This window comes from Bacillus mexicanus (genome assembly GCF_050445615.1).
GTDB lineage: Bacteria > Bacillota > Bacilli > Bacillales > Bacillaceae > Bacillus > Bacillus mexicanus.
In genome coordinates this window covers 1,605,022-1,662,692 of record NZ_JBCEYV010000001.1, presented here as the reverse complement: position 1 = coordinate 1,662,692, position 57,671 = coordinate 1,605,022, and the positions used below count along the sequence as shown (strand labels likewise).

The following is a 57,671-nucleotide window of genomic DNA, read 5'->3' as shown; positions in this document are numbered from 1 at the left end:
AGTGAATCCGCTTTGACATGCGTTGAATACTTCAGGATTTTTGGAACGTTCGCGTTTTCGTGCTGCAGCCACGTTTTTTTCATGATAACAACGGTCACACCGGAAGGGCCAAGGTTCTTTTGAGCGCCTCCGTAGATGACGTCAAATTTGGACACATCGATTTTTCTGCTCAAAATGTCGCTGGACATGTCGGCGACGAGCGGAATCGGGGAATTCGGGAATTCCTGCCACTGAGTGCCGAAAATCGTATTGTTGGATGTGATGTGTAAATATGCGCCGTCTTTTACATCCGTAAGGTCAACCTTCGGAATATAGCTGTAATTGTCTGTTTCACTTGTAGCGGTGATTGACGTGTTCCCGAACAGTTTCGTTTCTGCCAGTGCTTTTTCAGACCAAGCGCCTGTCATGACAAAATGCGCGGTTTTTTCAGGTGTTAAAAAGTTCATCGGAAGCATTGAGAATTGAAGGCTTGCACCGCCTTGAAGAAACAAAATATCGTAATCTTCCGGGATGTCCATCAGTTCAGTTAAAAGGCTTTTCGCTTTTTGATGCACCGCTTCATACTCTTTGCTGCGGTGGGAAAGCTCCATAACAGACATGCCGGATTCGTTAAAATCAATAAATTCTTTCTGTGCTCTTTGCAGAACTTTTAATGGCAGCGCTGCAGGACCTGCGTTAAAATTCGTTGTACGTTCCATTATGATCTCTCCCTGTTCTCCACGTTAATGTATAAAATAATACAATTATCCTATCACAAAAATTCAGTTTTTTTGATAAAAAATGAGAATAATCAAAAGAAATTGACTAATGTTTGCGGAATGTTCACAAATAAAATAACCTCATCTTATGATGAGGCTAGGCGCTTTGCGATTGAAGAAGAGATGTTTTGCAGATCCTCCGCTTTGTAATCGTCAGTATGCGTTTTCCAAACCGCTCCGAAGCCGTCTCCTTTTCCGTAGCGCGGGATAATATGCATATGGTAATGGAAAACAGATTGTCCTGCTTTTTCACCATTATTGTTCAGTGTATTTAAGCCGATCGGCTCAAATTCATCCCGGATAGCGCGGGCGATTTTCGGAACAGCGTGAAAATATTGTTTTGCTAATTCATCCGTAAATTCATACACATTTTCGATATGTGTTTTCGGAATGACAAGCGTATGGCCCTTTGTCACTTGGCTGATATCAAGAAAAGCCAGCACATGCTCGTCTTCATACACCTTTGCGGACGGAATGTCGCCGGCGATGATTTTACAAAAGATACAATTCTCTGCACAATGCATGAGGGTTCCTCCTTATGAAATTGTTAGTATGTATATACTCATCGTACCACAGAAATGCAGAAAATAGAAAACAGGATGAACGGCAAGCGTTCACCCTGAATGCAGAGGAAGAGCTGATATGAAGAAAATGTGATATGCCTTTTGTAAGCACCTCATTTGTCAATAAAATGAAGACTTGTTTTCATGCCTAACGATTCCTGCGATAAACACCTCATTTGACAATTTACTTCATGGATGAAGAATTCATCAATTCAGTGAAGAGAAATGTTTCAGCATTGGACATGGTGATTTTCTATCCAACTGTATCTAAGACGTCTTTGACAAACACCTCATTTTTCAGTTGATAGGCTTTTCCTCTACGCCTATTATCATGTCCGGAACTCTGTCTCTTTATAACAGTAAATTCATCATTTGTTAAAAGGGAAATGTTTCAATTCAGGCGTTGTTTTTGGTACTATGAAGAAAAACAATATAAGGGGAGAAACTATGTCTCTGCTATCAGTAAATGATGTAACCGGCGGGTATACAAGAAATCCGGTTTTGAAAAATGTATCATTCACCCTTGAGCCGAATCAAATTGTCGGTTTAATCGGGTTGAACGGTGCTGGTAAAAGTACAACAATCAGACATATTATCGGGCTGATGGATGCGCATAAAGGTTCAATTGAATTAAACGGGAAAACCTTTGCTGAGGATCCGGAAGGCTACCGTTCACAATTCACCTATATACCTGAAACACCTGTTTTATATGAAGAGCTGACGCTAATGGAGCATCTTGAGTTAACAGCGATGGCGTACGGCCTCTCGAAAGAAACGATGGAGAAAAGGCTGCCGCCGCTTTTAAAGGAATTCCGAATGGAAAAGAGGCTGAAGTGGTTCCCGGCTCATTTTTCTAAAGGAATGAAGCAGAAGGTGATGATCATGTGCGCATTTCTGGCTGAGCCGGCGCTCTATATTATTGATGAACCTTTTCTAGGGCTTGATCCGCTTGCGATTAACGCGCTGCTTGAGCGAATGAATGAAGCGAAAAAAGGCGGGGCGAGTGTGCTGATGTCAACGCACATTTTGGCGACGGCAGAACGCTATTGTGATTCGTTTATTATTTTACATAACGGCGAGGTGCGGGCGCGCGGCACGCTGTCCGAGCTCAGAGAGCAGTTTGGAATGAAGGATGCGGCGCTGGACGATCTGTATCTTGAGCTCACGAAGGAAGACGCTGGCCATGAATAATATGCTTGATATTTGGCAGTCGCGGCTGCAGGAGCATATCAAAGAAACAAGAATGTATATGAAATACATGCTCAACGATCACCTCGTTATTGTTTTGATCTTTTTTCTTGCGGGTGCTGCAAGCTGGTACAGCAAATGGATACGGGACATTCCCGCTCATTTTCCATCCTTTTGGTTGATGGCTGTGCTATTTTCACTCGTGTTGACAAGCTCTTATGTGCGGACGCTTTTGAAGGATGCTGACCTTGTCTTCTTATTGCCGCTTGAAGCAAAAATGGAGCCTTACTTGAAGCAGTCGTTTGTCTACAGCTATTTGTCTCAGCTGTTTCCGCTGATTGCATTGAGTGTTGTGGCGATGCCGCTGTATTTCGCTGTTGCATCACAGGCTTCGCTGGCATCGTATGCGGCAGTTTTCGTCCAGCTTTTGCTGCTGAAAGCGTGGAATCAGGTGATGGAATGGCGCACAACCTTTCACAATGATCGAAGCGTGAAAAGGATGGATGTGGTCATTCGCTTCGCAGCGAATACGCTCGTTCTTTATTTTGTTTTTCAAGCTGTTTACATGTATGCGCTTGTGGTCTATATCATTATGGCTGCTCTTTATCTGTATGTGTCTTCGGCGGCAAAACGGAAAACATTTAAATGGGAGAGCCATATTGAGTCTGAATTGAGACGCAAGCAGCGGTTCTATCGGATTGCCAATCTGTTCACTGATGTGCCGCATTTGCGAAAGCAGGCGAAACGCAGGGTGTATCTCGACTTTTTGCTGCGTCTTGTGCCGTTTGAGCAGCGTAAGACGTTCGCCTACATGTACACTCGCGCCTTTTTGCGTTCAAGTGATTATTTGGGCATACTTGTTAGATTAACGGTCATTTTCGCGCTGATTATTATGTATGTGTCGGCAAGCCCGCTGATTGCAGGGATTTTGACTGTGTTTACCATTTTCATTACGGGCATTCAGCTTTTGCCGCTGTTCGGTCACTTTGATCACCTGGCGCTTCAAGAGCTTTATCCTGTAAAAAAAGAAACGAAGTTGAAAAGCTATTTTTCTCTATTGAAAACGGCTCTTAGCGTTCAAGCGCTGCTGCTGTCTGCTGCATCCGCCTATGCTGCCGGATTGACAGGTTTTCTGTACGCGCTGATCGGTTCTGCAGTTCTGATTTTTGTTGTGCTTCCGTCTTATATGACAACCAGACTGAAAAAACATGGAAAGCTGTGAACGGAAAAGGGGTAGCTACATGACAGACAATCAGCTGCTGATGCAAGAGGCACTTCAGTGGAAAATGCATTTTTTGCGGAAGGATTCCCTGTTTGAACGCTTTTCGAAGCGTGTGCAGACAAAGGTGAATGAGCGGATTCCTGAAAAAATTCATGCAGTTGTCACCGAGAGCGTGAAAAAAATGGTCGAAGCGACAATGGCCGGCTCCAATATCATCACATATCAGAAGGATACAAGCGATCTTTCACTCAGTGAAAAAAACGAACTGGCGAAAAAAACGATTGCTTCTTATCAGAAGGTAGCGGCTGCTGAGGGAGTCGGCACCGGAGCGGGCGGCATTTTTTTAGGAATTACCGATTTTCCGCTGCTGCTTTCAATTAAGATGAAGTGTTTATTTGCCTTATCCTCTATTTACGGTTTTGATGTGAAGGATCCACAAGAAAGGATGTTTTTGCTGCTTGTCTTTCAGCTCGCATTTTCGAGTGATGACTGCCGCAAAACGCTTTTTACTACCGTCGACAATTGGAGGACTGAAAAAAAGAGTATCGATTGGAGAGTGTTCCAGCAGGAATATCGTGATTATATTGATGTCGTGAAGCTTCTGCAGCTTTTGCCCGGAGTAGGAGCAGCTGTCGGCGGCATTGCCAATTATAAGCTGCTTGCTCAGCTGGGGGAAACAGCAAGACACATCTTTCATCTGAGAATCGTAAAGGAAACAGCCGGAGAATAAAAGCTCCGGCTGTTTTTTATAGCTTATGATAGGTGATCGCAGCGCCTGCAAGCACTTTTGCTGCAGTCAGCATCGCTTTTTCATCGAAATCGAATTTCGGATGGTGATGGGAATAGACGCGCTCTGGCTGTTCAGGAGCGGCGCCTGTAAAGAAAAAGGTGCCTTTGACGTTTTGTAAATAATACGCGAAATCCTCACCCCCCATTTGCGGTTCGCCGTCAATGACCTTCTGAACGCCTTCCGTATTCTTTGCGGTGCTGACTAAGTGGTTCGTTTCAGCAGGATGGTTCACAACCGCCGGATATCCCCGTTCATAGTTATACTCATAGGATGCGCCGTGCATGCTGCACACGCCTTTTACAACGGCTTCGATTTCTTTGGCCAGCACGCTGCGGACATCTTCATCAAAAGAACGCGCTGTACCGGTGAGGACCGCTTGGTCTGCGATAGCATTAAACGGGTTGTCAGCGATGAAAGAGCCGGTTGAAATGACGGCGGATTGAATCGGGTTGACTTTACGGCTGACAATGTGCTGCAGAGAGGAAACGATTTGTGAGCCGATCAGAACAGCGTCCTTCGTAACATGCGGGTGAGCGCCGTGACCGCCCTTTCCAATGATTTTGATCGTGAATCGGTCCGCCGCTGCCATGACGGCGCCGGAGCGGCAGAGAATGGTTCCGAGCGGATCAGTCGCCCAAAGGTGCGTGCCGAATATCACATCCGCGTTCTCGAGACAGCCGTCTTCAATCATTGGCTTTGCGCCGCCTGGATAAGATTCTTCCGCATGCTGGTGGATCATGACAAATGTTCCCTTCAGCTCATGTCTGTTTTGGTGAAGGACTTTCGCCACTGCAAGAAGAGTTGCTGTATGGCCGTCATGGCCGCATGCGTGCATGACACCGGGCACTTTAGAGGCGTAAGAAACATCTTTTTCATCTTGTATGGGAAGGGCGTCAAAATCGGCCCGCAAAGCGACAGTAGGTCCCGGTTCACTTCCTTCAATATATGCCAAAACTCCTTTGCCGCCGACGTTCGTGCGGATTGGGACCCCTAATGATTCATAATAGGAAGCAATAAATGCGGCAGTTTTTTCCTCTTGAAACGAGAGCTCAGGATACATGTGAAAATGGCGTCTGATCTCGACCATTTCTTCAAAACAGCCGTCGAGCTGTTTGTTTATCTCCTTCTGCAGTGTGGATATGGACAAATTCGCTTCCCCCTTTTTCTATACTATTCCATGATTGTATATAAAAATTCTGAATATTTCAACTTGTGTGTTATCAAAGCAACATCATGGCTGCGAGGGTTGTGACTGAAAGGCCAATCATGACGGGAATGAAGTTTTTTCTGGCAAGCTCAAAAGGATCGACTTTGCACATGGCCGCAGCGGGGATTAGTGCCCAAGGAACCAGTGTGCCGCCGCCCACCCAGATGGCAGATATTTGGCCGAGCGCAGTCAGAATGGCGGGATTAGTATGAAGAGCAGCTGAAAAGAGTTTGGCGATAGAGCCAGCGAGAGAAATGCCTGAGAATCCTGATCCATCGAGGCCGGTGATGGCTCCTGCTGCAGTTAAAGCAGCAGCGGCAAGCTCCTTCGACATAGGCATCATGTGGGATAACGCGATGCCGAGATCGTTGACAATTCCGTGGGAATCTTTAGGGAGTGAAGTGCCCAGGATGTTTTCATAGCCTGAGTCGCCCAGATAAAAGAAAGCCGCAATCGGGATGACGGGACCGAAAACCTTAAAACCGAATTGGAATCCGTCAATAAAATAACCGGTGATTTTTTCAAGGCTTTTTTGCTTATATACGAGAAAATGAACGATTAAAAGGATACAGATTGCAGACCCGCCAATTAATGCGGTCGCATCATTTCCTTGAAGGGTAAACAAGATCATGCAGGCGATATCAGCAAGAAAGACAAACGGAATGACAAAAGCCAGTACGAACCGCAGACGTTTTGGCAAGTATAGCGAGGTGTCTAGTTCGCCAGGATGTGCGGGAGTCAAAGAAGCTGGCTGCTCCTGTTTGCTGCGTTCGCGCTGAATCATTAGAAATGCTGCGGTTGTTGTGGCCAATCCCATAATCAGCCCAAGGGGGATGCTGGCCGAAATGACGTCACCAACTGGAATGCCTGCTGCATCAGCTGTCAGCTTTGGCGCTGCCTGAATGACAAAGTCTCCTGAGAGGGCAAAACCGTGTCCAAATAAGTTCATAGCCATGGCAGCGGCAATAGGCGGCAACCCGGCGCGGGCGGCTGTCGGAAGCAAGACGGCGCCGATCAAAGCGACACCCGGTGAAGGCCAAAAGAAGAGAGAAATGGCAAACATCAGTCCGCCAATCAGCCAGTAAGCAGTCACAGGGCCTTTCACAAGGCTTGCAAAGGGAGAAATCATGGCTTCATTTATCCCTGTTTTGGTTAACAAATCACTCATCGAAACGATAAAACAAATAATGAAAATCGTGGGCAGCAGTTCGCCGGCCGCGTAGATAAAGCTGTGGAATAAACTGCTGACAGCAGCTGAAAGTGAATGACTCGCCCATAGCGAGATGATGAAAATACCGAATAAGGAAATAAAGGTCGTATCTTTCCGCAGCAGCATAAATAGGATAATCACTCCGATAAAAAATACATACAGAATATGGACAGACAAAATCCCGACTTCCATCATTGATCACTCCTCCGCTTCCTACAGATTATTCATAGGCGGGCGGGAGGTGCCGGAACAGAAGAAAGAGTTATAATGAAAGCTGGATATTGAATTGTTTTAACTGCTGCTTTAAGACTTTATTCGCTTTTTATTGTGCTGGAAGAAACCACACCCGCGTCAGCAAGCCAATTTGTTCCGCAGGCGGTGATGCTTTCCGGTGGCTCTAAATATAAATCATGCCGTGAGCGTCAAATTCGAAAAGGGCAGGTTCAATAAGGTTTTTTTCCTTTCTTATTAAATCATCAGCCTTTAAACTCGCAGAAAGGGCATTCATGTTGCTTTCCCCCATTAAAAAAGCTGACGGGCAAGCCGGCAGCTATTCAACAGCGAAATATGTAGTGACATACGAAGGACGGGAGAAGATCGACGTTGTATCCATTCCGGCAGACGTACCGCGTTTTTTATGGGCCTCTTTGTATGAATCGGACTGCTGCCAATCTTGAAAGGCTCGTTCGGCTTCCCACAAGGTAAGAATAACGTAGGTGTCACTGTCAAGCGGACGGAGCACACGAATCGCTTCAAAACCGGGTTCGTTTTCGACTTTTCCCGCTCTGTTTTTAAATCTGTTTTCAAACAGCGGGCGTCCTTCTTGAGTGACGGCAATATTATTCAAGACTGCAAAGCCGGGATTCTTCATCTCTCCGGTTTGGTCAATTACTTCATAGGTGTGCGGTGCCTGGAAAACCGTATCTTCGCTTGTTTCGTGGATCAAAATCGCATTTTCCTGCCCCTGCATCAAAAGCATCTGTTCCGAGGGGTGTTTCTTGACGATTGTTTTTAAAAAATCGGCTGTTCCATATGTTATATAAACCTTCATATCAGCCACCTCCTGCTTGCTAGTATATCAAAACAATGGTATAAGTTTCTATTGGCGAGTGCTTCAAACATAATTCCAAACAATTTTTCCCATACTACTTTTAGAAAGGCGAGGTGAGTTCATGTTTCAGATAAAGAAAAAGAAACTATTGATCCCCATTATGCTTTTAGTGTTAACTGCTTTTCTCGCTTTAATAGGATATATTTCAATTATTTTTCTCGGGCATTATGTCATAGATGAAAAGAAGCTGATTCTTCATGCATCATCTAAAATTGTGGATCAAAACGGAGATGAGATTGCCAGCCTCTATACGGAAAATCGTGAGCCAGTCTCGATTAATGAGGTTCCGAAGCAGGTCAGAGAAGCTTTCATCGCTGTTGAAGATAAAAGGTTCTATGAGCATCATGGCATTGATGCAAAATCGGTCGGCAGGGCAGTGTACCGTGATATTTTGGCAGGCGGAAAGGTGGAGGGCGGGAGCACGATTACCCAGCAGCTTGCTAAAAATATTTTTCTGACACATGACAAAACGTTTTTAAGAAAAACAAAAGAAGTGATTATTGCGATCAATCTTGAACGGGATTACAGCAAGGACAAGCTGCTGGAGATGTATTTGAACCAGCTTTACTTCGGACATGGCGTTTACGGCATACAAGCAGCATCCCACTATTATTTTAGTAAAGAGGTAAAAGATTTAACTGTATCCGAGGGTGCGGTTTTGGCCGCTATGCCGAAGGCGCCTTCTACGTATTCGCCTGTTTTGCATCCTGATAAAAGTAAGGAGCGGCGTGATGCGATTCTCGGCATGATGAATGATCAAGGCTTTATCAGTGCGAAAGAGGCTGTCAGCGCACAGGGGCGGACACTCGGGCTGAACGTAAAGAAACAATCAGAAACACCTTGGTTTGACAGCTATGTTGACCTTGTCATTAAAGAAGCGGAAGACAAGTACTCTGTTTCCGGAGAGCAGCTGCTTCAAGGCGGATATACGATCAAGGTGCCGCTTGATTCGAAGCTGCAAAAGACGGCTTATCAAGTGATGAAGCAGGGAAGCTATTATCCCGGAACAGACCAGAATGCTGAAGGAAGCGCGGTCTTTATCAATAACAAGACAGGCGGCGTGGAAGCGGCGATCGGCGGAAGAAATTACACAGCCAAAGGGTATAATCGTGCCACTGCGGCCCGCCAGCCGGGTTCCACATTTAAGCCGCTGGCAGTATACGGGCCGGCGATGCAAGAAAAAAAATTCAAGCCCTATTCTCTATTAAAGGATGAACAGCAATCCTATGGAGATTATACGCCGAAAAACTATGACAGCCACTATCAGGGTGAAGTCACCATGTCTGACGCCATTGCGTTCAGCAAAAATGCGCCGGCTGTGTGGACGTTAAATGAGATCGGTGTTGAAACTGGAAAATCTTATTTGAAAGCAAACGGAATTGATGTCCCTGATGAAGGGCTTGCGCTTGCTCTAGGCGGCTTGGAAAAAGGCGTTTCGCCGCTCCAGCTTGCCGGCGCATTTCATACGTTCGCCGCGAATGGAACGTATACTGAGCCATACTTTATTTCAAGCATAAAAGATGAAGACGGAGAAATAATAGCCGATCATAAAGAAGAGGAAAAACGGGTATTCAGCAAGCAAACGTCCTGGAATATGACAAGAATGCTCCAGCAGGTGGTCAAAAAGGGAACGGCGACGTCCGGAACCTATCATGGCGACCTGGCCGGAAAAACCGGTTCTACAACTTATACGGGTGTCTCCGGGGCGACAAAAGACGCTTGGTTTGCAGGCTATACGCCAAAAATAACCGGGGCTGTCTGGATGGGTTATGACAAAACAGATCAAAGCCATTATTTAAAAGGCGGCAGCTCGTATTCGACGAGACTGTTTAAGGATATTTTGACACAGGCTGGCGAAACCGGTTCTGTGTTTGCGAAACCGAAAAACGTCAAAGAACTAGAAAGCCCGATTGAGCTGGAGCCTGTCAAAACACTGAAAGCAGATTACACATTCAAAGCTGCGGGGCTGTTTACCATCGAATTAAAATGGGACGCTCAAAAGGATGATCGGGCCGTATACAGAATTTATGTAAACAAAGACGGCAAGGAAACGCTTCTTGAGTCAGTTGAAGGAAAGGGAAGCTATGAAATTCCTTATGCCAACTTGTTTTCGGGCGCTTCTTATAAAATTGTGCCTTATAATACACAGACAAAGAAAGAAGGGGAAGGAACCGATTACGTTCAGCCTAAATTGTTTTCCTCTTAATGGAATTCGGCGATTTCTTGAACTTTGAGCCTCACTTCTATACCATTTGCCTAAAACAAGGTATAGTGTAATGAGTCAAGAAACACGAACGTATGGTTGCAGTATGAAAGGTGGAAATCAGATGAGTAAACGAGAAACGTTTAATGAGACGTTTTTAAAAGCGGCACGGGGAGAAAAAGCGGATCACACGCCTGTATGGTATATGAGACAAGCAGGGCGCTCGCAGCCGGAATACCGGAAGCTGAAGGAAAAGTACGGATTGTTTGACATTACACATCAGCCGGAACTTTGTGCGTATGTCACAAGACTGCCGGTTGAGCAATACGGAGTCGATGCTGCAATCCTTTATAAAGATATCATGACTCCCCTCCCGTCAATCGGTGTGGATGTTGAGATCAAAAATGGGATCGGTCCCGTGATTGATCAGCCGATACGGTCTCTGGCGGACATTGAAAAACTTGGCCAGATTGATCCGGAACAGGATGTGCCGTATGTGCTTGAGACGATTAAACTGCTTGTCAATGAGCAGCTCAACGTGCCGCTCATCGGTTTCTCAGGTGCGCCTTTCACACTGGCCAGCTATATGATTGAAGGCGGCCCATCGAAAAACTACAATAAAACAAAAGCCTTCATGTACAGCATGCCGGATGCGTGGAATCTGCTGATGTCCAAGCTTGCCGACATGATCATCGTGTACGTGAAAGCGCAGATTAAAGCGGGCGCAAGAGCGATACAAATCTTTGATTCATGGGTCGGCGCGCTGAATCAGGCAGATTACAGAACATACATCAAACCAGTAATGAACCGAATCTTTTCAGAGCTTGCACAGGAGAATGTGCTGCTGATCATGTTTGGCGTCGGCGCAAGCCACCTTGCAGGCGATTGGCATGACCTCCCGTTAGATGTTGTCGGGCTTGATTGGAGACTTGGAATTGATGAAGCCAGATCAAAAGGCATTACGAAAACAGTGCAGGGCAACTTGGACCCGTCTATTTTGCTTGCGCCGTGGGAAGTCATTGAGAAAAAAACGATGGAAATACTGGATCAGGGGTTAAAATCGGACAGCTTCATTTTCAATCTTGGGCATGGAGTATTTCCTGACGTCAATCCTGAGGTTTTGAAAAAGCTGACAGCATTTGTCCATAAATATTCACAAAACAAGAAAATGGGTCAATATTCATAAGCATATCTTTTGGTATCTTAAATGATATCCTGTCAAAATGTTTGTATCAGATCATTAAAGAGGGTGTAGACAGTGAGTAGAAAGAAAATGGGGCTTCTCGTTATGGCGTATGGCACGCCTTATAAAGAAGAAGATATCGAACGGTATTATACACATATCAGAAGAGGCAGAAAGCCTGAACCTGAAATGCTTCAAGATTTGAAAGACAGATACGAAGCAATTGGCGGGATTTCACCGCTTGCCAAAATCACAGAGGAGCAAGCGCATAAGCTTGAACAGCACTTAAATGAGGTTCAGGATGAGATCACGTTTAAAGCGTACATCGGACTGAAGCATATCGAGCCATTTATTGAAGATGCTGTGGCAGAAATGCATAAGGACGGCATTACAGAAGCTGTAAGCCTCGTGCTGGCGCCTCATTTCTCCACATTCAGCGTACAGTCTTACAACAAACGAGCCAAAGAAGAGGCAGAAAAACTTGGCGGCATAACGATCACATCTGTTGAAAGCTGGTACGATGAACCGAAATTCGTGAAATACTGGGTTGACCGAGTGAAGGACACATATGTGTCAATGCCTGAAGATGAAAGAGAAAACGCAATGCTCATCATATCCGCACACAGTCTGCCGGAAAAAATCAAAGAATTTGGAGACCCATATCCGGACCAGCTTCATGAATCGGCGAAATTAATTGCTGAAGGCGCAGGCATCTCCGAATATGCTGTCGGCTGGCAAAGTGAAGGGAACACGCCTGATCCTTGGCTGGGACCTGATGTACAGGATTTAACACGTGATTTGTTTGAACAAAAAGGCTATCAGGCATTTGTATATGTCCCTGTCGGTTTTGTCGCAGATCATTTAGAAGTGCTTTATGATAATGATTATGAATGCAAAGTGGTTACTGACGATATTGGCGCAAGCTACTACCGTCCGGAAATGCCGAATGCACAGCCGGAATTTATTGATGCGTTAGCAACAGTTGTATTAAAAAAATTAGGACGTTAAAGAAGGTGATGAACATGAGTGACGGCAAAAAACATGTAGTCATCATCGGCGGCGGCATTACTGGTTTGGCCGCCGCCTTCTATATGGAAAAAGAAATCAAAGAAAAAAATCTGCCGCTTGAGCTGACACTGGTTGAAGCAAGTCCGAGAGTCGGCGGGAAAATCCAAACTGTCAAAAAGGACGGCTATGTCATTGAAAGAGGTCCTGACTCTTTTCTGGAACGAAAGACAAGCGCTCCGCAGCTTGTAAAAGATGCAGGCCTTGAGCATTTGCTTGTCAACAATGCGACAGGGCAATCCTATGTGCTTGTCAACGGCACTTTGCATCCAATGCCGAAGGGCGCCGTGATGGGGATACCGACTAAAATTGCGCCGTTCGTTTCCACCGGTCTCTTTTCTCTGTCTGGGAAGGCAAGAGCTGCTATGGATTTCTTCCTGCCTGCAAGCAAGTCAAAGGATGACCAGTCATTGGGGGGATTTTTCCGCAGACGTGTCGGTGATGAAGTGGTTGAGAATTTAATCGAGCCGCTTCTATCAGGCATTTACGCAGGCGACATTGACAAGCTCAGCCTTATGTCGACTTTCCCGCAATTTTATCAGACGGAGCAAAAGCACAGAAGCTTGATTCTCGGTATGAAAAAAACAAGGCCTCAAAGCTCCGGACAGCAGCTGACGGCTAAAAAACAAGGGCAGTTTCAAACCCTGTCAACCGGTTTGCAGACGCTTGTAGAAGAGATCGAGAAGCAATTAGAGCTGACGAAGGTATATAAAGGCACAAAAGTGACCAAGATCAGCCGGGGCGACACTGGCTACTCACTCGAACTGGATAACGGTGTCGCGCTGGATGCTGAATCAGTGATTGTGACAGCTCCGCATAAAGCGGCTGCAGGAATGCTTTCTGATCTTCCAGCCATGTCTCATTTGAAGAACATGCACTCCACATCCGTGGCAACTGTCGCCTTGGGCTTCCCGGAAGGCGCTGTCCAAATGGAACATGAGGGCACAGGCTTTGTGATTTCAAGAAACAGTGATTTCGCGATTACAGCCTGTACGTGGACGAACAAAAAATGGCCGCACGCAGCGCCAGAAGGCAAAACGCTGCTTCGCGCCTATGTCGGAAAAGCCGGAGACGAATCCATCGTCGACCTCTCAGATAACGACATTATCAACATTGTCTTAGAAGACTTAAAGAAAATCATGAATATTGACGGGGAGCCGGAAATGACATGTGTCACCCGCTGGCATGAAAGCATGCCGCAGTATCATGTCGGACATAAGCAGCGCATTAAAGAGCTGCGTGAAGCATTAGCTTCTGCATATCCAGGTGTTTACATGACAGGCGCTTCTTTCGATGGTGTCGGAATTCCCGACTGCATTGATCAAGGAAAAGCTGCCGTGTCTGACGCGCTTACCTATTTATTCAGCTAAAACCTCCGCTATGGCGGAGGTTTTTTGCTGTGCAATGGCAATTTTGTGAATAAATGATTGATTTGAACAGTTGGATGTGGTACATTTGCATATGTACTTAATGACTAAAATGTTCAAATGGTCAGTTTTGAGGTGGATACAATGTCGATAGATCGAAAAAAGCTCATTTTAAAGGCAGCCACCAAGTCTTTTACGCAATTCGGGTATAAAGCGACAACAATGGATCTTGTGGCAAAGCTTGCGAACGTAGGGAAGGGAACCATTTATACGTTTTTCAAAAATAAAGAAGAGCTCTTTGACGAGATTTTCACTACTTTATTAAAGGAAATGGAGCAAAAAGCGGACGAAGCAATGGAGCCGAACCTTCCGTTCCATGAAAATGTCCACAGGGCGCTGTTTGCCATTCTGGAGTTCAGGAAAACGCATCAGCTGACGATTAAAATTTTCCAAGAAAACGCTGAGATTGGTACAATGGCTGTTCAAGAAGTGATCCAAAAAATGGAGCAAGGCATTTTGTCTTACATAAAAAATAAGATTGAAGGCGGGATTAAAAGCGGTGCAATCAAACCGTGTGACCCTGAGTTGACAGCTTTCGTGATGCTGAAGCTTTATATTGCGCTTATTTTTGATTGGGAAAAAGAGCATCCCCCGCTCAATAAAGAGACAATTGCGGAATTGCTTGAATTGTATGTTGTCAAAGGATTGTCAGCCCATTAGATAATCCTTTCTCTTTGTAAGAAAATGACTATTTTTCATGATGAGTCAGTTTTAGAATGGAGGCATCAGGATGAACACAATACGAAGTCAGTGGAAAGACATCGTAACGAGTAAAAAATTATTAATTCCCATCATTGCCATTTTGTTTGTTCCGCTTATTTACAGCGGGGTGTTCTTAAAGGCTTATTGGGATCCATACGGCACAGTCGATCAGTTGCCTGTCGTTGTCGTTAACCAAGACAAAGGAGCAACGTATGAAGGAGAAAAACTTCAAATCGGTGATGATCTGGTCAAAGAATTAAAAGATAATAATAACTTTGATTGGCATTTTTCTAATGATCTCGATCAGTCGCTAAAGGACTTATTAAATCAAAAATACTATTTAGTTGTCGAGATTCCTAAGGATTTTTCTAAGAATGCCAGCACTGTAATGGACAAAAATCCGAAAAAGCTGGATCTGAAATATCATACGAATGCGGGTTCGAACTATGTAGGGGCAACAATCGGTGAAAAAGCGATTGATAAACTGAAAGCCTCAGTTTCTAAGGAAGTAACCAAGCAATATTCGAAAGTCATTTTTGATAACTTTAAAGATATCGCAAAAGGGTTGAGCGACGCGAGCAGCGGAGCGAAAAAAATTGATGACGGCGCAAAGGATGCGAAAAACGGAAGCGCCCAGCTAAAAGAAAATCTGGATAAGCTGAAAGAAAGCACCGCCACCATCAGTGACAAAACGGCGCAGCTTGCAGACGGAGCGGCGCAGGTGACAAGCGGCATCCAATCGCTTGACAGCTCGCTCGGAAAATTCCAGAACAGCAGCAGCCAAATTTATGATAATTCAAGTAAGCTTGCTGCAGGTTCAGGACAGCTGACAGGCAAGCTGAATGAGCTTCTCGCCGGCCTGCAAAAAACGCAGCAAGGCTTGCCTAAAATTACAAACGGGCTAGAACAGCTCAACAGTAAAGCGCAAGTGGGAGCCGAGAAAGCAGCAAAAGCGGAAAAGCGCATTAATGAGCTCGATTTAACGAAGCTTGAAACTGCTGTGAACAACTTGGACACGTCAGAAACTGCGATGAAGAAATTTCAAAAGCAGCTGACTGACCTTGAAAACAGCTTGAAAGACCGAGATCAGGCATTTAAAAATCTCATCAACTCGAGTGATTTCTTAACAGCAGAGCAAAAAAGCCAGCTGATCGCTTCTGCTGAAAAGCAGCTTCCGCAAGTTGATGTGCCTGATTTTGATCAAATAGTAAGCCAGCTTCCTACAGCTGATCAGCTGCCTGACATTTCAGAGATCAAAAGCTCTCTGGAAGATGTGAAAGCGCAGGTCGCACAGGCAAAGGCACTGCCAGCAGCTACATCGCAGCTTTACAACGGCGCAAAATCGGTTCAAGATGCGATTGACAAATTAACGGCTGGAGCCGAAAAGATATACAATGGTTCACAAAACCTGACAGAAAACCAAAATAAACTGACAGCCGGAATTGGTGAATATAATAAGCAGTTTGCCAAAGCAAAAGCAGGCTCAGAGAAATTGGTGACAGGAAGCAGCCAAGTATCCGGCGGCTTGCTGAAACTGTTAGACGGTTCTAAGCAGATCCAAAGCGGATCATCAAAACTGGCAGATGGATCTGGATCACTTGATACAGGCTTAGGCAAGCTGTTGGACGGCACAGGAGAGCTGTCTAATAAGCTGAAGGATGCGGCTGATCAAACAGGAGATATCAATGCTGATGATCAAACATATGGCATGTTCTCCGATCCTGTGAAAACGGATGATGACGCCATTCATTCTGTTCCTAACTATGGAACAGGGCTCACACCTTATATTCTGTCAATGGGCTTGTATGTCGGCGGCATCATGCTGACGGTGGTCTTCCCGCTGAAGGAAGCATCAGGACGTCCGAGAAACGGTTTTGAATGGTTCTTCAGTAAGTTCAATGTGATGATGCTTGTCGGAATCATTCAATCACTGATTGTGGCGACGGTTCTGCTTCTAGGGCTTGGTCTCGAGGTTGAGAGCGCGTGGAGATTTTACGTGTTTACGATCATTACGAGTCTCGCTTTCCTGGCGCTGATTCAATTTTTGGCGACAACGATGGGCAATCCGGGCCGATTTATTGCAGTCATTATTTTAGTGCTGCAGCTGGGAGCGAGCGGAGGAACCTTCCCGCTTGAATTGCTTCCGAATTTCTATCAAGTGATTCACGGCGCATTGCCGATGACCTACAGCATTAACGGATTCAGAGCGGTCATTTCAAACGGTGATTTTGGCTACATGTGGCAAATGGCCGGTGTACTCATCGGTATTGCCCTTGTCATGATCTTGCTCACCATCACTTATTTTACGATTTTAAGCCGGAAGGAAGAAACTTCAGAAGAACAGCCGGCTTCATAATAAAAAAGAACTTGTTTCCTTGGAAACAAGTTCTTTTTTTATTACATACCCCATTTGATAAGCAATCCTGTATAGGTTAATCCGCCGCCAAATCCAAATAGCATCACGGTTTGATCTTTTTTTAGTTTCCCGGCTTTTACTGCGAGATCAAGAGCCAAAACAATTGAAACAGAAGATGTATTTCCATAAGATTCGACACTGGTGAGCGTTTTTTCAATCGGAAACGGCGTTTTTTCACAAATCGACTCAATCATACGCAAATTGGCGCTATGAGGGACAAACCAATCGAGCTCGCCGCTTGTCAGTCCTGCCTGCTGGAGAAGACGTTCGAATTCGCGGGGGACAGTTCTCGCTGCCCATTTATACACCTCGCGTCCGTTTTGAACCATTTTTCCGGTATTAGCTAGAGGCACTCCGTTTAGTTCATTCCGCAGTCCGGCACGATACAAAATATCTCCGCCATTTCCGTTTGTTCCTTGGACAGATGCGAGAAATCCAGGTGTCACTTCATCTCGCTCTACTAACAACGCACCCGCAGCGTCGCCAAACAGAACGCATGTCGTTCGGTCCGTGTAATCTGTTACCTTTGACAATGTCTCTCCGGCGATGACGAGAATTTTTTGATGAAGGCCAGATGTGATCAAGCCGTTGGCCAAATGAAGGCCATATGTCAGCCCGGCGCACGTCGCATTAATATCCAGCGCGCCGGTGCTTTCCCAGCCGAAGTATTCCTGCACACGGCATGCCGTACTAGGAAAGGCGTAATCGGCTGTTGTTGTGGCAACGAGGATCATATCGACATCATCAAGTGTCCCGTCGTAACGATTCCTGAGATCCTTCACCGCTTCGATGCATAAATCAGAGGTGAACTGCTGTTCATCCGCAATCCGTCGCTCTCTCATCCCTGTACGCTGAACAATCCATTCATCTGAAGTATCAACGATCTTTTCTAAATCCGCATTGGTTAAGCGTCTGCTCGGCGCATAGGTGCCAATTGCTGTAATTGTTGCTTTTGACATATGTATCACTCCTTATGATCAGATTATAACACTAGATATTAGTATCTGGTACTAAAAAATTTTTTTCATAGAAAGGAACCGATGAAAAGGGAAAAGGAGACTGGAAAATGGTCAGTCAAGGAGCAGTCGTCTATATGGCAGTATCAGGGGCTATTGTGTTTTTATTGCTGATCGGGCTGATGGTATGGTTTCAGCGAAAGTACAGCACCTCATTTAAGGTCTTTTTATGGGCGCTCTCACGTATTTTGTCGTCTTTGTCCAGCTTTTGGAGAGCTTTATGTACCGCAGGGGAATGAACTGACGAAAGCCATGCAGACATCCATTGTGGTATGGCATTTACGGCTGTTTGATGGCCGGGATTTTTGAGGAGTGCGGCAGGTATATCGTGATGAGATTTTTTTGAAGCGCCATTATGCTTGATTGGATCGCTTAGCGTTTGGAACGGGTCATGGCGGGCTTTAGGTTATCTTGATGGCAGGCTTGTCCTCTAACTCGCTTATTGTATATGCATTTTTAATATGGAACGTTTGAACAGCTTTTGTTTAATGATGCCATTTTTGCCGATGCGGCAGAAGCTGCTGCATACTCCTTCATTTGAATGGCTGCTGGACGGAATAGAAAGAAGCAGTGCAATTGCCGTCAAAATCGGGCTGTTACTGCTTGTGCATTATGCGGTTCAAAACTGCCGGCCGCAGTTTTTGCTGTATGCTATTCTTCTGCATGCACTCTTTAATGTACCGGCAGTTTTATATCAAAAAAGAATAATAGAATCTGCTGCTGTTAAAAGTAAATCGCAGCCGTATCAGTCTATCTGGATTGTCAAAGCAAAAAGACTGTTACAATAAAAGGTCCAAGCAGCAGTGAAGCCCGCTTGGAAAAATGGGAATGGAAATATTCATGAAGCATGGGTCATCAGAATATTTCAGTCGTTACCAACGACAGCAAGAGTGTCTGTGTTTTTTACAAGAGAAACAATGGTGTTTCTTTTTCTTCTTTTTCTCGCAAGGGTCATGGTGTTTTTTCTTTTTCTCGCAATGGTCGTGGAAATCTTTATCGAACCACTCGTCAAAGAACCAAAAATCATCAAACCAATCGTGACAATGATGTTTCCGTTCATGTGAATGACGACAGCACATAGATATTCCTCCTCCTCCCATGCTCTCTACAGCATATGAGAGATTGATAGGAAAAGATTGGACGAGTTCCTCGGGAAAGGAGTATATTTTAAATAGAAAAATAAAAGGAGGAATCCCTGTGACGTCTGTACGCAAAACAATGGAGCTCATCAAGGAACTTGTATCGATCCCCAGCCCGACAGGAAATACATATGAGGTGATCAATTATATTGAAAGCCTTTTAAAAGAATGGGAAGTAGAAACGGTTCGGAACCACAAGGGCGGTTTAATTGCAACCCTTCCCGGACGCGACACGTCCCGGCACCGCATGCTGACGGCGCACGTTGACACCCTCGGCGCTATGGTAAAAGAAATCAAAGCTGACGGCCGGCTGAAAATTGATTTGATCGGCGGGTTCCGCTACAACTCGATTGAGGGGGAGTATTGCCAAATTGAAACAGCCTCGGGAAAAACGTATACAGGCACCATTTTAATGCATCAAACATCAGTGCACGTATACAAAGACGCAGGAAAAGCTGAGCGAAATCAGGAGAATATGGAGATTCGCCTTGATGAACCTGTTCACTGCCGAAAAGATACGGAAGAGCTTGGCATTGGCGTTGGTGATTTTGTGTCGTTTGATCCCCGCGTTGAGATCACCTCGAGCGGATTTATTAAATCTCGCCATTTAGATGATAAAGCCAGTGTCGCCTTATTGCTTCGTTTAATTCATCGAATTCAAACAGAAGGTATTGAACTGCCGTATATAACCCATTTTCTCATTTCGAATAATGAAGAAATCGGCTATGGCGGGAATTCCAATATTCCTGCTGAAACGGTCGAATATTTGGCGGTCGATATGGGGCTATCGGTGACGGACAGGCGACAGATGAATATTCAGTATCAATCTGTGTGAAGGATGCGAGCGGGCCGTATCATTATCAGCTGAGAAAGCATTTAGCCGATTTAGCTGAGAAGCATCATATCGACTATAAGCTTGATATTTATCCATACTACGGGTCAGATGCGTCAGCAGCGATCAAAGCGGGACATGATATTGTGCATGGACTCATTGGGCCGGGAATTGATGCTTCCCATGCATTTGAACGGACCCATCAATCGTCTCTTCGCCATACGGCCAAGCTTCTGTACTATTATGTACAGTCAGCGATGGTATAAGGGGAGAAGACGAAATGAAAATTTATGAGCTGAAAAGCACATTCGGCTGGGAAGGTGATGAGGGCTTGGGCGAACAGCTGATTCAGCAAATCCTCGCCGGTGAAAAAACAGCCACGTGCGCCCCGAAATCATTATATTCTAAAGATGAATTGAATGATGTGTATCAAACAGCCGGGCAGTTTGTTACCGTTTATGATAAGCATGACAAACCGAGATGCAATATAAAAGTGATAGATGTGTTTGAAACGACCTTTGGAGCCCCTGATATGAGGCTAGTCAAAGGAGAGGGCAATGGCGAGCGAATTGAGGAATTTCAGGGAGACCATCGGACGGCATGGGCGGAACTGATCAAAAACGGTGAACTGGACCTGAATCATGATACTGTTTTGATTACAGAGCTGTTTGAGCTTGTTCAAGATTAAAAAAAGCCTGCGGGGCAAGAACCCCGCAGGCTTTTCATTAACCGGAAATGGTTGCGTTTCGGTCTGCTTTAGCTTGAGACATGACCGTTTCAGCTTTTGCTGAATTAAACATGCCTTCCCATCTAGACATCACAACGGCAGCAAGCGCGTTACCAGTCAGGTTGACAACGGTACGTGCCATGTCCATGATACGGTCTACGCCGGCAATAAAGGCAAGTCCTTCAGCCGGAACGCCGATGGTGCCAAGTGTCGCAAGCAAGACAACAAAAGAAGTACCAGGCACGGCAGCCATTCCTTTAGATGTTACCATTAAGACGAGTACAAGCGTAATTTGGTGCCAAATTGTCAAATCAATGCCATAAACCTGTGCCAAAAACAGCGCGGCAATAGATTGATAGAGGACAGACCCATCTAAGTTAAACGTGTATCCGATCGGAATCACAAATGAAACAATACCTTTCGGACAGCCGATTTTCTCCATTTTTTCCATGATGCGCGGAAGAACCGTTTCAGAGCTGGACGTACTGAACGCCAGTAAGATTTCGTCCTTCATATAAGCAAGGAATTTGAAGATGCTGATGCCGGCAAGTTTTGCAACAATTCCAAATACGACAATTAAGAAGAAAGCAAGTGCGACATACACCAATCCGACGAGCTTTCCGAGAGAGAGAAGGGAGCTGAGTCCGAATTTAGATACAGTCACTCCGATAAGCGCGAAAACACCGAATGGCGCAACTTTCATCACAAGGTTTACAACGTGGAACATGGCATGGGATACACCTTCGAAAAAGGCTAAAACAGGCTTGCCTCTTTCACCGATTGCGGAAATACCCAATGCAAATAGCACTGTAAAGCAGATGATAGCAAGAAGGTCCCCTTCAACCAAAGACTGGAAGAAGTTTGTCGGCACAATATGCAAAAATGTATCCGCCACTGATTTATTACTTTGCTCTTTTTCAGTTTCAACATATTGACTGATGTCCGATTTTTGAGCTTCGTGTATATTAACTCCTGTACCCGGATGGAAGATGTTTGCAAGGGCTAGTCCGAGAATGATAGCAAAAGTTGTAATGATCTCGAAGTACAGAATTGTTCTAAAGCCTAATTTACCGACTTGCTTTCCATTTCCTGCACCGGCTACACCGATGATTAAGCTAGAGACAACAATAGGAATCACTATCATTTTGATTAAGCGTAAAAAGAGATCCCCGATTGGCTGCAATATAGTAGGCAATGTTGGGTTGCCATACCAAATAACGCCAACAATGACACCTAGAATAAGTCCAACGAATATTTGTGTGGCTAATCCAAACTTAATTCTTTTCATAGATTACCTCCCGAAAAACAAAGTATCAACATACATCATGAATAGACATATATTTAATCTCACTATTAGATCAAATTATAATAGATAAGAAATGAGTTCGTCTATAGCAAATTATATTTAGAAAATAAAGAATTTTCTAAAATAAAATAAAAATCATCATAATTATCTAAAAACAGGTGATCTTTGTCCTAACATGGTTGTTATTTCAAAATAAAAAAGTGTTTGAAAATAAAGAAAATCCCGCATGTGATGCGCGGGATTTTGCTCTTTTACAAATCGTTTACTTTTATACAGTCATTGCAGATATTGCCGTAACAATCATGCTGCTCTTCTATCTTTTTTCCGCATTCCGCGCACTTTTTCGAAGGTAGGTTTCTAAAAAATTCTGTGATTTTTCCCAGCATAACCAATCCCTCTTTCTTAATTTGAAGTGACTTCATTGTAATATAACAGATTGTAAAAATCAATATCTGTTTTGATACAATGTGTAAAACATGCTTTTTTTTAGAAAAATGGGTATATTGAAGGAGGATCAATTTTCTTGAAAAGATAGGAGGACATTATGAAATTTACAGTTATCGGATGCTATGGCGGTTTTCCGGCCGCAAATGAAGCGACGTCAGGTTATTTATTTCAGTCAGGTGATTACTCTCTGCTTGTTGATTGCGGCAGTGCCGTATTATCTAAGCTGTTCGGATATGTGCCGGCGGAAAAGCTTGATGCGGTCATTCTGTCTCATTATCATCATGACCATATCGCTGACATCGGGCCGCTGCAATTTGCCAAACAAGTTGGTTCCTTTCTGGGCAAAGGAGGGCATACGCTTCCGATTTACGGACATGATGCTGATATAGAGCAGTTTCAAAAGCTTACATATAAAACACATACGAAGGGGATCGCCTATCAGCCGGAGCAGCCGCTAGTTGTTGGTCCGTTTACGATCACTTTTTTAAAAACAATTCATCCGGTCACGTGTTATGCCATGCGGATTACTGACGGCAGCCATACTGTCGTATATACCGCTGATTCCAGCTATCAGGATTCGTTTATTCCGTTTTCGGAAAATGCCGATTTATTGATCTCAGAATGCAATTTTTATGCTGATCAAGACGGAACAAGCGCTGGCCATATGAACAGCCTGGAAGCCGGACGAATAGCAAAAGAAGCAGGAGCTGGAGAATTGCTGCTGACGCATTTGCCGCATTTCGGCGTGCATGACAAGCTTCGTGAAGAAGCGAAAACCGTTTTTAACGGTGAAGTGAATATTGCGAAATCAGGCTTTGTGTGGGAAGGATAAAGGAGGAGCATCATGTTATTTATCGACAATCAAAACATCAACGATCCGCGGATTAATCTTGCTATTGAGGAGTACTGTGTAAAGCATTTAGACCCTAAACAGCCATACCTGCTCTTTTATGTGAATCAGCCTTCTATTATCATTGGAAAAAACCAAAATACAATAGAAGAAATCAATACAAAATATGTAGAGGATAACGGAATTATCGTCGTCCGCCGTTTATCAGGCGGAGGCGCTGTGTATCATGATCTGGGGAACTTAAACTTCAGCTTTATCACAAAAGATGACGGGGACAGCTTTCATAACTTCAAAAAGTTCACTGAGCCGGTCATTCAGGCGTTGCGCCAGATTGGAGTTGAAGCGGAATTAAGCGGGAGAAACGACATTGTAGCGGGCGGCCGGAAAATATCCGGAAACGCTCAGTTTGCGACAAAAGGACGCATCTTCAGCCACGGCACTCTCATGTTTGATTCAGCCATTGATCATGTTGTGTCAGCATTAAAGGTGAAAAAGGATAAAATTGAATCAAAAGGCATCAAGTCGATTAGAAGCCGCGTAGCAAACATCAGTGAGTTTCTCGATGATAAAATGACGACTGAAGAATTCCGAAGCCATTTGCTTCGCCATATTTTCAACACAAATGATATTGGGAACGTGCCGGAGTATAAGCTGACGGAAAAAGATTGGGAGGTCATTCATCAAATTTCGAAAGAGCGCTATCAGAATTGGGATTGGAACTACGGCCGTTCACCGAAATTTAATCTCAATCACTCGAAACGTTACCCGATCGGGTCGATTGATTTGCGTCTGGAAGTCAAGAAAGGCAAAATTGAGGATTGTAAAATCTTCGGGGACTTCTTCGGTGTTGGGGATGTATCCGAAATGGAAAACCTGCTGGTCGGAAAACAATATGAACGCAGCGTCATCGCTGATGTGCTGGAAGGTGTGAATCTCAAGCATTACTTTGGGAATATTACGAAAGAAGATTTCCTTGATCTGATATATTAAGCAAAACACATTGTTTGAAAGAGCGGCTGCGTTTTTGAAATAATGAAGACAGGAGGGATTCTTATGAAAGTGTTTTTAATCGGAGCGAACGGAAAAATCGGTCAAAGACTCGTATCTTTATTCCAAGATAACCCTGATCATTCTGTCAGAGCGATGGTCAGAAAAGAAGAGCAGAAAGCGTCTCTCGAAGCTGCCGGTGCAGAAGCTGTGCTTGCGAATCTGGAGGGCAGCCCGGAAGAAATCGCCGCCGCGGCAAAAGGCTGTGATGCGATCATTTTTACAGCGGGTTCCGGCGGCAGCACAGGCGATGATAAAACGCTTCTTGTAGATTTGGATGGAGCGGCAAAAGCGATTGAAGCTGCGGATATCGCGGGAATCAAACGATTTATTATGGTCAGCGCCCTGCAAGCCCACAACCGTGAAAATTGGAATGAATCACTTAAACCTTATTATGTGGCCAAGCATTATGCTGATAAAATTCTGGAAGCAAGCGGTTTAACGTATACGATTATCCGCCCGGGAGGCCTTCGCGATGAGCCTGGAACAGGGGCTGTTTCAGCAGCAGCTGATCTTGAGCGGGGATATATCTCCCGTGAAGATGTTGCGAAAACGGTTATTGCTTCTTTAGATGAAGCCAATACGGAAAATCGGGCCTTTGATCTGACAGAGGGAGATACGCCGATTGCTGAAGCGTTAAAGAAACTATAACAGTACTGACACTCAGGGCTTTTTGCTCTTGAGTGTTTTTTTCTGTTTCTCTATAATGAAGGGGCAAGCTTTTCTTCAATAATGAATGACTATTCATTCACTTTAAGGGGTGGGAGAATGAATCTCGTTTCGCGATTGGAAGAGACAGCATCTGAGAAGCCCGATAGCATCGCATGCAGGTTTAAGGATCACATCATGACGTATCAGGAGCTGAATGAAAGAATTCAGCGCTTTGCACAAGGCCTTCAGGAAGCCGGTATGGAGAAAGGGGACCATCTCGCTTTGCTGCTTGGCAATTCGCCGGATTTTATGATCGTGTTTTTTGGCGCGTTAAAGGCTGGAATCGTGGCTGTGCCTATCAATCCGCTGTACACACCGACAGAAATCGGTTATATGCTGACAAATGGTGATGTAAAAGCAATCGTTGGCGTTGATCAGCTTTTACCGCTTTATGAAAGCATGCATGAATCACTGCCAAAGGTTGAGCTCGTCATTTTATGCCAGACGGGAGATGCCGAGCCGGAAGCTTCCGATCCAGAGGTCAAAATGAAAATGACAACGTTTGCAAAAATGTTGCGCTCGACATATGCCTCTAAACAAAGCCCAAAGCTTGTCCTTGATGATACCGCAGTTATTTTATACACGTCAGGAACAACCGGAAAACCGAAAGGCGCCATGCTGACCCATCAAAATTTGTACAGCAATGCCAACGATGTCGCCGGTTATTTGGGGATGGATGAGAAGGACAATGTGGTCTGTGCTCTTCCGATGTTTCACGTGTTTTGTTTAACCGTCTGTATGAATGCCCCGCTGATGAGCGGCGCAACTGTCTTGGTTGAGCCTCAGTTTAGTCCGACATCTGTTTTTCAGCTTGTGAAAGAGAGGCAGGCGACCATTTTTGCCGGTGTACCTACAATGTATAATTACTTGTTTCAGCATGAAAACGGAAAGGAAGATGACTTTTCTTCCATCCGGCTGTGCATCTCGGGAGGTGCAGCGATGCCAGTCACGCTGCTGACCGCATTTGAAGAAAAATTCGGAGTGACCATTTTAGAAGGCTACGGACTTTCGGAAGCTTCACCTGTCACGTGCTTTAACCCGTTTGACAGAGGCAGAAAGCCGGGTTCCGTCGGGACAAGTATCCTGCATGTCGAAAACAAAGTCGTAGATCCGCTCGGACACGAACTGCCCGCTCACCAAGTAGGTGAATTAATTGTGAAAGGCCCTAATGTGATGAAAGGCTATTATAAAATGCCAATGGAAACAAAGAACGCCTTAAAAGACGGGTGGCTGTATACGGGAGATTTGGCGAGACGGGATGAGGACGGCTATTTTTACATTGTTGACCGAAAAAAGGACATGATCATTGTAGGAGGATACAACGTCTATCCGCGTGAGGTGGAGGAGGTGCTCTACAGTCACCCCGATGTTAAGGAGGCGGTTGTCATTGGTGTGCCAGACGCTCAAAGCGGGGAAGCGGTAAATGGATATGTGGTGCCGAAACATTCTGGGGTAACAGAAGCAGATATCATTACGCATTGTGAAAAACATCTTGCAAAATACAAACGACCTGCTGTCATTACGTTTCTTGACGAGATTCCGAAAAATGCGACAGGAAAAATGCTCAGACGGGCACTGAAAGATATTTTGCCTCATTAATAGGAAAAAAGCGAAGCGGTGGGCTTCGCTTTTTTCAGTTTTAATCCTTTGCTTCTTTTTTCATAATGTCTCGCATCGCCTTCGTATCGTGTTTGTTTAATTTGTAGTATGTCCCGTCCTTCAAATAAACGGCTTCTTGGCTGCCGTCAATCCAAAGCCTGAATGAGTCGTACCGGTCTTTATGAAACTTGATTGTCCCTTCGTAATCAGGGGGTGACATTTTTTCTGGCTTCAGCTGTTTTCCCTGATTCATAATGTCCAGCATATCTTTGACGTGCTGTCTTTTTTCGATCTCGATTTTTTCCTGACTGCTTGAAGACAGCGTGATTAAATCCGCGTCCACCGATTGATACACATCGCCTGACCGACTGTAAAGATAGAAAAATGCAATAAACACAAGACCGATAACCACGATGGCTGCCACTATTTTTTTCATTTGCATCACTCCAAACATTGTTAGTTTTCCCAGCAATCAGGTTTTCCATGCTTAAATGGACGGAAAAGTGCGAACCTACAGCTTGGTTCTAAGAACTTGCATTTATGATTACAATAGAAGTAACGGGTTGATGTGAGGAGTGAGACGTTATGCGCAAGTGGATTGCGGCAGCAGGGCTTGCTTACGTGCTGTACGGGCTGTTTTTTTATTGGTATTTTTTCCTTTCTGGTGATTCTGCAGTACCGGAGGCTGTGAAAGGAACACAGGCTGACCCGGCTTCTTTCATGAAGCCGTCTGAATTGGCAGTGGCTGAGCGGTATTCGAATGTAAAGAATTTTTTATTTTTTATCGGGCTTCCGCTTGATTGGTTTTTGTTGTTTGTATTGCTTGTCAGCGGCACGTCAAAGAAAATCAAGAAGTGGATGGAAGCGGCCGTGCCTTTTCGGTTTTTGCAGATCGTTTGTTTTGTGTTTGTGCTGTCGCTGATCACAACGTTGGTGACGCTGCCTTTAGAATGGATAGGCTATCAAGTGTCGCTTAACTACAACATTTCCACACAGACAGCGGCCAGCTGGGCTAAGGATCAGGCCATAGATTTTTGGATCAGCTTTCCGATCTTTACGCTTTGCGTTCTAGTGTTTTATTGGCTGATCAAAAGGCGTGAAAAAAAATGGTGGTTATACGCTTGGCTGTTAACAGTGCCGTTTTCGCTGTTTCTGTTTTTTATTCAGCCTGTTATTATTGATCCTTTATACAATGATTTTTATCCGCTGAAAAATAAAGAGCTTGAAAGCAAAATTTTAGATTTGGCGGAAGAAGCCAATATTCCCGCTGATCATGTATATGAAGTGAACATGTCTGAAAAAACAAATGCGCTTAATGCCTATGTCACTGGGATCGGGGCTAACAAACGGATTGTATTGTGGGATACAACGCTAAACAAGCTTGATGATTCAGAAATTCTCTTTATTATGGGCCACGAAATGGGTCATTATGTCATGAAGCACGTCTATATCGGACTGGTCGGTTATTTGCTCGTGTCGCTCGCCGGGTTTTATGTCATTGATAAGCTTTATAAGCGGACGGTTCGCCTTACCCGCAGCATGTTTCATTTGGAGGGAAGTCAGGACCTTGCAGCATTGCCGCTGTTATTGCTTTTGGTGTCTCTTTTGAGCTTTGCGGTCATGCCTTTTTCTAATGCGGTTTCGCGTTATGAGGAAAATCAGGCAGACCAGTATGGGATTAGGCTGACGGAAAACAGAGAAGCCGCTGTTAAAACGTTTCAGGATTTAGCTGTGACGGGTCTCAGCCAGGTTGATCCTCCGATGCTTGTAAAGATTTTCAGGGGCAGCCACCCTTCGATCATGGAACGGATTCAACACGCGGAAAAAGAAGAGAATGAGGCGGAGCAATAGGATGATGGCAAGTAAAAAGAAGCAGGTATGGAGGAACCTGCTTCTTTTTTATATTATCGTGCAGCTGCTTCTACATTGATTAAGCCTTTTCCATAGTAGAAAGAGTTTCCAAGAGGTGTTGCGGTACTCTCTAAACGATTACGGACTTGCGTGTTTGTCCAAGTCGGGTGCTTAGAAAGAATTAACGCAGCTGCGCCGGCAACGTGAGGCGATGCCATTGATGTTCCGTTGTTGGAGCCGTATGCGCCTCTAGGAAGTGTGCTTTGGATGGCTACGCCTGGAGCCATCACATCCAGCTCAGGACCCACGCTTGAGAATGACGCTCTTTGGCTGCTGCTGTTTACCGCACCTACCGCAATAGCAGACGGATATTTTGCAGGATAGCCGACTGTGCTTGAGCTTCCGGACGAGCCTGAGTTTCCGGCTGCGGCAACAACTACAATACCGCTGGAAACGGCTTTATCAACAACTGTTTGCAGCGCTGCAGAACCTGAAGGTCCGCCAAGGCTCATGTTAATCACGTTCACTTTGTTTGAAATCGCCCACTCAATACCATTAATAATCCAGCTATATTGGCCGCTTCCTGCTGAATCAAGAACTTTTACTGCATATAAAGAGGCGTTTGGCGCTACGCCCAGTACACCAATTGAGTTATTAAGAGCGGCGATCGTACCGGCTACATGCGTGCCGTGAGAACTGCCGTCTTGGTATGGGCTTGGTTCAGAAGGGACGAAGCTTGCTCCTCCTTTGACGTTTAAGTCAGGATGAGAAGAGTCAATTCCGCTGTCAATAACGGCCACTTTTACGTTAGTGCCTGTGTAGCCTTGAGAGTGAAGAGCCGGCGCTTTAATTTGAGAAATGCCGTAAGGAACAGTTTGCGCATATTCATGTGCGATATGATCTTCTTCCACATATGCAACACTGGAATCTTGTTTTATTTCTTTTACAGCTTTCTGATCCAATGTTGCTGAGGCTGCGTTAACATATTTAAACTGCTTTTGAACTTTTCCGCCTTTCTCAGAAATAATATCCTTTTTCTTGGCGGTGCTCATTGTCTGTTTAAATCCGACAATGTACTTCTTTTCTGTACTGTTTTTACCGGAAGCCTGCGCAGACATGTTGCTGAACGCCATCGTAAAAACTAATGTTAACGCAAACAACAAACTGATCCACAATTTTTTGCTTTTCACTCTTTACCCTCTCCTTTTAGAAAATTCAGATTAGACTCATTTTGGAGACTATTCTGTTAATTTATTGTAATAGATGAACCGATATTTTAGTAGACCCATTTTTTTGAAATGATTTTATCTCTATTTAGGTATATCATCTCTCGTTATTTCCGTAGAGGCTCGAAATAACTAGTTTTAGACAGGAAAAAGCGAAAATAGACATGAGCAAATGTTCATTACGTTGGAATCTGATTTATTTTCAGGTTAAATGCTCCTGAGTCCCGAAAATCCCTGTCGAAAAAAATAATGCGAATGGCCTGCACTTGTTTTTGTAATGGTATTGAATACTATTGTGATATTTTTTCTGTGTAATTTGATAAAAGTATTTTAAAAAATAAACTTTATAGAAATTCCCACAAAAAATAAAATGAAACGATGTTAGAGAAGGAGGAAGAAATAAAATGAAGATTCGCCAAGCAAAGACATCAGATACAGCAGCCATCGCGCCGCTGTTTGACCAGTATCGGGGATTTTATAAGCAGGCGTCCGATCTGGGGGAGGCAGAGGCTTTTTTGAAAGCGCGTCTGGAATATGACGAGTCTATTATTTTAATCGCGGAAGAAAGTGGGGAATTCATAGGTTTTACCCAGCTCTACCTAACGTTTTCTTCTGTGTCAATGAAAAGAATCTACATATGAAATGACTTATTTGCGGCACCTCAGGCGCGAACAAAGGGAGCCGGCGGGCGGCTACTGTCTGCCGTAAAGGATTTTGCTGCAGAAAATGGGGCAAACTTTTATCGCTTAAAACTTAACACCACAATCGGACGGCAAGAAGTTTATATGGGCAAAACGGTTACGAAGAGGAAACTGCATTTGTTCACTATCATCTCAATGTGCCGAATGTCAACGTTATTTCAAGCTTTGCTGGCAGAGAAACAAGCCGATGATGTTTCAGTTCATGTGAAAACCATGTCAACAGAGGAGTTGCCAAAAGACGGTGTCCTGATTAAAATTGCTTATTCCGGCATTAATTATAAAGATGGCTTGGCTGGAAAAGCAGGCGGCAATATTGTCAAAGAGTATCCGCTTATATTGGGCATTGACGCTGCGGGTACGGTTGTCTCTTCCAATGATCCGCGCTTTGCAGAAGGTGATGAGGTGATCGCGACAAGCTATGAGCTCGGTGTCTCCCGCCATGGCGGATTAAGTGAATATGCTTCAGTGCCTGGTGATTGGCTGGTGCCTCTGCCAGCGAATCTTACTTTAAAAGAAGCGATGGTGTACGGAACGGCCGGATTTACTGCGGCACTATCGGTGCACCGGCTCGAACAAAATGGCCTTTCTCCTGAAAAAGGGAGTGTGCTTGTCACAGGAGCAACCGGCGGTGTCGGCGGAATTGCGGTATCGATGCTGAACAAGCGGGGTTATGAGGTGGCGGCAAGCACTGGAAACCGGGAGGCGGCTGGTTATTTGAAGCGTCTCGGCGCAAGCGAAGTGATCAGCAGGGAAGATGTCTATGACGGAACGCTTAAGGCACTGTCCAAGCAGCAATGGCAGGGAGCGGTCGATCCTGTTGGCGGAAAACCGCTGGCCTCGCTTTTAAGCAAAATCCAATATGGCGGAGCTGTTGCGGTAAGCGGTTTAACGGGCGGGGGAGAGGTTCCTGCAACGGTGTACCCATTTATTCTTCGCGGGATCAGCCTGCTCGGAATCGATTCAGTGTACTGTCCAATGGATGTCAGAGCGGCAGTTTGGGACCGCATGTCTTCTGACCTTAAGCCTGATCAGCTGCTGACTATCGTAGACAGAGAAGCTTCATTGGACGAAGCGCCGGATGCGCTAAAAGATATTTTGCATAATCGTCTTCAAGGAAGAGTGATTGTGAAGCTTTAACAGAACCAGCTTGCAGAGAAAGCGGTGTTTTTCTGCAAGCTTTTTTGTGTGTATAATGTGAAGCTATGATATAGACATAAATAGACGTTTCTTAGCTCCTTTCTAAATTTTTAAGTGGAGGAATGTTATGTATGGGGTGATTATTCAGCTCATTTTAGGATTATCGGTTCTTGCAGCTGGCTTTTTAACTCTAAAAAGAGAGTTGTCGATTGAACATGTTTCTATATCTTCATCTGATGAAGCCAAATTAGAAATGAAAAACTTCTTTAATGATCATGGCTGGTTTTATCTATCCGGAATAGCCCTTTTCATGCAGTTTGTTTTTCAAGGATTCCCATTCACATTTGAGTACTTTTTTCATGCGTTTATCATTAGCTCTGGGATCCAATCTTTATTTTATCTTTTCAATAAAAAAGAGCTGGGCTATAAAGTCTGTGCGGTTATTGTTGTTAGCTTTTTAGTCATTTATTTATAATAAACAAGAAAAAGAGAGTGATGATTCGTTTTTTCGATTCAACATAAACAACAAACCGACAAAGGCAACGATGGCAACCTGCATTAGGCGTATTATCAATCAAAAAGCAGACGGAGTCGATCGGCTACACAAGCATTTAGAAGGAAATCTATAGAGGAAACAGTTTTTCCTATCAGCTGAACTTTCTCTTCTCGATTTAAAAATAAATAGTGATAATGATTCTCATTGCGTGGTATACTATCTCTTGGATATGTTATTCTTAGAAACTGCATACAGGAGACTTGACTATATGAAAAAATCGCTGATTATTGTTACAGTTTTGCTTCTTTCTGTTTTAACAGCGGCCTGCTCATCTTCAAGCGGCAATCAAAACAGCAAAGGAAATAAAGTTGAAATCACACATGATTTAGGGAAGACAAATGTACCTGAGAATCCGAAGCGGGTTGTTGTACTTGAGCTTGGTTTTATCGATACGCTGCTTGATCTCGGTATTACGCCTGTCGGGGTTGCCGATGACAATAAAGCGAAGCAGCTGATCAACAAGGATGTGCTGAAGAAAATAAACGGCTACACATCTGTCGGCACTCGTTCACAGCCAAGCATGGAAAAAATCGCTTCGTTAGAGCCTGATTTCATTATTGCTGACACGACCCGGCATAAGAAAATATACGACCAGCTGAAAAAAATTGCGCCGACGATTGCGCTTGATAACTTAAACGCTGATTATCAGGATACCATTGACGCTTCCCTTACGATTGCAAAAGCAGTCGGCAAGGAGAAGGTAATGGAGAAAAAGCTGACAGCGCATGAAGAAAAGCTTAGTGAGACTAAGCGGAAAATCAATGTTCACAGCCAGTCTGTCCTTTTGATTGGAAATACAAATGATACGATTATGGCCAGAGATGAAAATTTCTTCACATCAAGACTTTTAACATTGGCCGGCTATCGATATGCGATCAGCACATCGGAAAACAGTGAATCAAGCAATGGCGGCGATTCAGTGAACATGAAGATGACGCTGGAGCAGCTGCTGAAAACAGACCCGGACGTGCTCATTCTGATGACAGGGAAAACAGATGACATCGATGCGGACGGCAAACGCCCGATTGAAAAGAATGTGCTTTGGAAGAAACTGAAGGCAGTGAAAAACGGACATGTGTACCACGTGGATCGCGCGGTGTGGTCGCTGCGCCGCAGTGTGGATGGGGCGAATGCCATTTTGGATGAGCTTCAGAAGGAGATGCCGGCTGCTCAAAAATAAGAAACAGACAGGCGAATGCCTGTCTGTTTTATTTAATAAAACCAGATAAGTGGCTGTTTATATTATAGTCTTTAATCCGCCATTTCTCTTCTGCAAATTCTATGTTGCTGAGGCAGGCGTTGACAAGGCGTGTGCCTTGAAGCTCTGGGTCACCGCCGGAAATTTCCGTCAGCAGTGCGTGAATCGCTGCGCCGTGCGCGACGATCAGCACCTTTTGATTTGGATACGCCTGGTTTACTTTTACCAAACCGCCCATCAGCCTGTCAGTGAGCTCCTCCAGCGTTTCCATATTCGGATAGATTTTATCCGGATAGCGCTTTGTCCGTTCTTCCAGCAGCATACCCTCCGCATCGCCGTAATCACGTTCCTTAAAATCATCCATTTCGACAATTGGAAGATGCAGAAATTCGTTAATGATTTCTGCGGTTCTTTTTGCTCTTTTCAGCGGACTCGTGACAATCACATCCCACGTGAAATCCTTTACGTATTCTCCAGTTTCTCTTGCTTGGCGTTCACCTGTCGCGTTTAGCGGGATATCGGTTTTGCCTTGGCATTTTTGCTGCAGATTCCAAGCAGTTTCTCCATGTCTTACTAAGCAAACGGCTGTCATAAAATCCCCTTCCTGACTTTGATCATACCGCTATTATACTAAACCAAAGCAACGCATCCTATGAAAAAGCCTACGCCAGAATCTCAAATAATAAAGCCAGTCCGATTCCGCCGCCGCTTCCGATGGCCGCAACCGCATATTGACAGTCTGTCCGTCTTTGCGCTTCATAGAACAATCTGGTTACAAGCGCTGCACCTGATGCGCCGTACGGATGGCCGAGAGCTAACGCGCCACCGCACACATTGATTTTTGAAAAGGGGATGCAGAGTTCTTGCGAGCAGACACAAATTTTGACAGCAAAGGCTTCATTGATTTCATATAAATCGATATCGTCAGGTGTTAGATTGTGTGTGATAAAGAGATTACGAATTGCGTCAATTGGTGCAGCGGACGGATATTGTGGGGGAATCCCGCTGACAGCACTGCCGATAAACCGGAGCACAGGCTGAAGTCCTAGCGCTGCCGCTTTTTCTTCTTCCATGACAAGGAGTGCGGCAGCTCCGTCTGAGATACCGCTGCTGTTCGCCGCAGTAACTGTTCCGGAGCTGGTGTCGAAAACCGGTTTTGCGCGGGAAATCAATGCTTCTATCGGCCGTTTTTTCAGAAATGCTTCGTCCGTTTCTAATTCTCCGAGAGGAACAATTTCTTCACTGTAAAATTCTCTATCATGCGCGTTTCGGCTGCGTTCATGGCTGAGAAGCGCATATTCATCCTGCATGCTTCTGCTGATGGAATAGCGTGCTGCCGTATATTCCGCTGCGAGGCCCATGTCGGGATCGCCGATAAAATCAGGAGAAAAGCGGGCCCGTTCTGAAAAAGGCGATTGGCTGCTGCTTTCTGAGCCGCCCGCGATATACATCGTACCGGCTCCCGCTTGAATGAGAGTGCAGGCATAGCGCACAGCTTCAAGGCCGGAGCCGCACTGTCTGTCAATCGTCATACCTGAAACCGATAAAGGCAGTCCGGCTTGGAGAGCTGACAGCCTGGCGAGATTGCCGCCTCTGCCGGTCGCGTTTCCGAGAATCACCTCGTCAATTTGATCCTCTAGCTTTTGGCTGAGACAGCTGATGAGAGGAGCCGCCAAATCTTCTGGGAGAAATGGCTTCAGCAGTCCGTTTTGTTTTCCGAAAATCGTGCGTTTTGCATCAACAATCACTGCGTTCAAGTTATTGCATCCTCCTTTAGCCACTTCTTCACGCTGGAACGGGCGATTTTTCCGCTGCTCGTTTCTGGCAGGCAGTCTGTGAACACCCATTTTTTTGGGATTTTATAGGATGCCAGCCTTTGTTTGCACCAGGCTTTCAGCTTTCTGGCATCCGTGTTTCCATGAATGACAGCCACAGCAATTTCTCCCCAATATTCGTCTGGGATTCCAACGACAGCAGCGTTTTCAACCTCTGGACATGAGAGAAGCACACGTTCAACCTCTTCTGGGAAAATATTCAGCCCTCCATATACGATCATGCCGTTTTCTCTTCCTGATATGTATAGAAAACCATCCTCATCAACACAGCCCATATCATCAACTGTCAGCCAGCCGGATTCATCAGGTGCGCTGCCGTTGACATAGCCGGAAAACCGCATCGGGCTTTTGACAAATATTTTTCCGATTTCTCCTGGCTGACAGCGTTCCCCCGCAGCATTGCGAATTTCAATCTGGACATTGTGAAACGGGCGGCCGGCTGAATCCGGCTTCTGTTTGCTGTCTTCAGGCGAGGAATATGTCACAAAGCTAAGCTCTGAAGTGCCGTAAAAATCGTATAGCTTGAGGTGAGGCCATGCAGCGGTAAGCTTTTTCTTAGATTCTGCCGGCCAGTCTGCACCAGATGAAATGATTTTAAGTGAGCTGTCCGGAAAGGCGTTAATCCGAGAGAGGGCATCTGTCATCGTTGGAACAGTATAGAGAACGCTGATGGATTCACGGCTTAGCCACTCCTTCGTTTGAACAGGAGAGAATTTTTTCAGCAAGCAAACTGTTCCTCCGAGAAACAAAGTGCTGACAGCCCCGTATAGGAAGTGAGAAGAGATTAACATTCCGGGAATCAGAACTTTATCCTGTGATGAAATTGAAAAGGATGCTTCCGTACAAGCAAAGCTCTCCATCCATGAGCGGTGAGATCGAGTGAAGGCCTTCGGTTTTCCTGTCGAGCCTGACGTAAACCCCATATAAAAGGGCTGTTCTGGATGAATGACAGGTGCAGGATCAGCCGATGCCTCAGAAATGTCCGCCATACAGTGATCCAGCAACATAACAGGTGTCTGGCTATCGGCTAGTTTGTTTTTGAAAAAGGCTGAAGTAATCAAAAGATCCGCATCGCTTATGGATAGCCGTTCCTTGCATTCCGCCGCGCTCCAGCGTGTATCGATGGGGATTGCTGTGCATCCTGCCGCTGCAGCTCCGGCAAACAGTTGTAAAAACGCCGGGCTGTTCGGGAGCAGGATCGCCACACGGTTCGGGATGTTTGGCAGCGACCGCAGCCAATTTGCGGTTTGAGAGACAAGGCGAGCCCAATCCCGGTACGTGATTTGCTCTGCTTCAGTTTGGATCGCCATACGGCCGGGCGATGCTTCGGCAATAGATGAATAGGGGTGCGTAATGCTCATGATATGTCAGCCTCCTTTTGTAAACATCGTATCAGAGAGAGACAAGGCTTGAGTGACCTTTATCGCCAGAAACGCAGATAAAGCCGCTTTGATCAGATCACCAGGCACAAACACAAGGCTTGTGAAGGCGGCCTGTGATAAATCAATATGCAGCATAAAAGCCTGTACAGGGATACCGAGCAGATAAATGAAGATAATGCCAAATGCGATGTGAGTGAAAAAAAGACGCCATACAGTGATCTGGCGCAGTCTGCATACAGCTAAACTGATCAGCCCCGAAGCGAAAGGATAAGCGATTAAGAAGCCTGCGCTTGGCCCGAAAAAAACGCCAAATCCGCCTCGCCCGCCAGGCAAAAGCGGCGCTCCAAAGGCGACCAGCAGCAAAAAGACAAGCTGGCTTAAGAAAGCTGATTTAGGTTTGAGGATGCTGCCTGCCAGCATCACACCAAGCGTTTGCAAGGTAATCGGCACCGGTGTAAAGGATAAGAAGAGAGGGGGCATAAAACCCAGCACAGCCATCAGCGCGGTAAAAATGGCAATATGCATCATGTCTATTAGTCTCAGCATGTAAAATCCTCCAAACAGTAATAAAATATGGTTATACAATAAAGGCAGGCTGCTATTATGTCAACTTATTTTTCATTTTGGTTAACATTGTAGGCGTGAAAAAACCGGCTGCATGGCAGACCGGTTTTGATGTTTATTCTTCTGTCAGAATGACGAGTGAATCAACAGAAGCGGCCACGTGAGAAACGGCGCGGCTGACCTCCTGAAGCCCTCCAAGAAAGGCCTGTAAATCGACATCAATCTTGCCTGATTGCTCCTTGCTGGTTTTCATGCTGTAGACAATTTCATCGAATAAGCGGTTAATTTGCGTCATTTTTTCTTTGCTTTCACTAACTAGCCCATTCACGTCTTTGATATGTTTTGACACGATGTTGATTTGTGTGTTCGTATTGTTTACAAGCTCAGACACAGTAGAGACGGTTTTTTTCGTGTCCTCAGAAAGCTTTCGCACTTCGTTTGCCACTACGGCGAAGCCTTTGCCGTGTTCGCCGGCACGGGCAGATTCGATAGAAGCATTGAGTGAGAGGAGGTTTGTTTGTTCAGCAATGCCTGTGACGATGCCGAAGATTTTTTCAATTTGCTGTGCGATTTCATCCAGCTTAATCATTTCTTTTTCGATGTGGACAAGGCTTGTATCAATTTTGTCCAGCTGTTTTTGCTGATTTTCAAGCTCTTTTTTTCCGCCGATCGACTTTTCTTCAACAGTGCCGGATGTCACTGTGCCAGCTTTGGAGGCTTCAGAAATGTCCTCAGATTTATCTACAAGCTCTTGAACAGACCTGCTCGTTTCAGAAAACAGATTGGCAATCGACCCAGAGGTTTCTTGAATCTTCTGATGAAGCAGGTTTTTCTTTTCCTCTTGCTCATCACGTGTGTGGTTGTATTCGCTTTGAAATGATTCAAGGACAAGCTGCTGTTCTAAGTTTAAGATTTTAGTTGTCGCCTTGATCGCTTTCAGCAGCTCTTGCTGATTTGTAATCGACGCTTCATAAATGTTAATCATTGACAAAAGAAGCTCTTGAAATGCGCCCATATACCATTTTGGCAGAAGTCCGATTTTTAAATGAATAGAGGCGATCCGATTTCGCTTTTCAATGAATCCATCATCGATAACACCGGAAAACATTTCCTGAATATGCCGTTTTAACGTTTGTTTTAAACGGTCAACTGAACTGTGGTTATTGATGATATCCATCAATGAGCTTTCGTGGTCAAGGTTTTTATAAAACGCATCTACGATGTGTACAATGTTTTCTTGAATTAATGGCTGAAGCTGCTCTAGAACGTAAAGCTCGGCATCTCCTAATCTGACCATTTTGAGCTGTTTTTTAATATCTGCATGTTTGTTTGTGAGCTGAATACGGTTTTTTTGTTGTCCATTTGAATTAGAAAAATAAGCTGTTTCTTGTCTTCGATCTTTTTTAAATAACAATCCAGTGATCCCCCTTGGGAAAAATAGTGTTTAGTTTTTGGCTTTTTAAGCCTTTTTCTTTTTTATCGGCCAAGAGGAACACGAATGAAGATGCTGAAGAAAAATATTTACAAAATTGTTCATTAAAATGAACAGTTTACTCGAGATCTATTTGTTTTAATGGTTTGACGGCAGGTCCCTCCACAACCTCGCCGGTTGGCTTAAAGCGTGACCCGTGGCATGGGCAATCCCATGTATGCTCGCTGTCGTTCCACTCAACCTCGCAGCCTAAATGGGTGCAAGTCGTATCGACGAGGTGGAGGCAGCCTGTATTATCCCGAAAAGCTCCTGCACGCCTGCCGTTTATGGTGACGGCTTTCCCTTCTCCTCGCGCAATCTCGTCAAATTGAACATCAGGTTTTTCAAGCTTTCCTTTAATCAAATGTTTGGCGACATCGGCATTGTAGGAAATCACTTTCTGCACACCAGGATGTAGATGAAAGCGCGACGGCGTGAAAATGCTCTCGTATGGATTGTCTTTTTTCTCCACAAGGTCTGACAATAGAGTGGCTGCGATCCCTGATGACGTCATGCCCCATTTTTTGAATCCGGTCGCGACAAGAATATTGTCTTCATTTTCCGACATCGGCCCGATAAACGGAATGTTGTCAATTGTCACGAGATCCTGAGTGGACCAATAATAGGGAATGCTCTCGACACCGATCATGCTTTCCGCTATTTGTCTCAGTGATTCGTAATGGGTCGACATGTCGTTTCCTTGGCCGGTTTTATGGCTTTCTCCGCTGAAGAGAATCAGTTTTTCTCCGTTGACAATGGTATAGCGGAGCGCCACTGACGGCTTATCAATGCTCAAATACATGCCCTCTGGGTAGGCGATCTTCGGCTTGATGGCGAGGACATAGGATCTGTCAGCGTACATTCGCGCCGCATATAATCCGCCTCCATCATAAAAAGGGAAGTGGGAACAGCATATGATAAAGCGGCTTTTAATAGCGTGCCGGCTTTTTGTAATGACTTGAGGCCTTTCGCCTTTTTTGATATCAAGCGCAACTGTGTCTTCAAATATCCGTCCGCCCTTTTGGACAATCTGCTCAAGAAGCGCCTTTAAGTATTGCAGCGGATGAAATTGAGCCTGATTTTTCATGACAAGCGCCAGCTTAGAATCAACAGGAAGCGGAATATCCTTGATAAGGCCTCTTTCAATGCCAAGCTTTGTGTAGGCCTCATGCTCAGTACGGATTTTTTGCACAGCGTTTTCTTCTGCTGTGTAAAGATATGCGTCTTGCTCGATCCATTCACAATCAATTTGATGTTCATTCACAATATCTTTTATGTAATCAATTGCGTTTTGATTTGCTTCATAATACAGCCTCGCGTGATTCAATCCGAAATTGCGGATAAACTCATCGTAAATCATGTCATGCTGCGCGGTAATTTTAGCGGTTGTATGGGCAGTGGTGCCGTTGAGGATCTGATTTGCTTCAATCAATACGACACGAAAGCCCCTTTTTGTGAGTTCATAAGCCGTTGTGATTCCCGTAATTCCGCCGCCGATAATGGTGACATCACATTCAGTGTCCTCTTGAAGCGCCGGAAAAGAAGGCAGGTCAGTTGATGTTTTCCAGTAGGTTTCAGGTGCTTCCTTTGCAAAATATGGATTAGCCAAGCCATGATACCTCCAATCAGATTTATTTTTAATTTTTCCATATTCTATCTTTTCATACATAGGAAGCAAGCATTGTTCATAACATATTAAGGTTGAAAAGGAGTGATTTCAGTGGCGAATCAAAAAAAGAAAACATTGCCGCCTCAGCACCAAAACCAACAGCCGGGCTTAGAGTATCTCATGGATCCTCGTCCGGTTTTTGATAAGCCGAAGAAAGCGAAAAAATTAGAGGGCAAAACCGCCATTATTACTGGAGGAGACAGCGGAATCGGACGCGCTGTATCGATATTATTCGCAAAAGAAGGGGCTAATGTGGTCATTGTGTATTTGAATGAGCATCAGGATGCCGAGGAAACAAAGCAGTATGTAGAAAAAGAAGGGGTGAAATGCCTGCTGATTGCAGGAGATGTCGGAGATGAAGCGTTTTGCAATGATGTAGTCATGCGGGCAAGTCAAGCGTTTCCATCCATTGATATACTGGTTAATAATGCAGGTGAGCAGCATGTCCAGCCAAGTATTGAAAAAATCACGAGCCACCAGCTGGTCAGAACCTTTCAAACAAATATTTTCTCCATGTTTTACTTAACAAAGGCAGTGCTGCCTCATTTGAAAAAGGGAAGCTCCATTATAAATACTGCATCAATTACCGCCTATAAAGGCAATAAAAAGCTGATTGATTATTCGGCGACAAAAGGAGCGATTGTTACATTTACAAGGTCCCTTTCCCAGTCGCTCGTTCAGCAGGGCATACGGGTCAATGCAGTAGCGCCGGGTCCCATTTGGACGCCGCTGATCCCCGCAACCTTTTCCGCTAAGGATGTGGAAGTGTTTGGTTCAGATGCGCCGATGGAACGACCGGGACAGCCGGTGGAAGTAGCGCCAAGCTATCTATATCTTGCCAGCGACGATTCCACATATGTTACAGGACAGACCATTCACGTCAATGGCGGAACAATTGTAAATGGGTAATAAATAAAAAGCCAATCCTCAAGGATTGGCTTATTCGCTCTTTTTAAGCGCTGCATATTCTTTAGAGTGCGTGAGAAACGCATCTTTATCTTTTTTATCTAAGGCTTTGTTGATTTGGTCCGCCAGTATGGCAAGTCTCCGCTTATACAAGGATTCATCAAGCACCATTTGAATGTATACATCCGTCATTGTGACATCAAATTCTTTTGTTTTTTGCGTGTTTCGGGATTTCATGAGCTCAGTGTACGTTTTTTTCTCTTTCATAAAAAATCCCCCCAATGCCTTTTTTATAGTATATGGATAACAGTGAAAAAAATCAATAAATTTTTATAATTTTTAGACAACTAATACTTAGTAATTACCGACATATGTTGCAAGATGTCATCTTCCTGAAGATTATATGAAGTAAAATCGGTTTATTACTAGTAATTTAGTACTAAAAAATATCATTAAAAGATAATTTTAGCTTATTTGGTAAAAAAACCTGTCGTTTTATAAAAACAGATGATAGATTATTAGTATGAATTTTGCAGAAATAGGATGGAGGTTATAATATGAGTCAAAAAACAGACGCACCTTTAGAATCGTATGAAGTAAACGGCGCAACAATTGCCGTATTGCCAGAAGAAATCGACGGAAAAGTCTGTTCCAAAATTATTGAAAAAGACTGCGTGCTTTACGTCAGCATGAAGCCGCTGCAAATTGTCGACAGAAGCTGCCGGTTTTTCGGATCAAGTTATGCGGGAAGAAAAGCGGGAACTTATGAAGTGACAAAAATTTCCCACAAGCCGCCGATCATGGTGGACCCTTCGAACCAAATCTTTTTATTCCCCACACTTTCTTCGACAAGACCCCAATGCGGCTGGATTTCCCATGTACATGTGAAAGAGTTCAAACCGACTGAATTCGACGATACAGAAGTGACGTTTTCGAACGGCAAAACGATGGAGCTGCCAATCTCCTGTAATTCATTCGAAAACCAGGTTTACCGGACAGCGTGGCTCAGAACCAAATTCCAAGACAGAATCGAACAGCGTGTGCCGAAACGGCAGGAATTTATGCTGTACCCGAAGGAAGAGCGGACGAAGATGATTTATGATTTTATTTTGCGAGAGCTCGGGGAGCGATATTGAAAAACAGAAAGGAGCTGTCCAAACAAGACAGCTCCTTCTCCTGTCTTACGCCGTTGGAATTCCTCCGGTGATGCCATATATCTGAGATGTCACATAGCTTGAATTCTCTGAAGCTAAAAACACATAAACATCTGCCAATTCTGCCGGCTGTCCAGCTCGATTTAGCGGTGATGGCGGTGTGCTTTGACCGAATGTCGGAATGTTTTCCGTCGGCTGGCCTCCGGAAATTTGCAACGGTGTCCAAATTGGCCCAGGCGCTACTGAATTCACCCTAATGCCTTTGGAAGCCAGCTGTTTTCCCAGTCCGACGGTAAAGCCGATAATGGCGTTTTTTGTCGCAGCGTAATCTAAAAGCATCGGGCTTGGATTATAGCCTTCAACTGAGGTTGTGGTAATGATTGACGCGCCCTCCGGCAAATAAGGAAGGGCTGCTTTTACAACCCAGTAAAGGGAAAAGACGTTCACTTCAAATGTTTTATAGATTTGATCAGTAGGCAGGTCTTCGATGTTTTCGACTGCTTGCTGTTTGCCAGCCACCAGTGCCAATACATCCAGACCGCCGAGATTCTGCTGCGCCTGTTTGACTAAATCCTGACAAAAGGATTCGTCACTCAAGTCTCCGGGAATCAGCACTGCTTTTTGGCCTTCTGCTTCAATCAGTTCTTTTACTTCTTCAGCATCAGGCTGTTCCGCAGGCAAGTAGTTAATGGCTACATCGGCGCCTTCCCGTGCATAAGCAATCGCGGCAGCGCGGCCGATACCGGAATCGCCGCCGGTGACAAGCGCTTTTCGTCCAGTCAGCTTGCCAGATCCTTTGTAGCTTTTTTCCCCGCAATCCGGCACCGGCTTCATGTTCTGCTGCAGGCCGGGCGGTTCTTGATATTGTTCAGGAAATTCGTCATGAAAAAATGCTGTTAATGGATTGCTAAGATTAGAATCTGACATTATCAATGCTCCTTTTTTTATTGGTGTATATTCGTATGTGTACCCCTGAGCATATAGAGAAAAACATGTCTTGGCAGTTTGAACGCTGAATGACAAGAAAAAACAACTCTCCTTCCATATTTATCTTGTCTAATATGACGATATGAATTACGATGAAATCCATCTGTAAAAAAACGAAATATTGGATATGAAGGGAGTATATCATCATGAAAAAAATGGCGGCGGTTTTGCTGTCACTCGGTCTTGTCTTCGGTTTTTCATACGGAGCTGACCATGTGGCGGAAGCCAAAACAAAGGTGAAGGTCTATAAGAACTGCAAGGAGTTAAACAAAGTATACAAAGGCGGGGTGGCACGCACGTCGAAGGCGAAAAACAAAGGCGGAAAAACGAAGCACAAGCCATATGTCTCTAATGCGCTTTATGACGCCAATAAAAAGCTCGATCGCGATAAAGATTTCATCGCCTGCGAACGTTAACCAAAAAAAGCAATCTGATGCCAGCCAGATTGCTTTTTTTATAATTTACGCCGCTTGATCAGCCGCAGCGCTTTTCGCTTTTCTTGTCAAAAAGCTTACTGCTGTCATGACCGCAATATTCAAAAGCAGGGCGACTATGCCGATATTTACATCTTTTGCGGCTTGCGGCAACGCCGGAAATAAGGTGCCGATCGTCGTTTCCGTTAATGTAATATAAGAAACTGCTCCGACACCTGCAATGATGCCGCAGAAGGCTCCTTGCTTCGTCACCATATTATGCTTAAACAGGCTGAACAAAAGGGCCGGAAATAGTTGTGTGACAAGGCTGTAGCCCATCAATAGCAGTGTAACGATGGTATTCCCGCCTTTGAAGGTAAAGTACACCGAAATCAGGGCGATCACTGGCACTAAACATTTAGCAAGCATCGATATTTGTCGTTCTGTCGTGTGCGGCACGAACACTTTGTACACATTTTTTGCAAACAGCGTGGAGGCGGACATCAAAATCATAGACCCAGGCACAAGCGCCGTCAGCAGTCCAGCCGCGCCGATAATCCCGACAAACCAAGGGTCAAACGTTTGCAGAGATAGTCTCAAAAGCGAAAGATCACCGTCTGCGCCGTTTAAGCCAGGAACTTGCAGGATGGCCGCAAAGCCGACGAATAGGACGAAGAGCAGGACTAGTTGGTATAGAGGCATAATAATAGCGTTTTTGCGAAAGACTTTTGGGTTTTCGGCTGAATACGAAGCCGCAAATGTATGAGGCCACATGTAAAACCCAAGTGCTGTCAAGAGCACTGTTGAACTGAACCATGCCGTGCTTTGCCCTGTTTCGGGAAGCGTAAGAAAGCCCGGCTTTGCCGCTTCGATCTGCTGAAACATATTTTGAAATCCGCCGTAGTAATGGATTGGCAAATACACACCTAAAAACAGAACAACAACCAAAATCATAATATCTTTCACCACCGATATCCAGGCAGATCCGCGAATGCCGGAGGTCATAACATAAACGGTGATGGAAATAGCGCCGATCCAGATCGCGGCAGTCGGGGGAATTTTGCCGTACGATGTTTCCGATACAATCAACCCGAGACCTTTCAGCTGCAGCACAAGATATGGAATGAGTGCGGCGATGCCGACTAGCGAAACGAAAACACCAAGCAGCGGACTGTTATATTTTTTTGTGAAAAAATCAGACTGTGACATCAGCTTATGCTGTTTTGCGTATGTCCACACTGCTGGAAGAAGCCAATAAGAAATAATATAGGCCAGACAGCCGTAGGCGATGATGTAAAAGGCCGGTCCGCCTTTCCCGTAGGCCCAGCCGCTTCCGCCGAGAAATGTAAAAGTGGTATAAATTTCGCCAGCCATCAATAAGAAGACGAACACGGTTCCGAAGCCGCGGCCGCCAACCGTCCATTGCTCAAGGTCCATGTCTTTTCCTTTTTGGGCGCGAATGCCGAGAAAAATGCTCATAAGCAGAACGCCAAAAATGATGATGTGAGCTGTGTTCATTCTGCTTCCTCCTTTTTGTTTTCAGTATCGAGGACATACACAACCGCCATCAATACAGAGGTCAAAAGAGCCCATATCACGATATAGGCAAGAATAAATGGCATACCAAACACATAGGGGGTTACTTGATTTGCAAAAGGGATGCCGAGTAAGAGTCCGATAAAGGGCAAAGCGGCGAGAACGTGAATCAGTTTCATAGAATCCTCCTTTTAATTTAGGGTGGGGTATGCAGCGCATTGAAAAAGCATGCCGCGGCGGCACATGTCATATTTTGAGGTGAAAGACTGTGGTAAGAATTATAAATAAATTTATTTTGTTTGTATAGTGTGAATTGTCTGAAATTTATTTCTGAAATTGCCCGAAGAGGGTGCGGGCAGTATGGGAGAGTGCAGGATGATTCAAAAGACTCATGGTTTGTCTGGCGCAAATAAATAGAGCGTTAATAATTCGCTGACCTGCTCCCGTATACGCGGATTAAAATAGCGATGCTTTTCTTCATAACCATTGATCACAAATACATAAAGCGTAAAGGCTTCATCACGCTCCGCCTCGTGGATCGAAATGTTTCTTTTTCTCAGTTCTTTTCTGACTTCCACCAAATCCTTTTGTGCTAATTTTAGCGATTCGCTGATAAGCTGTTTATAAGGAAGTTTCAATTTAAATGTGCTTTGCTCAAGCCCTGCGAGATCACGATTTAAAATTGTAATCGTCATGGGCAAAAAGAGAGCCTGTTCAATTAAATCGTATAGGTCCTCCTGCAAATTCGGCATGCTGACTCCTTCTTTCTTAATGGAACGTTTGTTCTGTTATATTCTATATCGGCTGATGATATGTTTCAAGACAGAAAATTTCACCAAAACTTTTTAGTTTTCTGCTGATAATGTGTAGAATAAGGATAGACAAACCCGGTGAGGAGTATAAATGTTGGAGCATTTTTTATCCTATTTCACACAAGAACATGTAACTGAATTATTTCAGAGATATAGGTCTTTCGGTCCGTTCATTGCTATGCTGCTGCCTTTAATTGAAGCATTTCTCCCTTTTTTGCCGCTGATCGTGTTTGTGGTGGCAAATACGAACTCGTTTGGCCTGTGGGAAGGATTCCTCCTGTCTTGGGCGGGATCAACTGCTGGATCTATACTCGTGTTTTTGATTGTCCGTCAATACGGACAGCGAAAATTGCTTGGTTTTATCCGCAGTCACCCTTCGGTCAGAAAGCTGATGTTATGGGTAGAGAGGCATGGGTTCGGCCCTGTGTTTCTTCTGCTTTGTTTTCCATTTACACCGTCCGCCGCGGTGAATGTTGTTGCCGGTTTGTCAAGGATCGGAACGCGGTCTTTTATTTTGGCGACAGCCTCGGGAAAGCTTGTCATGATTTTTATGATCAGCTTTATCGGATATGATCTTCACGCGCTGATTACACAGCCTATTCGAACAGTTATTGCCATATTGGTGATCGCTGTCTTATGGTATGTCGGTAAAAAGGCCGAACGGCATCTGCATATGAGAGCCAGTCAGCGTGAGCATGATGGAGGGAGGCAGTAACATGAAAAAACGGTTTTGGTTTCTTGCCGGTATAGTGTCCGTCGTTCTCGCCATTCAAGTGAAAAATGCCGTCTTCATTGATTACAAGGTGGAAGGCATCAGTATGAATCCGACCTTTCAGGAAGGAAACGAGCTGTTGGTCAATAAATTTTCACATCGATTTAAAACCATCCATCGTTTTGATATTGTCCTTTTCAAAGGTCCTGATCAAAAAGTGCTGATTAAACGGGTAATCGGCTTGCCTGGTGAAACGATCAAATATAAAGATGATCAACTGTATGTGAATGGAAAGCAGGTTGCTGAACCATTCTTGAAGCATTTGAAATCTGTTTCTGCCGGGAGCCATGTAACGGGTGATTTTGCCTTGAAAGATGTGACAGGAACAAACAAGGTGCCGAAAGGGCAATATTTTGTCGTGGGAGATAATCGCATATACAGCCTCGACAGCCGGCACTTTGGTCCGATAAGAGAAAAAAAGATTGTCGGTGTAATTTCTGATGCTGAATGAAAAAGACGCTAATGGATGAGGCGTCTTTTTTTTTGGTTGATTGGAAGGATTTCGCGGAAAGGCTATTTCGCGATCTTGTGACGAAATGGTGCCGTCTTCAGAAGAAATGGAAGAGAGTCTTCACGGGATTTTTACATAAAAAAACACGCAATGGGATGCGTGTTTTTTACTTTTTTTCTTTCTTTTTCAGGATGATAAGGTAAATCAAATTCCCGCCGACTAAAATTGTAAGTGGCAGTCCGGGAGAGCCGGATGTCACGAGATTATAAATCAGCCAGATTCCTAAGCATATTCCATAATATAAGTGCATGATCTTCTCAGGATTGTCGCGCAGCAAAAGAGTCACTCCTTCCCATCTGCTATAAGTGTATCATGGAAGGATTTTGTTTCCAATTATGCGTTGCTGCTGATTGAGTTCTCTTTGCCTTTTTTTTCACCGTGAAGGTGGTGAAGCAGACGATAAAACGGCGGCAGCAGGGCAATGACAAGAATAACACGAATGACCTGAACCGCAACGACAAAGGTGGAATCGGCATGCAAGGTTACAGATGTCGTTGCCATTTCCGCAATTCCGCCGGGTGCAAAGGCTAGAACAGAAGTGATGAGCGAGATTCCTGTCAGCTTTGAAACGATCACGGCGCTTGCAAACATAGCTGCAATTAAACCGACGGACGAGACAAATCCGACAATGATAATGCGGGTGACGCCCGAAAACATACTTTTGTACATTTTAGAGCCGATCGTTGCCCCGAGAAATACTTGTGACACATGGTTAGCTTGTGACGGCCACCAAGCTGTCATGTCGTGCCCTGTCACCGCAGTTCCGCCAACATGTACAATTGCTGCACCGAGCATGCTGCCGAGCAGCCATGGCGCAGGAAATTTTAAATATTTCGCAGCTTTACAAGCACCCCACGCAGCGAGAATCAGAACAGCGGTCCATAAAACGGGAGCAAGCCTAAAATCTGCTGTTGCTGAGGAAAGCGTTTTTGCTGCGGCACTTGCCGATTGATCTTGTTTCGTATAGATCATAATGACCAAAAATGGAATAGAAAGCACCACAAGCAGCACCCGCATCATTTGAACAAGGCTGACAATGGCGGTATTGGCGCCGACCTCCTGCGCGATACTCGGCATAGCGGACAGTCCGCCGGGAGCCGTGCCGACAAAGCTTGTCATCATATCCGTTTTGCTGAAACGCCAAAGCACATATCCTGAAAGCATAGCCAGAAAGATAGATAATAACAGCATCACGCTTACTGAAAACCAATGGTCTTTGAAGACAGAAAGGACGGATAAGTTCAGCTTTTGGCCTAATTCAATGCCGAGAATCATCTGCCCGAGGGCGAGCCATCGGCGGTTGATCCCTTTTTGGTCCGGCGCCATCATCAGCCATGCCGGCCGTATCATGGCGAGGCAGCAAGCAACAATCAGCGTTCCTATCATCCATCCAATCGATATTCCGGTTAATGAAAGAATAAACCCCCCAGCTGCACTGATCGCGATAAACCATAGATCTTTGAGGAGATTTTCGTCTTTCTTCAATGTAAAACCCTTCTTCCTTTTCACGTAACATTCTAATTGTTCACGTACTGAATATATGATTACTATAGTATATTTTTAGTGATAAAGAAATTACAAATTATTTTCTATTACCCATTCACTTTTCTTATGACTCTGTGTTCGAGCTTCTCGATTGTGCAGATCAGATAAAAACCGGTTGCCAGCAAACAGACGGAAAGGGAGTAAAAAATTACTTCTCCTCCAAAAGATGTTAGGATCAGCCCGCCTGTTAGAGGGCCGATTGAGCGGGAAATATCCCAATGCAGACCATATACTGCATAAAACCGGCCGAGCAGATGAGGCGGCGCCAATGTCGAAATAAAGGTCTGAATGTGGGTTAATCCGATGCTTTCGCCCACAGTCATCACTGCTGCCGTCACTAACAGCATTGTCAGGGAGGCAGCGCATGCAAAGCCTGCAGCCGCAAGAGAATAGCAGATATATGTGATGCAAAGAATCATTTTTATTGAAAGCTTCTCAGTCATTTTGACAAGAGGAACTTGGAGGACAAAGCTGAATAAAGCTTTTACCGCTGAGTAAATGGTCAGCATGGACAGATAATCAGAAAATATGTTTTTGCTGAACAGCCTGTAGGTTGTTTCTGTTTGTGCGTATAACATGCTGATAGGGAGAGAAAGCACTAACAGAAGCAGTACAGGTCTGTATATCGTAAAGCCCGCGGAAAACTGCGATGCGCCAGCTGTTGCGCCCGGCTTTGTTTCCTGCAGTTTTAGTGCGGCAATCAGAAAGTAGATGAACAATGCCGCGGCATCTAAAGCGAATATCCATACGGGGTTATACTTGTACAGTAGCATCCCGGCTAGCGGCCCTGCCGTCAGGCCTGCTGAATAGATTGCATTGATGACCGCAAACACTTCTGAGCGTCTGCTTTCCGGCGTGCTTTCTGCAATTTGGGCGCGGGAAGCTGGAATGTACAGTGATCTTCCGATGCCATTCAAGACGTAGAGAAAGGCGAAGACAGCCGCATGTTCAGCAAATACAAACCCAGTCATGGCCGCTGATTGCAGAAGCAATGCGGTCAGAATCGCCGTGCGCCGCCCAAGCTGGTCTGTCACCCGTCCTGCAACGAGCGTCAGGAAAATATCAGCAAATGGCTGAAGGCTGATAATCAGCATTGGAATCATGACACTGCCGTTTAATTGTTCATGCAGATACAGCACCATAAAAGGGCCTATCATTGCACCTGTCAGGCTTGTCAGCATTTCGCCGAAAAAACGGAGCCAAACGGGAGCGCTGTATCTCGATTTTATAGATTGAAAGCTGGTCAACATGTGATCGCCGCCTTTCGCAGTTTGATATAGTAGTAGTGTATAGAAAGGGCGGCGGCCTAAAAAGTGAAGAAAAGAAGAGAAAAAGTTTCCCCTTTTGTCAGGAGGTGCGGGGATTGAAGCTGATTGAGCATTATGTGGCGCTTGTAAAAACAGGACTCGCTGCAGCGTATGGGCAAATGAACGAAATGACGCTCGCTGAAATAGCTGACGGTTTATGTTGTACAGAAAGAAATGCGAAGCTCATCTTGAATAATATGGAAAATAAAAAATGGATCAGCCGGGAAAGCGGGGCGGGGCGCGGCCGTAAATCAAAAATTGCGTTTCTTCGCCGGCCGGAGGATCTGCTTCTTCAAACAGCCAAGGCATATACAATGGCCGGGAAGCTTGAAAAGGCAAAGGATCTGCTTCAGCAGTATCAGCCTGCGTTTCCGGGGCTTCAAAACGAATATAGTATGTGGCTTTCTGAGGCATTCGGTTTTGTGACGGAGAGCGGCGGAGACGGTGAAAAGGATGTGCTCCGGCTGTTCATCACCCCTGAAGCTGTCAGCAGCTTGGACCCGTGCCGCATTTTTTTGCGATCTGAAGGACATTTCGTGAAGCAGATATTTGATACACTGCTCACGTTTGATTCGGATATGCAGGAGCCGAAGCCTCATTTGATCCATGGATGGGAAGAGGACGGAAAAAAACGATGGCGTTTTTTTCTTCGAAAGGGAGTGTCCTTTCATAATGGGCAGCCGCTGACAGCGCGTGATGTGGCGTTTACGTTTCAGCGCTTTTTGACACAGGCTGACAATCCATATAAATGGCTATTACACGGAGTAACGCAAATCTTAGAAAATGGGCCTTATGGTGTGGAACTCATACTGGATAAGCCGAATGCACTTTTGCCGTATGCTCTTTGTGATGAACGGCTGTCGATTCTATCAGCGGAACAAGGCGGCGGGGTCAATGGAACAGGACCTTTTCGCGTCAATCGGCATTGCGATCAGATGCTTGTGCTGAAAGCCAATGAGCGCTACTTCAAAGGACGGCCTTTTTTGGATCGCGTTGAGTTTGTCTTTTCTGAACAAGCCAGAGAGATGAACGGTTTTACCATTCAAGAAAAACTAGCATGTTCTGATCGGCAAACGGTTTTTGAGGAGCGGCATGTTCAGTATCTGTCACTCAATTTGAAAAAGAAAGGACCTCTTCAGGACCGAAGCTTTCGAAAAGCGCTCCGCCTGCTGATTTCCTCTGAACGGCTCGTTCGTGAAGCGGGAGGTCATCGTAAAATCCCGGTTACGTCTTTTTTGCATCCAAGTTCTTTTGAGTGGGAAGACGTGTCTCCCTCTGAATTACTGAAGCAGAGCGGATACGAGGGAGAAACGCTCGTGCTCTATACCTTTTCGGAAACGGATCATCGTGAGGATGCTGAGTGGATTCAAAATGTTTGCACCCAACATGGCATCAGGCTTACACTTCAATTCTGTGATGCTGCTGCTCTGCGGCGGCAAGAAATCGTGCAGATGGCAGATATCATACATGACAGTGCGACGTTTTATCAAGACAGTGAATTTGGTTTTCTGCATTTGCTGCTGTCGGAAAATAGTTTTTTGTGTCAGCATCTATCTGAAAAGCAGGAACAAATATGCTCAAACATGACAGAACAGATATTTTCAATACCTGACCGCTCGTCGAGAATCCAAACGCTGCAGGATATAGACCGCCAGCTTATACAGGCATTCAATGCGATTCCGCTGTATCAAAGTGTGCTGCACGTGACATCAAGTGAGAATGTGAAAGGCCTGATGCTTGATGAAGAGGGATGGATTGATTTGTATGCCGTATGGCTGTCCAAATAAAAAAGAGGGTGCGTTTTGAACCCTCTTTGTGCGTTAAGATGCTGCCATGCTGCGGCATTGTTCGGCACATCTAAAGCAGGACATCGCACATGCTTGGCAATGATCGTGCTCATGTTTTTCACATTCTGCGCCGCACGCTTCACAAATATCGGCGCAAAGTGCGCAAATTTCTTTCACAAACGGGCTGTCCGTTTGCATGGCTTTGACTGCCAGCGCGCAAATATCCGCGCATTCTCTGTCAAGCCGTATGCAACCGCTGAGATTGTGCTGCGCGCTTTCTTCCAGGCATTTTGTAAAGCAATAATTGCAAGCCTGCATACAATCGATGCTAGCCTCAATACAAGCTTCGAAATGTTGCTCCATAGTTAATTTCCCCCTGTATAGCAGTGTATGGTTTTATGTTTCCCGGCTGTATTTGAAGAAAACAGGTGAGTGTGTTTTTAGGAAGGGGAATGTGTATATACCCTGTTCAGGTATATCTAGCGTTCCATCAGAAAGTATAGAAACCAAACAGCGTGATTTTGTTCATCCCGGGCAGCGCGTGTGAAAATGCCTTTCGCTTTTACATTTGAGGTTTCCTCGGCCGCACGCAAATAAAAGTCGACTGTTTCTTGTTCATCCTTAAAAGCGGCGTCCAGTCCGCTCATGAAAGTGTTCGGGCATTCCTCCGTTTGTTTCGGTGTGAAGTGTCTGCCGGTAACGGCTCCGTACAATGAAGAAAAATCGCGGAGGTGGCGCATTTCGTCACGCCTGATTTCTTCAATCTGTTTTCTGGCGTCATCACGGCGGGCGAGTTCGGCAAGCTTGCGGTAGCATTGAATTGCGCTGAATTCTCCGTTAATGGCTTTTTCCAAGTTCTGAATCAAAACAGGGTCTTCCCGGTATAGCGCTGGATAGGGGTAGTAACTGTAATGCAAGACGGTTCAACTCCATTCTTGTGGAATTGGGCTTCTGTAAAAGTATATGCAGGGCAAAGAGACATGTGCTGAGAAACTCAGTTTTTCCAATGTGAAAGGCCGTTTTTTACCAATAGATGAGATTGGTCATTTTCGTCAACATTCGATAAAATATAGAAAGATAAAAAGAGAGGGGTCTTCTAATTTGGGAGCAGAGTTTTTAGTAGGCAGGTCCGGGAGTGGAAAAACGAAGCTGATCATCGACAGCATTCAGGATGAGCTGCGCCGGGCTCCATTCGGGAAACCGATCATTTTTCTAGTCCCGGATCAAATGACGTTTTTAATGGAATACGAGCTTGCTAAAACGCCTGATATGGGCGGAATGATACGTGCTCAAGTGTTCAGCTTTTCACGGTTGGCCTGGCGAATCCTCCAGCATACGGGAGGAATGAGCAGGCCGTTTCTGACGAGCACCGGTGTACAGATGCTCCTGCGGAAACTCATTGAGGAGCATAAACAGGAGTTCAAAGTCTATCAAAAAGCAAGTGATAAAAGCGGATTTACCGCACAGGTTGAACGGATGCTGACAGAATTTAAGCGATATTGTCTGGAACCGGAAGATATTCGCCGGATGGCGGAAAGCGGAACGGCGTCCGAGTATCGCGGGGAACGTATTTTATCTGAAAAACTTCATGACTTATCGATTCTGTATCAGCAGATGGAAAAAAGCCTTGCGGATCAATATCTTCACTCGGAGGATTATTTGACATTGCTGGCAGAGCATATCCCGCTGTCAGAGGATGTAAAAGGCGCGCATATCTATGTGGACGGCTTTTATCAGTTTACGCCGCAGGAATTCAGGGTGTTGGAGCAGCTGATGGTTCATGCAGAGCATATCACGTTTTCGCTCACAGCGGACAAGCCGTCTTACGAACGGGAGCCGCATGAACTGGAATTATTCAGAATGACGGGAAAAACCTATTACCGCCTGCACGAAAAGGCGAAGGAATTGAATTTGGACATTACGTATAAAGAGCTTAGCGGGAGTGTACGGCATACACGCACACCGGAATTAGCGCATCTAGAGGCGCAGTACGAAGCGCGTCCTGCCGTCCCATATGCAGAAAAACAAGAGGCCTTTACTGTCATGCAGGCCGCAAACAGACGAGCAGAGCTTGAAGGCATTGCCCGGGAAATTCACGCTCTTGTCAGAGAGCAGGGCTATCGCTATAAGGATGTAGCGATTCTCGCACGCCAGCCGGAAGACTACAAAGATATGGTGAAGGAAGTTTTCGCTGATTACGAAATTCCTTATTTCATTGACGGAAAAGCATCTATGCTGAACCATCCATTAATCGAATTTATCCGCTCAAGCCTTGATGTTCTGAAAGGGAACTGGCGTTATGAAGCCGTGTTTCGCTGTGTGAAAACCGAACTGTTATTCCCGCTTAACGAGCCGAAGACTAAGGTGAGAGAACAGGTCGATCAGCTTGAAAATTACTGTATCGCCTACGGAATCAAAGGCGATCGCTGGACAAAGGGCGACCGTTTCCATTACAGACGTTTTGTATCGTTGGATGATGATTTTGCGCAAACCGATCAGGAAATCGAAATGGAAAACATGCTGAATGACACACGTGACTGGATTGTTCCGCCGCTTTTTCAGCTGCAAAAACGAATGAAAAAAGCAAAGACGGTTCAGGAGAAGGCGGAGGCGCTCTACCGCTATTTAGAAGAAACGGATGTTCCGCTGAAGCTGGATCAGGAAAGACAGCGTGCCGAAGAAGAGGGCAGAATGATCGAAGCGCAGCAGCATCAGCAGGCGTGGGATGCAGTCGTTCAGCTGCTTGAGGAGTTTGTTGAAATGATGGGAGATGATGAGATTTCTCTAGACTTGTTTCAGCAAATGATGGAAGCCGGCGCGGAGTCGCTTACATTTTCTCTCATTCCGCCTGCGCTTGATCAGGTATTTGTCGGCAATATGGATTTATCGAGAATGTATGACACCTCTTGCACCTTTGTGCTGGGGGCAAATGATGGCGTTCTGCCAGCGCGACCAGATGAAAACGGAGTGCTGTCGGACGATGACCGGGAATGGCTGAAAACAGTTGGGGTTGAGCTTTCCTCAGGTGGGCGAGAGCGGCTGCTTGACGAGCATTTCCTCATCTATATGGCGTTTTCCAGTCCGTCTGACCGGCTTTACGTATCGTATCCGATTGCGGATGCAGAAGGAAAAACGCTTTTGCCGTCGATTGTCATTAAGCGGCTGGAAGAACTGTTTCCGCAACATAAGGAGCGTCTGTTGACAAACGAACCTGAACAGGTCAGCGATGAGGAACAGCTTATGTATGTTGTCAATAAAAGCGTGGCACAGTCCTTTACCGCGAGCCAGCTCAGATTATGGACTCGGGAATACGACATCAGTGACGTCTGGTGGAGCACGTACAATGTGCTGATGAGCGAGCCGGACAGGCTGCAATCGAAAAAGCTGTTTTCAAGCCTGTTTTTCCGTAATGAAGTGAAGCAGCTTGAACGAGGCGTGTCGAGACAGCTCTATGGTGAACGCATTCAGGGCAGTGTATCGAGAATGGAAACCTTTAACGCGTGCCCGTTCTCCCATTTTGCGTCACATGGACTGCATTTGAAGGAACGGCAATTTTTTAAGCTCGAAGCACCGGACATCGGCCAGCTGTTTCATTCCAGCTTAAAGCTGATTTCAGACCGGCTGCGTGAGCAAAAAATGGATTGGCGTGATTTAACGAAAGAGCAGTGTGAGCTGTTTTCCTATGATGCGGTCGAGCGGCTGGCGCCGAAACTGCAAAAGGAAATTCTGCTTAGCTCAAACCGGCATTTTTATGTAAAAGAAAAACTGCAAAAGATTGTGACACGAGTGTCCGGCATTTTAAGCGAGCATGCGAAAGCGAGCGGATTCGTGCCGGTCGGTCTTGAACTGGGCTTCGGAGGAAAAGGGCCGCTTCCGCCGCTTACCTTTAAGCTGAAAAACGGCTGCACGATGGAGCTCGTCGGACGAATTGACCGCGTCGATAAAGCGGAAAGCTCAAAAGGCCTGCTTCTAAGAATTGTCGATTATAAATCAAGCGACAAAGGTCTTGATTTAGCGGAAGTATATTACGGACTTGCGCTGCAAATGCTGACATACCTTGATTTATCAATTACACATTCCGCCGACTGGCTCGGAATGAGAGCAACGCCGGCCGGAGTGCTGTATTTCCATATTCATGACCCGATGATTCAATCTCATCTCCCGCTTGGGCTTGATGAGATTGAACAGGAGATTTTTAAGAAATTTAAAATGAAGGGCTTGCTCCTTGGCGATCAGGAAGCGATTCGTCTCATGGATACGACCCTTCAAGAGGGACGGTCAAATATCATCAACGCGGGCTTGAAAAAAGATGGCTCTCTCAGATCGGATTCTGCTGCAGTCGGCGAAAAGGAATTTGAACTGCTGACGAAGCATGTGCGCCGCACCTTTGAAGAAGCAGGTGAACAAATCACCGACGGACGCGTATCGATTGAGCCGTATAAAATGAAGAACAAGACGCCGTGCACGTACTGTGCGTTCAAATCAGTATGCCAATTTGATGAATCATTAGAAGAAAACGAGTATCGCTCGTTAAAGGCTGAAAAGGACAAGACGATACTTGAGTGGATGAAAAAGGAGGCGGATGGCAATGAACATTCCTAAACCGGCAGACAGCACGTGGACAGATGACCAATGGAATGCCATTGTTTCAACCGGCCAGGATATTCTTGTGGCGGCTGCTGCGGGCTCCGGGAAAACCGCTGTGCTCGTTGAACGAATGATCCGGAAAATCACCGCGGAGGAAAACCCGATTGACGTAGACCGGCTTCTTGTTGTGACATTTACAAACGCTTCAGCGGCAGAAATGAAACACCGGATCGCAGATGCTTTGGAAAAAGAGCTTGTAAAACGCCCCGGTTCACTGCATATCAGACGCCAGCTGTCTCTTTTAAACCGAGCCAGCATTTCGACACTTCATTCCTTTTGCCTGCAAGTGCTGAAGAAATATTACTATTTGATCGACCTGGATCCGGGTTTTCGGATTGCTGATCAAACAGAAGGCGAGCTGCTAGGGGATGAGGTGCTTGACGAGCTGTTTGAAGACGAATACGCAAAGGGCGAAAAGGCGTTTTTTGAGCTTGTTGACCGTTACACGACAGACCGGCACGATCTGGATCTGCAATTTCTCGTCAAACAGGTGTACGAGTATTCCCGCTCCCACCCAAACCCAGAGGCATGGCTGGAAAGCTTTGTCCATCTGTATGATGTAGCGGAAAAAAGCGCCATCGAAGAGCTTCCGTTTTATCAATATGTTAAAGAGGATATCGCGATGGTGCTTAACGGGGCGAAGGAAAAGCTTCTGCGCGCGTATGAGCTGACGAAAGCGCCGGGCGGCCCGGCGCCGCGGGCCGACAACTTTCTTGATGATCTTGCGCAGATTGATGAACTGATTCAGCATCAGGAGGATTTTAATGAACTTTATAAGCGGGTTCCCGCCATTTCTTTTAAGCGTGCGAAAGCAGTAAAAGGGGACGAGTTTGATCCTGCATTGCTTGATGAAGTGACAGATTTGAGAAACGGTGCAAAAAAACTTTTGGAAAAACTCAAAACTGACTACTTCACAAGAAGTCCTGAGCAGCATTTGAACAGCTTAGCCGGCATGAAGCCTGTTATTGAAACGCTCATACAGCTT

Annotated in this window: 53 protein-coding genes and 5 pseudogenes (2 of these 58 only partly in view); 31 read left to right on the top strand and 27 right to left on the bottom strand. The window is 45.2% G+C overall.

Features of this window, described 5'->3' with window-relative positions; all coding sequences use genetic code 11:
- Both serC and AAGG74_RS08960 read right to left on the bottom strand, forming a co-directional pair.
- Positions 1–698: the 5' portion of a 3-phosphoserine/phosphohydroxythreonine transaminase gene (serC, locus tag AAGG74_RS08965; RefSeq protein ID WP_429675147.1), read on the bottom strand. Its footprint begins 382 nt before the window's first position; only the first 698 of its 1,080 coding nucleotides appear in the window; the start codon lies at positions 696–698; its stop codon lies off the left edge, out of view.
- Between the two features lie 146 nt (positions 699–844).
- Entirely contained in the window at positions 845–1,282 is a 438-nt protein-coding gene (locus AAGG74_RS08960) for an HIT family protein (protein ID WP_162102065.1), read from the bottom strand.
- A gap of 486 nt (positions 1,283–1,768) precedes the next feature.
- Here AAGG74_RS08960 and ecsA point away from each other — a divergent pair, with 486 nt between their 5' ends.
- From ecsA to AAGG74_RS08945, 3 genes are read left to right on the top strand one after another with little or no spacing between them, the layout of a single operon-like run.
- Positions 1,769–2,512 carry an ABC transporter ATP-binding protein EcsA gene (ecsA, locus tag AAGG74_RS08955; RefSeq protein ID WP_162102064.1) on the top strand — a complete coding sequence of 248 codons (744 nt, stop codon included), beginning with the start codon at positions 1,769–1,771 and terminating at the stop codon, positions 2,510–2,512.
- Positions 2,505–3,731 carry an ABC transporter permease gene (locus AAGG74_RS08950; protein ID WP_429675146.1) on the top strand — a complete coding sequence of 409 codons (1,227 nt, stop codon included), beginning with the start codon at positions 2,505–2,507 and terminating at the stop codon, positions 3,729–3,731. Before ecsA ends, AAGG74_RS08950 begins: the two co-directional genes overlap by 8 nt.
- A 19-nt stretch (positions 3,732–3,750) precedes the next feature.
- Entirely contained in the window at positions 3,751–4,461 is a 711-nt protein-coding gene (locus tag AAGG74_RS08945; protein ID WP_162102062.1) for an EcsC family protein, read from the top strand.
- 16 nt (positions 4,462–4,477) lie between these two features.
- Here the strand turns inward: AAGG74_RS08945 and AAGG74_RS08940 are convergent, their stop codons facing one another.
- From AAGG74_RS08940 to hmoB, 3 genes are all read right to left on the bottom strand, one after another.
- Positions 4,478–5,668: a M20 family metallopeptidase gene (locus AAGG74_RS08940; protein ID WP_429675145.1), complete on the bottom strand. Its 1,191-nt coding sequence runs from the start codon at positions 5,666–5,668 to the stop codon at positions 4,478–4,480.
- 73 nt (positions 5,669–5,741) lie between these two features.
- Entirely contained in the window at positions 5,742–7,133 is a 1,392-nt protein-coding gene (locus AAGG74_RS08935) for a hypothetical protein (RefSeq protein WP_429675144.1), read from the bottom strand.
- Positions 7,134–7,488: 355 nt separating this feature from the next.
- Positions 7,489–7,989, bottom strand: a complete 501-nt coding sequence (gene hmoB / locus AAGG74_RS08930; RefSeq protein WP_429675142.1) for a heme-degrading oxygenase HmoB — start codon at positions 7,987–7,989, stop codon at positions 7,489–7,491.
- 121 nt (positions 7,990–8,110) lie between these two features.
- On the opposite strand from hmoB, the gene AAGG74_RS08925 reads away from it, so the two are divergent.
- From AAGG74_RS08925 to AAGG74_RS08900, 6 genes are all read left to right on the top strand, one after another.
- Positions 8,111–10,255, top strand: coding sequence for a transglycosylase domain-containing protein (locus AAGG74_RS08925; protein WP_429675141.1), 2,145 nt, complete (start codon positions 8,111–8,113; stop codon positions 10,253–10,255).
- Positions 10,256–10,376: 121 nt separating this feature from the next.
- A complete protein-coding gene (hemE, locus tag AAGG74_RS08920; RefSeq protein ID WP_429675140.1) occupies positions 10,377–11,438 on the top strand; it encodes a uroporphyrinogen decarboxylase in 1,062 nt (353 codons plus the stop codon).
- A 72-nt stretch (positions 11,439–11,510) separates the two neighbouring features.
- Positions 11,511–12,443 carry a ferrochelatase gene (gene hemH / locus AAGG74_RS08915; protein ID WP_162102056.1) on the top strand — a complete coding sequence of 311 codons (933 nt, stop codon included), beginning with the start codon at positions 11,511–11,513 and terminating at the stop codon, positions 12,441–12,443.
- A gap of 14 nt (positions 12,444–12,457) precedes the next feature.
- Positions 12,458–13,870, top strand: coding sequence for a protoporphyrinogen oxidase (gene hemY / locus AAGG74_RS08910; protein WP_429675139.1), 1,413 nt, complete (start codon positions 12,458–12,460; stop codon positions 13,868–13,870).
- Between the two features lie 141 nt (positions 13,871–14,011).
- Entirely contained in the window at positions 14,012–14,587 is a 576-nt protein-coding gene (locus AAGG74_RS08905) for a TetR/AcrR family transcriptional regulator (RefSeq protein WP_162102054.1), read from the top strand.
- Positions 14,588–14,657: 70 nt separating this feature from the next.
- Positions 14,658–16,985, top strand: a complete 2,328-nt coding sequence (locus AAGG74_RS08900) for a YhgE/Pip family protein (protein WP_429675138.1) — start codon at positions 14,658–14,660, stop codon at positions 16,983–16,985.
- Positions 16,986–17,026: 41 nt separating this feature from the next.
- On the opposite strand, the gene fabHB is transcribed toward AAGG74_RS08900, so the two are convergent.
- Positions 17,027–18,004, bottom strand: coding sequence for a beta-ketoacyl-ACP synthase III FabHB (fabHB, locus tag AAGG74_RS08895; protein WP_162102052.1), 978 nt, complete (start codon positions 18,002–18,004; stop codon positions 17,027–17,029).
- Positions 18,005–18,111: 107 nt separating this feature from the next.
- Here fabHB and AAGG74_RS08890 point away from each other — a divergent pair.
- The 4 genes and pseudogenes from AAGG74_RS08890 to AAGG74_RS08875 all read left to right on the top strand — a co-directional run bounded on the left by AAGG74_RS08890 (position 18,112) and on the right by AAGG74_RS08875 (position 20,720).
- Positions 18,112–18,849 (top strand): annotated as a pseudogene (locus AAGG74_RS08890) (YhfC family intramembrane metalloprotease).
- 15 nt (positions 18,850–18,864) lie between these two features.
- On the top strand, positions 18,865–19,125 hold the full coding sequence (locus tag AAGG74_RS08885) for a hypothetical protein (RefSeq protein WP_225494207.1): 261 nt from the start codon (positions 18,865–18,867) through the stop codon (positions 19,123–19,125).
- A 133-nt stretch (positions 19,126–19,258) separates the two neighbouring features.
- A pseudogene (locus tag AAGG74_RS08880) lies at positions 19,259–20,298 on the top strand (M42 family metallopeptidase).
- A gap of 14 nt (positions 20,299–20,312) precedes the next feature.
- Complete coding sequence (locus tag AAGG74_RS08875; RefSeq protein WP_429675137.1) at positions 20,313–20,720, top strand: ASCH domain-containing protein; 408 nt, start codon at positions 20,313–20,315, stop codon at positions 20,718–20,720.
- A 37-nt stretch (positions 20,721–20,757) separates the two neighbouring features.
- Here the strand turns inward: AAGG74_RS08875 and gltT are convergent, their stop codons facing one another.
- Both gltT and yhfH read right to left on the bottom strand, forming a co-directional pair.
- Positions 20,758–22,047 (bottom strand): glutamate/proton symporter GltT, encoded by a 1,290-nt coding sequence (gene gltT / locus AAGG74_RS08870; RefSeq protein WP_162102048.1) that lies wholly within the window; start codon positions 22,045–22,047, stop codon positions 20,758–20,760.
- A gap of 269 nt (positions 22,048–22,316) precedes the next feature.
- Positions 22,317–22,451 carry a protein YhfH gene (gene yhfH / locus AAGG74_RS08865; protein ID WP_274379691.1) on the bottom strand — a complete coding sequence of 45 codons (135 nt, stop codon included), beginning with the start codon at positions 22,449–22,451 and terminating at the stop codon, positions 22,317–22,319.
- Positions 22,452–22,609: 158 nt separating this feature from the next.
- Here yhfH and AAGG74_RS08860 point away from each other — a divergent pair, with 158 nt between their 5' ends.
- The 4 genes from AAGG74_RS08860 to AAGG74_RS08845 all read left to right on the top strand — a co-directional run bounded on the left by AAGG74_RS08860 (position 22,610) and on the right by AAGG74_RS08845 (position 26,719).
- Entirely contained in the window at positions 22,610–23,344 is a 735-nt protein-coding gene (locus AAGG74_RS08860; protein ID WP_429675136.1) for an MBL fold metallo-hydrolase, read from the top strand.
- A 12-nt stretch (positions 23,345–23,356) separates the two neighbouring features.
- Positions 23,357–24,352, top strand: a complete 996-nt coding sequence (gene lplA, locus AAGG74_RS08855; protein WP_162102045.1) for a lipoate--protein ligase — start codon at positions 23,357–23,359, stop codon at positions 24,350–24,352.
- 63 nt (positions 24,353–24,415) lie between these two features.
- Positions 24,416–25,060: an SDR family oxidoreductase gene (locus AAGG74_RS08850; protein ID WP_162102044.1), complete on the top strand. Its 645-nt coding sequence runs from the start codon at positions 24,416–24,418 to the stop codon at positions 25,058–25,060.
- 117 nt (positions 25,061–25,177) lie between these two features.
- Positions 25,178–26,719, top strand: a complete 1,542-nt coding sequence (locus AAGG74_RS08845) for a fatty acid--CoA ligase family protein (RefSeq protein ID WP_429675135.1) — start codon at positions 25,178–25,180, stop codon at positions 26,717–26,719.
- A 40-nt stretch (positions 26,720–26,759) separates the two neighbouring features.
- Here AAGG74_RS08845 and AAGG74_RS08840 read toward each other — a convergent pair whose 3' ends face one another.
- Positions 26,760–27,155 (bottom strand): YhfM domain-containing protein, encoded by a 396-nt coding sequence (locus AAGG74_RS08840; protein ID WP_162102042.1) that lies wholly within the window; start codon positions 27,153–27,155, stop codon positions 26,760–26,762.
- Between the two features lie 149 nt (positions 27,156–27,304).
- Between AAGG74_RS08840 and AAGG74_RS08835 the strand changes: the two genes are divergently transcribed.
- The gene (locus tag AAGG74_RS08835; RefSeq protein ID WP_429675134.1) at positions 27,305–28,570 is read left to right on the top strand and encodes a M48 family metallopeptidase; all 1,266 of its coding nucleotides are present in this window, start codon (positions 27,305–27,307) and stop codon (positions 28,568–28,570) included.
- A gap of 53 nt (positions 28,571–28,623) precedes the next feature.
- Here AAGG74_RS08835 and AAGG74_RS08830 read toward each other — a convergent pair whose 3' ends face one another.
- Complete coding sequence (locus AAGG74_RS08830; protein WP_162102040.1) at positions 28,624–29,760, bottom strand: S8 family peptidase; 1,137 nt, start codon at positions 29,758–29,760, stop codon at positions 28,624–28,626.
- A gap of 440 nt (positions 29,761–30,200) precedes the next feature.
- On the opposite strand from AAGG74_RS08830, the pseudogene AAGG74_RS08825 reads away from it, so the two are divergent.
- From AAGG74_RS08825 to AAGG74_RS08810, 4 genes and pseudogenes are all read left to right on the top strand, one after another.
- Positions 30,201–30,688 (top strand): annotated as a pseudogene (locus AAGG74_RS08825) (N-acetyltransferase family protein).
- Positions 30,642–31,634 carry an acrylyl-CoA reductase family protein gene (locus tag AAGG74_RS08820; RefSeq protein ID WP_429675251.1) on the top strand — a complete coding sequence of 331 codons (993 nt, stop codon included), beginning with the start codon at positions 30,642–30,644 and terminating at the stop codon, positions 31,632–31,634. The pseudogene AAGG74_RS08825 and the gene AAGG74_RS08820 overlap by 47 nt, the downstream one beginning before the upstream one ends.
- Positions 31,635–31,761: 127 nt before the next feature.
- The gene (locus AAGG74_RS08815; RefSeq protein ID WP_429675133.1) at positions 31,762–32,109 is read left to right on the top strand and encodes a hypothetical protein; all 348 of its coding nucleotides are present in this window, start codon (positions 31,762–31,764) and stop codon (positions 32,107–32,109) included.
- Positions 32,110–32,398: 289 nt separating this feature from the next.
- Positions 32,399–33,370: an ABC transporter substrate-binding protein gene (locus tag AAGG74_RS08810; protein WP_429675132.1), complete on the top strand. Its 972-nt coding sequence runs from the start codon at positions 32,399–32,401 to the stop codon at positions 33,368–33,370.
- Between the two features lie 28 nt (positions 33,371–33,398).
- Here the strand turns inward: AAGG74_RS08810 and phoE are convergent, their stop codons facing one another.
- The 7 genes and pseudogenes from phoE to AAGG74_RS08775 form a co-directional block, all read right to left on the bottom strand.
- Positions 33,399–33,980, bottom strand: coding sequence for a phosphatase PhoE (gene phoE, locus AAGG74_RS08805; RefSeq protein ID WP_429675131.1), 582 nt, complete (start codon positions 33,978–33,980; stop codon positions 33,399–33,401).
- A gap of 70 nt (positions 33,981–34,050) precedes the next feature.
- Entirely contained in the window at positions 34,051–35,145 is a 1,095-nt protein-coding gene (locus AAGG74_RS08800; protein WP_429675130.1) for an acetyl-CoA C-acyltransferase, read from the bottom strand.
- Positions 35,142–36,584 carry an acyl-CoA synthetase gene (locus AAGG74_RS08795; RefSeq protein ID WP_429675129.1) on the bottom strand — a complete coding sequence of 481 codons (1,443 nt, stop codon included), beginning with the start codon at positions 36,582–36,584 and terminating at the stop codon, positions 35,142–35,144. Before AAGG74_RS08795 ends, AAGG74_RS08800 begins: the two co-directional genes overlap by 4 nt.
- A gap of 6 nt (positions 36,585–36,590) precedes the next feature.
- Complete coding sequence (locus tag AAGG74_RS08790) at positions 36,591–37,151, bottom strand: biotin transporter BioY (RefSeq protein ID WP_162102033.1); 561 nt, start codon at positions 37,149–37,151, stop codon at positions 36,591–36,593.
- 133 nt (positions 37,152–37,284) lie between these two features.
- Positions 37,285–38,082, bottom strand: coding sequence for a methyl-accepting chemotaxis protein (locus AAGG74_RS08785; RefSeq protein ID WP_419724062.1), 798 nt, complete (start codon positions 38,080–38,082; stop codon positions 37,285–37,287).
- 9 nt (positions 38,083–38,091) lie between these two features.
- Positions 38,092–38,466, bottom strand: a pseudogene (gene hemAT, locus AAGG74_RS08780) (heme-based aerotactic transducer HemAT); the annotation flags it as partial.
- Positions 38,467–38,719: 253 nt separating this feature from the next.
- Positions 38,720–40,249 carry an FAD-dependent oxidoreductase gene (locus AAGG74_RS08775; protein WP_429675128.1) on the bottom strand — a complete coding sequence of 510 codons (1,530 nt, stop codon included), beginning with the start codon at positions 40,247–40,249 and terminating at the stop codon, positions 38,720–38,722.
- Positions 40,250–40,360: 111 nt separating this feature from the next.
- Here AAGG74_RS08775 and AAGG74_RS08770 point away from each other — a divergent pair, with 111 nt between their 5' ends.
- Positions 40,361–41,218: an SDR family oxidoreductase gene (locus AAGG74_RS08770; RefSeq protein ID WP_429675127.1), complete on the top strand. Its 858-nt coding sequence runs from the start codon at positions 40,361–40,363 to the stop codon at positions 41,216–41,218.
- 30 nt (positions 41,219–41,248) lie between these two features.
- On the opposite strand, the gene AAGG74_RS08765 is transcribed toward AAGG74_RS08770, so the two are convergent.
- Positions 41,249–41,482, bottom strand: coding sequence for an IDEAL domain-containing protein (locus AAGG74_RS08765; RefSeq protein ID WP_429675126.1), 234 nt, complete (start codon positions 41,480–41,482; stop codon positions 41,249–41,251).
- Between the two features lie 290 nt (positions 41,483–41,772).
- Between AAGG74_RS08765 and comK the strand changes: the two genes are divergently transcribed.
- Positions 41,773–42,351: a competence transcription factor ComK gene (comK, locus tag AAGG74_RS08760; RefSeq protein ID WP_429675125.1), complete on the top strand. Its 579-nt coding sequence runs from the start codon at positions 41,773–41,775 to the stop codon at positions 42,349–42,351.
- Between the two features lie 45 nt (positions 42,352–42,396).
- Here the strand turns inward: comK and AAGG74_RS08755 are convergent, their stop codons facing one another.
- Positions 42,397–43,296, bottom strand: a complete 900-nt coding sequence (locus tag AAGG74_RS08755) for an SDR family oxidoreductase (protein ID WP_162102027.1) — start codon at positions 43,294–43,296, stop codon at positions 42,397–42,399.
- Between the two features lie 206 nt (positions 43,297–43,502).
- Here AAGG74_RS08755 and AAGG74_RS08750 point away from each other — a divergent pair, with 206 nt between their 5' ends.
- Positions 43,503–43,772, top strand: a complete 270-nt coding sequence (locus tag AAGG74_RS08750; RefSeq protein ID WP_162102026.1) for an excalibur calcium-binding domain-containing protein — start codon at positions 43,503–43,505, stop codon at positions 43,770–43,772.
- Positions 43,773–43,817: 45 nt separating this feature from the next.
- On the opposite strand, the gene AAGG74_RS08745 is transcribed toward AAGG74_RS08750, so the two are convergent.
- The 3 genes from AAGG74_RS08745 to AAGG74_RS08735 all read right to left on the bottom strand — a co-directional run bounded on the left by AAGG74_RS08745 (position 43,818) and on the right by AAGG74_RS08735 (position 46,057).
- A complete protein-coding gene (locus AAGG74_RS08745) occupies positions 43,818–45,287 on the bottom strand; it encodes a sodium:solute symporter family protein (protein ID WP_429675124.1) in 1,470 nt (489 codons plus the stop codon).
- Entirely contained in the window at positions 45,284–45,484 is a 201-nt protein-coding gene (locus AAGG74_RS08740) for a DUF3311 domain-containing protein (RefSeq protein WP_162102024.1), read from the bottom strand. The genes AAGG74_RS08745 and AAGG74_RS08740 overlap by 4 nt, the downstream gene beginning before the upstream one ends.
- 210 nt (positions 45,485–45,694) lie before the next feature.
- Positions 45,695–46,057, bottom strand: coding sequence for a YhjD family protein (locus AAGG74_RS08735; protein ID WP_225494196.1), 363 nt, complete (start codon positions 46,055–46,057; stop codon positions 45,695–45,697).
- A gap of 151 nt (positions 46,058–46,208) precedes the next feature.
- Between AAGG74_RS08735 and AAGG74_RS08730 the strand changes: the two genes are divergently transcribed.
- The 3 genes and pseudogenes from AAGG74_RS08730 to AAGG74_RS08720 all read left to right on the top strand — a co-directional run.
- Positions 46,209–46,832, top strand: a complete 624-nt coding sequence (locus tag AAGG74_RS08730) for a TVP38/TMEM64 family protein (RefSeq protein ID WP_429675123.1) — start codon at positions 46,209–46,211, stop codon at positions 46,830–46,832.
- Between the two features lies 1 nt (position 46,833).
- Positions 46,834–47,340: a signal peptidase I gene (gene lepB, locus AAGG74_RS08725; protein WP_162102021.1), complete on the top strand. Its 507-nt coding sequence runs from the start codon at positions 46,834–46,836 to the stop codon at positions 47,338–47,340.
- 50 nt (positions 47,341–47,390) lie between these two features.
- Positions 47,391–47,479 (top strand): annotated as a pseudogene (locus AAGG74_RS08720) (MarR family transcriptional regulator); the annotation flags it as partial.
- Between the two features lie 27 nt (positions 47,480–47,506).
- Here the strand turns inward: AAGG74_RS08720 and AAGG74_RS08715 are convergent.
- The 3 genes from AAGG74_RS08715 to AAGG74_RS08705 all read right to left on the bottom strand — a co-directional run bounded on the left by AAGG74_RS08715 (position 47,507) and on the right by AAGG74_RS08705 (position 50,195).
- Positions 47,507–47,677 carry a hypothetical protein gene (locus tag AAGG74_RS08715; protein ID WP_429675122.1) on the bottom strand — a complete coding sequence of 57 codons (171 nt, stop codon included), beginning with the start codon at positions 47,675–47,677 and terminating at the stop codon, positions 47,507–47,509.
- A gap of 56 nt (positions 47,678–47,733) precedes the next feature.
- On the bottom strand, positions 47,734–48,885 hold the full coding sequence (locus AAGG74_RS08710) for an AbrB family transcriptional regulator (protein WP_225494195.1): 1,152 nt from the start codon (positions 48,883–48,885) through the stop codon (positions 47,734–47,736).
- A 107-nt stretch (positions 48,886–48,992) separates the two neighbouring features.
- A complete protein-coding gene (locus tag AAGG74_RS08705) occupies positions 48,993–50,195 on the bottom strand; it encodes an MDR family MFS transporter (protein ID WP_225494194.1) in 1,203 nt (400 codons plus the stop codon).
- Positions 50,196–50,308: 113 nt separating this feature from the next.
- Here AAGG74_RS08705 and AAGG74_RS08700 point away from each other — a divergent pair, with 113 nt between their 5' ends.
- Positions 50,309–52,039, top strand: a complete 1,731-nt coding sequence (locus AAGG74_RS08700; RefSeq protein WP_429675121.1) for an SgrR family transcriptional regulator — start codon at positions 50,309–50,311, stop codon at positions 52,037–52,039.
- Positions 52,040–52,072: 33 nt separating this feature from the next.
- Here the strand turns inward: AAGG74_RS08700 and AAGG74_RS08695 are convergent, their stop codons facing one another.
- A complete protein-coding gene (locus tag AAGG74_RS08695) occupies positions 52,073–52,402 on the bottom strand; it encodes a four-helix bundle copper-binding protein (RefSeq protein WP_429675120.1) in 330 nt (109 codons plus the stop codon).
- A 116-nt stretch (positions 52,403–52,518) separates the two neighbouring features.
- Positions 52,519–52,956, bottom strand: a complete 438-nt coding sequence (locus tag AAGG74_RS08690) for a ferritin family protein (RefSeq protein WP_429675119.1) — start codon at positions 52,954–52,956, stop codon at positions 52,519–52,521.
- 184 nt (positions 52,957–53,140) lie between these two features.
- Between AAGG74_RS08690 and addB the strand changes: the two genes are divergently transcribed.
- Entirely contained in the window at positions 53,141–56,641 is a 3,501-nt protein-coding gene (addB, locus tag AAGG74_RS08685) for a helicase-exonuclease AddAB subunit AddB (protein WP_429675118.1), read from the top strand.
- Positions 56,628–57,671 carry the 5' end (the start) of a helicase-exonuclease AddAB subunit AddA gene (addA, locus tag AAGG74_RS08680; protein WP_429675117.1) on the top strand. 2,661 nt of this gene lie beyond the right edge of the window, so the window shows 1,044 of its 3,705 coding nt (coding positions 1–1,044); the start codon lies at positions 56,628–56,630; the stop codon falls past the right edge of the window. Before addB ends, addA begins: the two co-directional genes overlap by 14 nt.

Excerpts from the sequence above, each read along its gene's own strand:
- AAGG74_RS08960 (WP_162102065.1), bottom strand. The coding sequence starts at position 1,282 with ATGCATTGTGCAGAGAATTGTATCTTTTGTAAAATCATCGCCGGCGAC.
- ecsA (WP_162102064.1), top strand. The coding sequence starts at position 1,769 with ATGTCTCTGCTATCAGTAAATGATGTAACCGGCGGGTATACAAGAAAT.
- AAGG74_RS08950 (WP_429675146.1), top strand. The coding sequence starts at position 2,505 with ATGAATAATATGCTTGATATTTGGCAGTCGCGGCTGCAGGAGCATATC.
- AAGG74_RS08945 (WP_162102062.1), top strand. The coding sequence starts at position 3,751 with ATGACAGACAATCAGCTGCTGATGCAAGAGGCACTTCAGTGGAAAATG.
- AAGG74_RS08935 (WP_429675144.1), bottom strand. The coding sequence starts at position 7,133 with ATGATGGAAGTCGGGATTTTGTCTGTCCATATTCTGTATGTATTTTTT.
- hmoB (WP_429675142.1), bottom strand. The coding sequence starts at position 7,989 with ATGAAGGTTTATATAACATATGGAACAGCCGATTTTTTAAAAACAATC.
- AAGG74_RS08925 (WP_429675141.1), top strand. The coding sequence starts at position 8,111 with ATGTTTCAGATAAAGAAAAAGAAACTATTGATCCCCATTATGCTTTTA.
- hemE (WP_429675140.1), top strand. The coding sequence starts at position 10,377 with ATGAGTAAACGAGAAACGTTTAATGAGACGTTTTTAAAAGCGGCACGG.
- hemY (WP_429675139.1), top strand. The coding sequence starts at position 12,458 with ATGAGTGACGGCAAAAAACATGTAGTCATCATCGGCGGCGGCATTACT.
- AAGG74_RS08905 (WP_162102054.1), top strand. The coding sequence starts at position 14,012 with ATGTCGATAGATCGAAAAAAGCTCATTTTAAAGGCAGCCACCAAGTCT.
- AAGG74_RS08900 (WP_429675138.1), top strand. The coding sequence starts at position 14,658 with ATGAACACAATACGAAGTCAGTGGAAAGACATCGTAACGAGTAAAAAA.
- fabHB (WP_162102052.1), bottom strand. The coding sequence starts at position 18,004 with ATGTCAAAAGCAACAATTACAGCAATTGGCACCTATGCGCCGAGCAGA.
- AAGG74_RS08875 (WP_429675137.1), top strand. The coding sequence starts at position 20,313 with ATGAAAATTTATGAGCTGAAAAGCACATTCGGCTGGGAAGGTGATGAG.
- gltT (WP_162102048.1), bottom strand. The coding sequence starts at position 22,047 with ATGAAAAGAATTAAGTTTGGATTAGCCACACAAATATTCGTTGGACTT.
- yhfH (WP_274379691.1), bottom strand. The coding sequence starts at position 22,451 with ATGCTGGGAAAAATCACAGAATTTTTTAGAAACCTACCTTCGAAAAAG.
- AAGG74_RS08860 (WP_429675136.1), top strand. The coding sequence starts at position 22,610 with ATGAAATTTACAGTTATCGGATGCTATGGCGGTTTTCCGGCCGCAAAT.
- lplA (WP_162102045.1), top strand. The coding sequence starts at position 23,357 with ATGTTATTTATCGACAATCAAAACATCAACGATCCGCGGATTAATCTT.
- AAGG74_RS08850 (WP_162102044.1), top strand. The coding sequence starts at position 24,416 with ATGAAAGTGTTTTTAATCGGAGCGAACGGAAAAATCGGTCAAAGACTC.
- AAGG74_RS08845 (WP_429675135.1), top strand. The coding sequence starts at position 25,178 with ATGAATCTCGTTTCGCGATTGGAAGAGACAGCATCTGAGAAGCCCGAT.
- AAGG74_RS08840 (WP_162102042.1), bottom strand. The coding sequence starts at position 27,155 with ATGAAAAAAATAGTGGCAGCCATCGTGGTTATCGGTCTTGTGTTTATT.
- AAGG74_RS08835 (WP_429675134.1), top strand. The coding sequence starts at position 27,305 with ATGCGCAAGTGGATTGCGGCAGCAGGGCTTGCTTACGTGCTGTACGGG.
- AAGG74_RS08820 (WP_429675251.1), top strand. The coding sequence starts at position 30,642 with ATGTCAACGTTATTTCAAGCTTTGCTGGCAGAGAAACAAGCCGATGAT.
- AAGG74_RS08815 (WP_429675133.1), top strand. The coding sequence starts at position 31,762 with ATGTATGGGGTGATTATTCAGCTCATTTTAGGATTATCGGTTCTTGCA.
- AAGG74_RS08810 (WP_429675132.1), top strand. The coding sequence starts at position 32,399 with ATGAAAAAATCGCTGATTATTGTTACAGTTTTGCTTCTTTCTGTTTTA.
- phoE (WP_429675131.1), bottom strand. The coding sequence starts at position 33,980 with ATGACAGCCGTTTGCTTAGTAAGACATGGAGAAACTGCTTGGAATCTG.
- AAGG74_RS08795 (WP_429675129.1), bottom strand. The coding sequence starts at position 36,584 with ATGAGCATTACGCACCCCTATTCATCTATTGCCGAAGCATCGCCCGGC.
- AAGG74_RS08790 (WP_162102033.1), bottom strand. The coding sequence starts at position 37,151 with ATGCTGAGACTAATAGACATGATGCATATTGCCATTTTTACCGCGCTG.
- AAGG74_RS08765 (WP_429675126.1), bottom strand. The coding sequence starts at position 41,482 with ATGAAAGAGAAAAAAACGTACACTGAGCTCATGAAATCCCGAAACACG.
- comK (WP_429675125.1), top strand. The coding sequence starts at position 41,773 with ATGAGTCAAAAAACAGACGCACCTTTAGAATCGTATGAAGTAAACGGC.
- AAGG74_RS08755 (WP_162102027.1), bottom strand. The coding sequence starts at position 43,296 with ATGTCAGATTCTAATCTTAGCAATCCATTAACAGCATTTTTTCATGAC.
- AAGG74_RS08750 (WP_162102026.1), top strand. The coding sequence starts at position 43,503 with ATGAAAAAAATGGCGGCGGTTTTGCTGTCACTCGGTCTTGTCTTCGGT.
- AAGG74_RS08745 (WP_429675124.1), bottom strand. The coding sequence starts at position 45,287 with ATGAACACAGCTCACATCATCATTTTTGGCGTTCTGCTTATGAGCATT.
- AAGG74_RS08740 (WP_162102024.1), bottom strand. The coding sequence starts at position 45,484 with ATGAAACTGATTCACGTTCTCGCCGCTTTGCCCTTTATCGGACTCTTA.
- AAGG74_RS08735 (WP_225494196.1), bottom strand. The coding sequence starts at position 46,057 with ATGCCGAATTTGCAGGAGGACCTATACGATTTAATTGAACAGGCTCTC.
- AAGG74_RS08730 (WP_429675123.1), top strand. The coding sequence starts at position 46,209 with ATGTTGGAGCATTTTTTATCCTATTTCACACAAGAACATGTAACTGAA.
- lepB (WP_162102021.1), top strand. The coding sequence starts at position 46,834 with ATGAAAAAACGGTTTTGGTTTCTTGCCGGTATAGTGTCCGTCGTTCTC.
- AAGG74_RS08705 (WP_225494194.1), bottom strand. The coding sequence starts at position 50,195 with ATGTTGACCAGCTTTCAATCTATAAAATCGAGATACAGCGCTCCCGTT.
- AAGG74_RS08695 (WP_429675120.1), bottom strand. The coding sequence starts at position 52,402 with ATGGAGCAACATTTCGAAGCTTGTATTGAGGCTAGCATCGATTGTATG.